The following is a 50185-nucleotide window of genomic DNA, read 5'->3' as shown; positions in this document are numbered from 1 at the left end:
TGCATATTGGCAACGCCCTGGCAGAACACCTGCCAGGTGCATTGGTGTAGCTCGGCAGGCCCATGGCCTGCAACCTACGATCGCGCTGGAGATGGGCCGCCCGAATCTACGAAGCCATCTTGTCTAGCGGCGTCTGGGCGATGTAGTCCCCAGCGTTGAGCAAGGCGATGTCGGGCAAGCCGTCGGCGTTGGCATCGGCCACGGCAAAGTCATGCACGCCGGCAGCGACAGCCACTTGCGCGCGCAATTGCCATTCACCGTTGGGTGTGATGTGCCACTGCTGCACACCGGTGCCGCTGGTCGACGAGGTGTAGATCAGCGGCGCCCCCGACCCGTCTTTGTCCGCCACCTGCAACAGTCGCAGTGCTGGAGCGGTGGCGTGCATCAAGCGGCTGAAGCTGCCATCGACACCCTGGATCAACACAGACGCCGCGCAGTTGCCCAGAACCACCAGGTCTTGCCGACCGTCAAGGTTGATGTCCATGCCATGCACGGAGGCCGCCTCGCAGTCACTCAGCGCCGTCGACTCAGCCACCACGCGGGGGGCACTCCAGGTGGTGGCTGACTGCTGGGTCCTGACTTGCAGCTGCTGAGGCTGCGTTGGCAAGGGCTTGGTCAGCGCCAGCACATCGAGCCGACCATCGCCGCCAAATTGACCCGCCACAGACGACAGCACGCTGGCCTCGGGCCACAAGGTCTGCGGCGCCTGAAAGGCCTCTTGGTTGGTGCTGAAGGTCAAAGCGGGAATCTCGGTCGAATTGCCGACGGCGTCTTGAATGAGGCCACCGATCATGAAGAGCGTTTGCGCGGCGGGCCACTGGCCGCCCTCGGGCTCCAGCGTGATGACAGGACCGTCGTACTTCACATTGACGTTCACCCCGTTCACATCCCGTCCAAAAATGCGAAACACCTCTTGGTGATAGTCCCTGAAGGGCACGGGCTCTGAAAAGGTCAGCACGATGGGCTGGTTCAGCGCCACATCCATCGCGCCTTGGGTGGGTGTGGTGGACAGCAGCGTAGGCGCCATGCCGTCGACCTGAAAGGACCAACTGACCGCCTTGCCCAAAGGGTTGCCCATCGCGTCCGTGAGGCTGGCAGGGATGGTGGCCGTGTAGGTCGAGTCTCCCCAGGGAGCTGAAGCCACAAATTCAAGCCCATAACCGTCCCATGAAAAGCGCCCTGGCAACACCTGCCCCTGCGCGTCCACGACCTTAAGGTTCGGGCTCTTCAAGGTCCTGGGGTCGGGCATTTCGGAGAGCCCGATCGCCACCCTCAAGCTGCTGGGGGATTGCCGGCCGGGCTCCGGCAAGGTGTAGCTGCTGGTCGGCGGCTGGGTGTCCGTGGAGACGCCGTTCACGCGCCAGGCACTGAGCGCTTGATAGGTCTGCGAAGGGCCAAGGCGGTGCACCAGACCCACGCCAGCGCCCCAGGTTTCAAAGAACTGATCCCGCGTCGTCACCTGCTGCCCACTGCTGCTGCCCGTGATGACGGTGGTGATCGTCTGGTGCAGACTCACACAAGAACCACATGTAAACGGTGACACAAAGGACGCGTAGTCGAAGTTCGTCACCTCGACCACCGAGGTAATGCGTGCACTGTCCAAGCGCCCATCGCCGTCTATGTCTTGGCTGGACACCATCGTTTTGTCGAACTGCAGGAACTGCTCGCCTTGGCGCAGGCCATACTTGATACGGGGATAGCGGCCAATCGCCTGGGCCATGGCCGAGGCACCTTCGGCGGGGGCCTCATACAAACCGTCGGCTTGCGGAATCAGGTGGTAGCGGGCCACCACATCGCCTTGGCTATCCACCTCCGTCAGGCTAAATCCGGGCCTCCCCTCCACCGTGACTGCAGCCTCGACATCCACCCACCGATACCACTTCTCGGTGCTGAAAAGCCAGCGGTCTCCCTGGTGCAGCGCCACGTACTGAGGGCCGGTGGTTTTCTCTGGGGGCGTGGTGTTGGGCGTGTCGGTCGCGCCCCCGCCGCAGCCGGTCAGGCCCCAGGCCAGCACGGCAAGTATCGACAGCAAAACTTTCATGGTTCTCATGGTGATAGGCCGCCGCGCTGGCGCTCAAACGCTGCCCGCTAAGCAGCGGATGAAGGCCGAAACAGGCTGGCCAGATTGGAACAGGATCCAGCCCAGCAAAGCGGTCTCCAACACCAGCACGCCCGCCAACACCGGACCCCAGCGCAACCAAGCAGAGGGCTCGACGCTGGTCACCAAAGGGATGGGGAGGCTGGGCACACCTGCACTCACGGGAATGCTGCCCGGACTCAGCTCCGACAAAGTGGTCGCGCTGGCGCGAGACCTCTTGGGCAGAGGCTCGCCACCTGCTTTCAGGCGCGCCAACTCTTCGCGGCACTCGTCGCACTCGGCCAGGTGCGCTTGCGCATGCTTGTCCACCTTGGGCGACACCTCGCCTTTAGCGATCTTGGGCAAGGCCGCAAAACATTTGGCATGAGCCTTGTCAAAGTCCATCGGTGGCTCCTAACAGCGCTGCATAACGAGGATGCAGGCCAATGGTGTTGTGATCGGTCCCGGGCAGCTCGACACCACGGGCCAAGCCCGGCCTAAAGGCCTGCAGCAGGGCTTGCGCACGCGCCTTGGGCACCACCGCATCATGCTCCGCCACCAAGATCAGCGTAGGCACGCTGACGCGCGGGGCATGGACGGCAGCGTTGAGTTTGTCCTTGATGAGCCAGCGGGCCGGCAGCCACGGATAGTGGCCTTGCGCGACATTGGCCATGCTGTCATAGGGCGTCACCAGTACCAGCCGCTCCAGCGTGGCTTGCACAGCCAGGGCGGCAGCCACCTGCACCGCCACGCCTGAGCCGAGGCTGCGCCCCACCAGCGTCAGGCGGCTGTGCACACCCAGCACTTGCTGGGCCAGCGCCAGCGCGTCGGCCACCAAGGCGGGCTCGGTGGGCTGGCCTTGGCTCTGCCCATACCCCCGGTACTGCAAGGCATAAAGGGCATGCGCCGGAAAGGCCTGGGCCAGCGAGGGCAAGGTCTGCGAGACATCTTCTGCATTGCCCCCCAGATACACCACGGCGTCGCGATGATGAGCGCCATGCACAGCGGCATGCACCGCCACCTCAGCCCCTTGGACAAGCACGGTAGGCACGGCCGCGCCTTGGGGCTGTGGGTGATAGAGCAGCGAGCGCTGGAAAGCCCACACCGCAGCGGCGACCAGCAGATAGACACAACAGGCCAGCGCTAGGAGCTTCATCAACATGCGTAAGACGGGCAAAAGCGCAAGGGTTCGGTGCCGATCAACCGCCAATCGGTGCCCGTGATACTGATCTGGCTGCCGTTGGCAAACTCTAAGGCCAGGGTGCCCTCCGCCACGCCCGCCCAGGGCCGGGCCCAGCCTGTGAGGCGCTCGCTGCCGGTGTGCAGCACGCCGCTGCGCAAGCGGCCCAGGCCGTCGCCCAGCACGGCCATGCCTTGGGCATGAGCTTGATCGACCACCAAGGTCAGGCCCAGCAAAGACCCGGCGACCGGTGCTTGGGCCAATTCATGGGCCTGCGCGGTGGTCGCGGAGAACACCACCTGCAAGGCAGCGCCTCGGGGCTCGATGCGGGCGACTTCGCTGTCGGCCAAACTGATCACGAAGGAATGGCTCATGGTGCAGAGGCCGCCGATGCGGCTTGTAGAGGCGCGGTGGGCCAGGCGGCGACCACCAGATCATCGAGGGGCAGAGCGCGGCCTGCGGCCTGGGCCACGGCCTTCCACTCGGGTGGCGCTGGGGCGCGGCGCTGGGGCTCAGGCGCACCGCCCCAACCCAGCTTGAGCGCCACCACCACCGGCCCTCGGCGCACCACAAAGGGCGGCAGCGCGGCCACGGCCGCAGTCAACGCTTGCTGTTGGGCCGCGGGCAAGGGCTGCTGCCAATCCCACCACACCCGAGCCTCGGGTCCGGGCCGCACCACCAGCACCACAAAACCGGCATTGGGAGCCCAACCGGGCTGGGCGGTGACGCTTGCCACCGCCGCCTCCACCGCCTTGAGGTAAGTGGCCATGGCATCAATGCTTTGCACCCGCTCTTGCATTTGCGCATCCGGCAAGAGCAGCACCACGCCAAAGCGCTGCAAGGCTGGCGCGGGCGTGTTCGATTGGGCCAGCAGGCCCCTTGGAGCTGCCAAAACGCAGCCACACAGCAGCAGAAGAGTCAGAAAACGCATAGGGCAAATGCAGCCGGAGAGGCCACCATTGTTGCGCTACACCGTGGCTGAGGTTTCGTGATCCCCATCATGTTTCTGCCACGGGTCCAGGTGGGTCATGAGGTTGAGCACGCGGTGGCGCTGCATCACGCGGTGGCGGGCTTCGACGGCAATGTCGTGGCCGGCTTCGATGGTCAGCTCAGCGTCCACTTCCAGGTGCGCATCCACCACGATCATGTCGCCCATCTTGCGGGTGTGCAGGTCGTGCACACCGCGCACGCCGGGTGTCTCCAGCAGGGTGGCGCGGATGGCCGCGACCTCTTCGTCATCGGCGGCGCGGTCCATCAAATCGTGCAGGGCGTCCCAGCCAAACTGCCAGCCCATCTTGCTGACCATGAAGCCCACAATCAAGGCGGCCACCGGGTCGAGAATGGGATAGCCCGCCAAGTTGCCGATGATGCCCAAACCGACCACCAATGAAGACGCAGCGTCTGAGCGTGCATGCCAGGCATTGGCCACCAGCATGCTGGAGCGCACCCGCTTGGCCACCGCCAGCATGTAGCGAAACAGCAGCTCTTTGGCCACCAGCGCGCCGCCGGCCACCCACAGGGCGGCGATGTGCACCGGCTGCACAGACTCAGGCGTCTGCAACTTTTGTGCGGCCGACCACAACATGCCCACGCCCACGGCCAGCAGCAAGCCGCCCAGGGCCAGCGAAGCCGCTGTCTCAAAGCGGTGATGCCCGTAGGGGTGGTCCTCGTCGGCATCTTTCTTGGCATGGTGGCCGGCAAACAGCACCACAAAATCAGACACCAAGTCAGACAGGGAGTGAATGCCATCCGCCACCAAGGCCTGCGACTTGGTCATCACGCCCGCCGTGATCTGCACGGCAGTGAGCACGATATTGACCACCACACTGACCCAGGTGCTGCGCGAGGCCGCCGCCGCTCGCTCAGCGGGGCTGTGTTCGTCGTCTTCGGGCTCGTCGAAAGGCGGGGTGATGTTCATGGCAGGGTCTCAAAGCAAAGTCGCAAACGCTATTAGACCCTTTGGCGATGAAGCCTGGCTGAGCAGGCTCAGGCCAAAGCTTCTGCCACCGTGGCCAAGCGCACGCGGGTCGACAAGGCATGCAGCGCAATCGCGTGCAGCATCTCGCTGACGGTGGTGCTGGCGTCACTCAAAACCGTGACTTTGGCGTAGGCCTCAGCCTGCTTGCTGATAGCGGTGTGGGTGACGCAGTTCTGGGTCATCATGCCGCAGACCATCAGTTCATCCACACCCAGGCCATCCAGCGTGGCCTTCAGCGTGGTGCGCTCAAAGCTGTCGGCAAAGTGCTTGATGACCACCGGCGCGTCGGGCGCGGCCGCCAGCACGCGGGGGTGGATCTGCACCCCTTCGGTGCCCGCATTGAAAAAGGGCGACAAGCCCGCTGCAGGGTCCGCCACATGCTGCACATGCACCACGGGCACGCCACGGGCACGGGCGGCGGCCATGGCCGCCTCGACCTGGGCCAGCGTGGCCTCGGTATTGGCCAACGCAAAGGCGCCGCCAGGGAAATAGTCGTTTTGCAGATCGATCACGATCAAGGCGGGACGGCTCATCAGAATCTCCAAAGGGGGTTGCGATGGGCACATTGTTGGGCTCAGGCGCATGATGAACCAGTGGCCTGAAGCGTCACCTTGGTTAAGATTGGGCCAATTCACTGCGCTCGCCTAGGAGCCTGTCGGGCTTGGGGTGTCGATAGCGAAAATCGGCCCCAGCGAGACCAGTTCTTGCCGAATTCGCAGGCGCATAGCCCAGCTATGGGGCAAGAAGGCGGTGAGAAATGGGCCGCTGCGGCCGATTTGCAGCCGACACTCCCCAAGTCCGACAGGCTCCTAGATGCCCCGCAAGACCGCCCCCTGCCGCGTTGCCGTGGTCGCCTTTGACCGCATCAGCCCCTTTCACCTCTCGGTGCCCTGCGTGGTGTTTGGCGAGGCCATGCCCGAGCCCGGCCACTTCAGCGTGCAGGTCTGCAGCGCCGACCCTCAACCCCTGCGCAGCACCGCCGGTTTCGACATCTCAGGCCTAGCCAGCCTGCGCGCCTTGCAAACGGCCGACGCCATCATCATCCCCAGTTGGCGCGACGTGCACGAAGCACCGCCTGCCGCCCTGCTGCGGGCGCTGCGCAGCGCCCATGCGCGCGGCGCCCACATCGTCGGCCTGTGCTTAGGCGCTTATGTGCTGGCCGCTGCGGGCCTGCTGAACGGCCTGCGCGCCACCACCCACTGGAGCGCCGCCGCCGATTTTGCAACGCGCTTTCCGGCCATTGACCTGGACCCCGACGTGCTCTACGTGCAGCAAGGCCGCCTGCTGACCTCGGCCGGCACCGCCGCCGGTATCGACTGCTGCCTGCACCTGCTGCGCGAGCGCTTAGGCGCCGAGATGGCCAACCGCGTGGCCCGCCGCCTGGTGGTGCCACCACACCGCCAAGGCGGCCAGGCCCAGTTCATTGAACAGCCGCTGCCCCAGACCGCCAGCGGCCACCGCCTCGCCGCCCTGATCGACCATGTCCGCGCGCATCTGGATGAGCCCCACAGCCTCGACAGCTTGGCCCAGCACGCCGCCATGAGCCGCCGCAGCCTGACCCGCCACTTCAAAGCCCTGACCGGCACCAGCGTGCTCGACTGGCTGCTGGCCGAGCGCCTAAGCCTGGCCCAGCGCCTGCTGGAGCAAACCCAACAACCCATCGAACACATCGCCACCTTAGCTGGCTTTGGCACGGCGCTGTCGCTGCGCCAGCATTTCAGGCAGCGGTTTGGGGTGACGCCGAGGGAGTGGCGGGTGGGGTTTCAGGTTCAGTGCAGTGATCTGTGATCTGTAGAGGTGGTCTCTTCCGCGTTGAGTGAACTGCTAGTCGCAGACCTTTATCTGCACGCTCCAAATCACAACGCTGATGAATCAACACCAAGCCAGAAAGCATGCCGACTTGCCGATCAAGCCTGATCTCGAAACAAAATCCGCTCTGATTTCCCGGCCCAATAGCTTGGTCATAATGAACAGAATGAGTATCAGAACGGACAGCCCCCTTTCAACCACCATTCACAAGCGCACAGCTTTCGTACTTGTAGCTGTGTAGCTTGACAGGAGCAGCGATCAAATGGGACAAGTCAACTACAAGATTCCGCGCGTTACTGATGCGCAGATCCATCGATCTCTTCAGAAGTTGTCTGAGGACTTCGGTCAACTACAGGTTGGTTTTTCCGTCGGAGACAAGTCGCTTGGACAAATAGTCTATCCAGAGGCAAATGACCCAAAGCTTGCGGCTGCTTTGGCGCAAAACAGCGAACTGATCTCGTACTTTGCTTTTGCCTTACAAGGCGTGACAGTCTCGTACCACAGGGGTGGTTCCCAAGGAAGCCAATGGGAGAAGTCCCATGTTTTCGATGATCTAGCAATGGATCTCACGGGTATTGACGAATTCCAATTGAAGGTCATGGCTCGCACGCTTGAGTTGTTCAGGCCTGTACAACTGCCCCCTCCATCAGATTCAACTTCTTTGCTTGAGGCGCAGAGAGCATTGCAGGAGTCCTCCTTCTCACGCTTGCAACTGCAACTTGAAAAGGTTTTCGAGCAAACCATTGAGCTCAGGGGTCAACTTGATGAACAAGTGCGCCACAAGGAAGCCGCCCTTGAGCAAAATTTTCAACAACGGGAAGTCGAAGCTACAGAACGAATTCAGCGACAGATAGAGGAGCTTTCAAAGCAAGAGCAGGCTCTAGAAGAACGACGAAAGTCTCTCGATGAGAGCGACAATACGTTCGCCAGGCGTCAGATCCGCGATCGGATGCTTAGCGATGTAGCAGCTCGGGTACAGAATTTTGGCCTTTCGGCGTCTACCGTGGCGACAAGAAAGCCTGTTGCTGCAGGCATGCTCGTGCTGTGCGCCTTGCTGACGACTTTGCTTTCGATGACTTTGCTCGAGTTGGATTCGACCTCCAGCCACAAGATCCAGGTTACGTCTAGAGAAACCACCGCTGAGTCTGCTAAGAGCAGTCCTGCGGCAAGCTCCTCCGCATCTGCGACAACCCCACGCCCGCAAGTCATGTCGAATAACTCCGCGAGTGGGGCGGAAAGCGCTGGCATCGATCGAATCATGCTTTGGATTCGATTCGCTTTGCTCTCTACTGGCTTGGCTGCTTCAATTCTCTATTACATCCGATGGCAAAACCAATGGGCAACTTCATTCGCAGCAACGGAGCAGTCCCTTCAGCAGTTCCACATTGACGTCAATAGGGCAAATTGGGTCGTTGAGACATGCCTTGAATGGAGAAAAGAAACTGATTCAGACATCCCTACGCCATTGATTGAGAGCTTGACCCGGGGCCTCTTTGTCGGACGGGAAACGACACCTCCGGTGCTCCACCCGGCCGATGAACTGGCCTCAGCCTTGATGGGAAGCGCTTCGCATCTATCCCTTGATATCAATGGGAATAAGCTGGATATCAAGAACCCAGGAAAGATTCCAAAGACCATGCCGTCGGGCGGAAGCGGTTCAACCTAAGGCGCGAGCCTCGCGTGCGGTTGCCAGCCCCCGAATTACGCTCTATCCCTCTGATCCCTCTCCAAATACGCCGCCAGCGTCGCCCCCGGCTCCAAGGGCTTGACCATCACCCGCAAATCATTGAGGCGCCCGCCTGTGTCCACCGCCTCGCGGCGCTTCACTTCGATGTAGCCCTCGCGCAGCCAAAAGGCCTCGGCGCGGGCGTTGCCCACCACCACGCCCAGTCGCATCCAGCGCGCACCGCTGGCTTGAGCCCAGGCTTCCAGCGCCCGGTACAGCGCCGCCGCCACGCCCCGGCCGTGCCAAGGTGTGGCCAGCCAGAACAAGCCCAAGTGCCAGACCTGCGGAGCTAGAAAATCCGACAGGCCGATGGCCACGCCGATCAGCTCATCTTTGTCGGTATAAAGGCCCAGGCACCAGCGGCCCCCAAAAGGCATGTCGGGTGGCGGCAGCTCATCAAATTCTTCGGCCGCTTCATCGGGCTTGGCATGGCGACCATTGACGATCTGAAAGTACTCGGGGCTGGCGTCGAACAGGGCTTGCAGCGCGGGGATTTCGTCTCGGCGCAAGGGGCGGGCATGGAAGCCGGGCGTGTGGAAGGTGGCGGTCATGGTGGGGCAGGCTCAAACGCTTTCGGATAGGCCCGCTGATACCAGCCTTCAATCTCGTGGTGCTCCAGCGCCATGAAGGCTTTGTAGCCGGGCACGGCCATCAGGGCCAAGGAGGCCAGCGCGCCGATCAGGCCGAAGCTGATGTAGACGGCGGGCACGCTCCATTGCAGCAGGGCAATGCCCGCCAAGGCCGGCCCCAGGGTGGCGGCGAGCTTGGTGGTCATGATGGCGCCAGCGGTCATGCGGGCGCGGAAGGCCACCGGCCTTGCCAACATGCGGTGGGTCATGCCCACCAGCACCATGGCCGCATTGCACAGGCCCGCCACCGCAAAGGCCAGCAACAGCAGCAGCGGCTCGCTGGCCCAGCCTGCCACGGCCAAGGCGAGGCCTTGCACCAAGGCGGCGGTGATGCGCGTGGCATAGCGGCCTTGCCAGGCTACCCAGCGCTTGGCCAGCCACAGCGAGCCCAGCAGGAAGCCCAAAGACAGTGACGCCTCGCACAAGCCCAACCACAAGGCCGACAGGCCCAGCGACTGCACTTTGAGCGGCACCAGCAGCGTAAAGGTCGGAAAGAGGAACACCCAGGACACCGCGTTGACCAAGGTCCAGCCGCGCTCCACGGGCACGGCCCAGTTGGCCCGCACGCCGGCACGCATATCGGCCCACCACTGAGCGCGCGTGACGGGCTGCTTGTGCTGCACGCCACTGACGGGGAGCTGCCGCGCCAAGAGGGCGGCGGCCACCAACAAGCCGCAGTACATCCACAAGGTGAGCGCCGTGCTGGTGGCAGCTAAGACCATGCCGCCCAAAACCGGGCCCACCATGCGGCCCATGGCCTGGGCGGTTTGCTGGCGCAGCAGCGCCTCGGCCATGCGGGTGGGTGGCACCAGCTCGGCCACAAAGCTGGCCGAGGCCGGGGCGATGACGGCCATCGCTAACACAGGCACCACTTCAAAACTCAGCAAGGCCCACAACTGGTAATGGCCCAGCGTCGCCAAGCTCGCCGTGCCCGCCGCCGCCAGGGCAAACGCCGCCAAACCCCAGGCAATGAGCCGCCGCTTTTCAAAGCGGTCACCCAAGGGCGAGAGCAGCGGAATGGCCAGGAATGACACCGCCGAGACCACCACGCCATAAGTGGCCAGGTCGGCCGCGCCGCCTTCATGCACGATCCACCAAGGGATGACCACCGGCCCGACCATCAGCGCCAGCACCATCAGTGCGTCGCTCCAAAGCAGGCGGGAGAAGGCGGGTGGGAGGGCGGTGTTGTGAGGCACAGGTTCGAAGTGAGGCGGGCGCTTCAGGATAGCGGCATTTGGGCCTGTGTCCTCTTGCGGGGCCGCCTGCCAAGCGCTACAGTGATGCATCGCAAATGCAACGCACAACCATGAAAACCGCAAGTTTGCCGTCCCTGCGCGTTGATACCGCCCTGCGTGAGGCCGCCGAAGGCGTGTTGCAAGAGGGTGAATCGCTCAGCAGCTTGATCGAAACCGCCGTGAGAGAGACCATCTACCGAAGGCAAGCCCAAGCGGCCTTCATCGCGCGGGGACTGCAAGCACGTGAAGAAGCTCGCGGCAGCGGCGTCTATTTCGAAGCGGCGGATGTTCACCAAGCCCTGCAGGATCGCTTGGACGCCCGGCGCAAAAAGGTGCTGGGATGAAGGGGCCTTTTGCGGTGCGCTACAGCGCCGCAGCGCGGGACGATCTCTTCCGCCTCTACGACTTCTTGCTGGATCGGGCCCAGACGGCTGAAGACTTCGACGCTGCCCAGTCCACCATCGACGCCTTGCGCAGAGAGGTAGAGCAGCACTTGAGTCATCACCCTTTCATCTGCCGCAAAGTTGGAGATAACCCATTTTTAAGGGAACTTATCATCCCGTTTCGGCGCGGGGGCTATGTCGCCTTGTTCGAGGTTGAAGACGCGCACACCGTGACGATCTTGGCGCTGCGGCATCAGCGCGAGGACGACTATCACTGAGCGCCTCTCACTGCGCCCCGTCTTCCCCACCCTTGCGGTTACCCCCCGCCACCATGTCAAAGCGGAACATACGGCACTCGATGGCGCCGTTCCATAGGGGCACGCGGCGGCTTTCTTTGAGGCGCATGAGGCTGGGGAGTTTGGGCTCGGGCGTCAGCACCCAGGCGGTCCAGCCGGTGTACTGCTTTTTCCAGTGGGCAGCCAAGCGGGCGTAGAAGTCGCTGGCGTCTGCGGCGCCTTCAAAGGCTTCGCCGCCGTCTTGGCGCGGAGCGGGCTGGCGCTCGCGGGCATAGCGGCTGTCATTGCGGCCATCGTAGCGGTCGCCATAACGGTCATCTTCACGGGGCGCGTAGCCTTGTGAGCCCTGGCCTTGCCCCTTGGGCGCAATGCGCTCGCCGTAAGGCGGGTTCATCAGCAAGGTGCCGCGCTCGGCGGGGCAGGGGCGCTGCAAGGCATCGGCAGTTTTGAACTCGATGGCTCGGGCCACACCGGCGCGCTCGGCATTGCGGGTGGCAAAGTCGGTCATGCGGAAGCTCACGTCACCGGCCCAGATGGGCACGGTGGGCGCATGGATGGCGTCTTGGGCTTGCTCACGCAACTGGCGCCAGGGGGAGAGGTGCTCGCGGAAGGGCAGCAGGCGCTCAAACGCGAAAGCGCGGTTCAAGCCGGGTGCAATGCCGCAGGCCACTTGGGCGGCTTCGATGGCAATGGTGCCGGCGCCGCAGCAGGGGTCAAGCAGGCCGCCGTCTTGTTCGCGGCCGTGCCAGCCCGCTGCGGCCAGCATGGCAGCGGCCAGGGTTTCTTTGAGCGGGGCCTCGCCTTTGACCTCGCGCCAACCGCGTTTGAACAAGGCCTCGCCGGAGAGGTCCACACTCAGCGTGGCGTGCTCGGGCCCCAGGTGCAGCACCAGGGACAAATCGGGCCGGTAGGTATCCACGCTGGGGCGCTCGCCGCACAGATCGCGCAAGTGGTCGCAGACCGCGTCTTTGATGCGCAGCGAGGCAAAGTTCAGGCTGCGCAGCGGTGAGCGGTAGGCCGAGGTGTCCACGCGCAGGGTTTGGCGCGGGGTGATCCAGGCTTCCCAGCGCACGCCACGGGCGATGTCGTAGAGATGGTGTTCGTCTTCGTAGCGGCCCGAGGCCACTTGCCACAGCACGCGCTGGGCCAGGCGGCTGCCCAGGTTCAGGCGCATGGCGGTCTCAATGGCCGCGCTGGCGGGTGGGTCGATGTAGACACCGCCCCGGCTGGTTTCGATGACCATGCCTTGGGGCAACAGGCGGGCGCACTCTTCGGCCAAGAGGGATTCCACGCCCGCCGCACAGGGCAGGAACAGCGAGCCGCCCGGGGGCGGCTCGACACGCTCTGGGCGGTAGGAGCCGGGCGCGTTGGCCTCGCGGGGAATGCGGCGGGGGCCACCGGGCGGGCGGGTAGGAGGTGCGGTCATGTCAGGTTGGCTTGGCTCAAAGGGCCTTGCGCAGGTTGGCGGGCGCAATCTTCAGCGCCTCGCGGTATTTGGCCACGGTGCGGCGGGCCACCTGGATGCCTTGCTCTTCGAGCATGTCGGCAATCTGGCTGTCGGAGAGCGGCTTGGTGGGCGACTCTGAGGCCACAAACTGCTTGATCAGCGCGCGCACCGCCGTGCTGGAGGCATTGCCGCCCGCCTCGGTATTGAGCGAGGAGCCGAAGAAGTACTTCAGCTCAAACGTGCCTTGCGGCGTGGCCATGTACTTGGCCGTGGTCACCCGCGAGACGGTGGACTCGTGCAGGCCCAGCTCGTCGGCAATCTCGCGCAGCACCAGGGGCTTCATGGCGATTTCGCCATGGGTGAAGAAGTTCTTCTGCCGCTCCACAATGGCCTGGCTCACACGCTGGATGGTCTCAAAGCGCTGCTGGATATTGCGGATGAACCAGCGAGCCTCTTGCAAGCGCGTGGCCAAGCCGCTGTTGCTGCCGCCGCGCTGGCCCCGGATGGCCTGGGCATAGAGGTCGCTGATGCGCAGCTTGGGCATCACGTCGGGGTTGAGCATCACGCGCCACTGGCGGCCTGCTTTGACCACGATCACGTCGGGAATCACCACCAGGCTTTCGGCCGGTACAAAGGGGCGGCCGGGCTTGGGCTCGCAGTGCACGATGAGCTGCTGCGCGGCCTTGACGGTGGCCTCGTCCACGCCCGTCGCAGCGGCCAGTTTTTTGAGGTCTCGGCGGGCCAGCAACTCCAGGTGCTCTGCGGCAATCTTCAGCGCACAGGCGCGCGGGCCGCTGGGCGGGTGTTGCAGCAGTTGCAGCTTCAGGCATTCCGCCAAATTGGCCGCGCCTACGCCGCAGGGCTCCATGCTTTGCAGCCACTTCAGGCCGCAGCGCAATTGGCTGAGCAGGTTGTCGCGGCCGTCTTCGTCGGTGATCTCCAAAATAGCGGCCACGCGCTCGGCAATGTCCTCTAACGTGCCGTCGAGATAGCCGTCTTCGTCGAGCGACTCGATCAGCACTTCCACCGCGGCGGCGTCTTCGGCGCCCAAGCGCATGCCGCGCATTTGCAGGCGCAGATGGTCTTGCAGCGTGGGGCCGGCGTGGTCGCGCTCGGAGGGCTCAAAGTCGTCGTCGCCCGAGCCGCTGCCAGCATTGCTGGGCAGCTCACGAATGCCATCAAAGTCGTCGCGCTCGGTGCCGTTTTCCCAGTCGTCGCGGCTGGTGGTGCCAAAGTCGGCGCCATCAATGCCGCCATCGTCGCTGCCGCTGGCGGTGGGCTCGCTGCCCACGGCCTCGCCCGCGCTTTCATCGCGGCGCTCTTCGCTGCTGGGCGCGCTGGGGGCGGCCGGTGTGTAGTCGGGCACCGGGCCTTCGTCGTCCGGCTCCAAAAACGGGTTTTGCTCCAGCATCTGCTCCACCTCTTGGTGAAGCTCCAGCGTGCTGAGCTGCAACAGCCGAATCGACTGCTGCAACTGCGGCGTCAACGCCAGATGCTGAGACAGGCGAACCTGTAGGGTGGGCTTCATCGCGAACTCAGTGCGCTATGACTTGGCCTGGGGTCCGCGACAACCACTCGAACGGTGTCAAACATCCGGGGGGAACACATGGCTCACATGCGAAAGTGTTCACCAAGGTACACGCGGCGCACGTCCGGGTTCTCGATGATGACGTCCGGCGTGCCCTCGGCCAGCACCGCGCCTTCGCTGATGATGTAGGCGCGGTCGCAGATGCCCAGGGTCTCGCGCACGTTGTGGTCGGTGATCAGCACGCCAATGCCGCGTGCTTTGAGAAAGCCGATGATGCGTTGGATCTCGATCACCGCAATTGGGTCCACGCCCGCGAAGGGCTCGTCCAACAAGATGAAGCGCGGCTGGGTGGCCAGGGCGCGGGCAATCTCCACGCGCCGCCGCTCGCCGCCCGATAAAGCTGGGGCGGGAGAGTCGCGCAGGCTGGTCAGGCTCAGGTCATTCAACAAGCCATCCAGCTGGGCTTGGATGGTCTGGGCCGAGAGCTCGCGGCCATCCGGCCCCACTTGCAGCTCCAGCACCGCGCGGATGTTTTCATCGACCGTCAGCTTGCGAAAAATCGAGGCCTCTTGCGGCAGGTACGACAGACCCAAGCGCGAGCGTTGGTGAATGGGCATGCGGTGTACCGGCGTGCCGTCGATGTGGATGGTGCCGGCATCACAGCGCACCAAGCCCACCACCATGTAGAAGGTGGTGGTCTTGCCGGCGCCATTGGGGCCCAGCAAGCCAATGACTTCGCCTGCGCCCACCTCCAAGTGCACATTGCGCACCACGGTGCGGGCGCCATAGCTCTTTTTCAGCCCCTCGGCCCGCAACAGGCTGGGGGCTGCAGTGGGCGCCGTGCTCATCGAGCGGCCCCAGAGGCTGCGCTGGCCGCAGGCTCGGCGGCGGGGGTCTCACGCGGCACAAACACCAAGCGGGCCTTGCCCGGGGTGCCGGTCGTCGCGGTGCCGCCTTCAAAGGTGATGGTGTCAGCGCGCTGGTCATAAACAATGGTGGAGGCGGTGGCCTCGTCGGAGGCCGCTCCGGCACGCAGCAAGCGCAGCTTGGCATTGCCGATCAAGCGCACCCGCTCGGTGGCCCCGTCGTATTCAATGCGGTCGGCTTGGCCTTCGATGAACTCTTCAACCTTGTCACGCTTTTGGCGGAACACCGCCAAGCGGCCCGCACCGGCCTGGGCCGTGGCCAGGTAGCGCCCGGCAGCGTCTTCTTTGATCTCCATGCGGTCTGCTCGGATCAAGAGCGTGCCCTGGCTGACCGAGACATTGCCCTGCAGCGTGGTGATCTTCTTGGCCAGGTCCACCGACACGGCCTTCTGGTTGTCGCTCTCGACCACCAGGGGCTTGGTGCGGTCGGCCTTTTCAGCCCAGGCCGAGCCCGCAGCGGCGGTCGAAACGGCCAAGGCCAGCAGCAGGCGAGAGGAGGGGCGGGTCATGAACATGAGTACGGCACGAAAGTTGCATAGGATTCTAATAGCCTAGGGCCGTCTGGCCCAGCAACTTCACCAATGGCCTTTTGCACCCCGCCCGACCCCCATGCCCTGGCTCGCCACCCTCGACCTGCGCTACACCCTAGACGCCCAAGGCCGCACCATCAGCCAAGAGCAGCACAGCGGCCCCATGCGGGTGCTCAAGCGGCTCTACCCCGAAGGCCCGGTGCTGGCCCAGCATGTGCTGCTGCACCCGCCCGGTGGCTTGGTGGGCGGCGACAGCCTGACGCTGAACCTGCACCTGGCCGCCCAGAGCCAAGCGTTGGTCACCACCCCGGGCGCGGCGCGCTTCTACCGCAGCGAGGGCGAGCCCGCGCTGCAAACCGTGCACCTGCACCTGGCCGAGGGCGCTTGCTTGGAATGGCTGCCCATGGAGACCCTGGCCTACCCCGGCTGCATGGGCCGCAACACGCTCACCATGCAACTGGCGCCCGGTGCACGCCTGCTGGGCTGGGACGTGCTGGCCCTGGGCCTGCCCGCCGCCCAGCAGCCCTTTGACCACGGCGAGCTGTGCCAGCACCTGCACTGGCCCGGCGTTTGGCTGGAGCAAGGCCACATCGACGCCCAAGACCTAGCCCTGATGCACGGCCCCACCGGCTTAGGAGGCCACAGCACCCTGGGCACCCTGTGGCTGGCCAGCGGCAGCCCCTGGACAGACGCCGAGCGTGAGACCTTGCTAGACGCCGCCCGCAGCGTGCTCGCCAGCGCGCCGCACACCAGCCTGCTGTGCGGCGCCACCTCGCCCGACCCGCGCCTCATCGTGCTGCGCGCCCTGGCGCATCAGGTCGAGCCCCTGATGAACGCGCTGCGCGCGGTGCGCCTGGCTTGGCGGCCTCTGGCCCTAGGGCGGGCCGGGGTGGAGCCGAGGGTGTGGCGGATGTGAGAGGCCACCGAGCCCGGCGCATCTCCGCTAGCATGGCGGGCAAGACAACCCACCCCCACCCCGCGTGAGCCCATTGACCGACGCCACCCGTGCCGCCCTGCTGCAACAACTGCAAGCCCAAGTTCCTGGGCTGATGGCCGTTTACGCCTTTGGCAGCCGCATCACCGGGCAGGCCGGGCCGGACAGCGACCTGGACTTGGCGGTGTTGGTGGCGGGCTATGCCGACCCCGTGGCGCTCTGGCGCCTGGCGGGCCCGCTGGCAGACTTGGCGGCTAGCCCCGTGGACCTGCTGGACCTGCGTGCCGCCTCTACGGTGATGCAATATCAAGTCATCACGACGGGAGCGCGCTGGTGGGCCGCCGACCTGCAAGCCGATCTGTTTGAAGCCGCCATCCTCAGCGAGAAAACCGAGCTGGACACGGCCCGCGCTGGCCTGCTGAAAGACATTCAACAAAGCGGAGTGGTCTATGGCCGATGATGTGCTGATCAACAAAGCCGCCACCATCGAGCGCTGCGTCGCCCGTGCCCGCGAGGAATATCACGCCGACCCCGCCAGCTTTGCAAGCAACTTCACAAGGCAAGACGCTGCCATCCTGAACATCCAACGCGCTTGCGAAGCAGCGCTGGACATGGGCCAACACCTGATCCGCCGCGACAAGTTAGGCGTGCCCCAAAGCGCTCGCGATGTCTTCAATCTGCTGGCTCAAGCCGGGCACATTGAGCACGGCATGGCCGAGGCGCTGAAACGCATGGTCGGCTTTAGAAACATCGCCGTGCACGACTATCAAACACTGCAACTGGCCATCACGGTCAGCATCATCGAGCAACACTTGGATGAGTTTCTGGGGTACAGCCAGAGGCTGCTGAAGCTCGAAACCAAGCCTTAAACAAGGCCCGTGTGAAGGCCGGAGGGCGTCAACCCCAAACCTCGCGCGCGAGCGCGTCTGCAGGTGACGAGATGCTCACGGGCAAGGTCCCCGACAACACCAACAAGTCTTGATCGCCGGTGATCAAAAGGTGGGCTTGGGCCGCAAGGGCGGCGTGAATGAACATATCGTCTTGGGGGTCGCGGCTGAAGGTGCGCTGCATCAAGGCAGCCGGCGGGTCCACCCACAGCGCCAGGGCGCGGATGTCATGCACCAACGCTCGCCTATCCTCTAGGCTGAGGTAGCGATCAAACTTGGGCTTCCAAAGTCGGCTCTCCAACTCAGCCGCCATGGGCGGCGTCATCACGACACGGGCGTGCTCTAAGGCCCGACGCACCACGCTGGCAGGCGCGCCCTGGGGGGCCAGCGCCGCGCTGATCCAGACATTGGTGTCCAGAACCACGCGCGGCAGTGACTCAACTTTCATCGGCGAGCAACTGGTCGACTTGCTCGGCCGAGAGGTTCGCCGCGGCGGCGGTCTGGTCTAAACGGTGCTGCAGGCGGTTGGCGTAGAAAGCTCGCATGGCTTCATAGTCGCGCTCGCTGACCATCACCCCCACGACGCGGTCACGCCGTGTGACGCGCACAGGCTCGCTTTGGGCGAGGTCGATGAACTCCCCAAAGCGGGTTTTGGCTTCGTTGGCGGTGAAGGTCTGCATGACACACTCCTGCGCACCCTCTTTTGAGGCGCTCAGCGATCATATTAGCCGAATCATTCGATTCGTGCCAATAGACCCTAAATTGCCAGCCGCCCCCGCACCCCTTCTGCCTCCATGTCCTTGCCGCGCCCGCGCTGCACCACCTCGCCGCGCTCCATCACCAGGTAGTGGTCGGCCAGCTCGGCGGCGAAGTCGTAGAACTGCTCCACCAGCACCACAGCCATGCGCTCGCCCCGCCAGCCCACGTCGGCCAGGCGGCGCAGCACGCGGCCAATGTCTTTGATGATGCTGGGTTGGATCCCCTCGGTGGGCTCGTCCAAGATCAAAACCTTAGGCCCGGCAGCCAGGGCGCGGGCGATGGCGAGCTGTTGCTGCTGGCCGCCAGAGAGATCGCCCCCGCGCCGATGCAACATCTGCTTCAACACCGGAAACAGCTCGAACAGCTCATGCGGAATCGGCTCGCGGCCGGGCTTGGGGGCCAGGCCCATCGCCAGGTTCTCTTCCACCGTCAAGCGGCCAAAGATCTCGCGGCCCTGGGGCACATAGCCCACACCCGCGCGAGCCCGCTCATAGGGCGGCGCATGGGTGATGTCGCGCTGGCCCAGTTTGACGCTGCCGCCTTTGACGGGCACCACGCCCATCAAGCTTTTGAGCAGCGTGGTCTTGCCCACACCGTTGCGGCCCAAGATGACAGTGATGGCGCCAGCCGGCGCCTCTAGGCTGACGCCGCGCAAGATGTGCGAGCCGCCGTAGTACTGGTGCAGTTGATCGACTTTGAGCATGCTGCGTCACCTCCCCAAATAGACTTCGACGACCTTGTCGTTGGCCTGAACCTGATCCAGCCGCCCTTCAGCCAGCACGCTGCCTTCATGCAGCACCGTCACCTTTTTAAAGCCCTGGGTCAGCGTGGCCACAAAGCTCATGTCGTGCTCCACCACCACCAAAGAGTGCTTGCCCTCCAGGGTCAAAAACAGCTCAGCAGTGCGCTCGGTTTCCTCATCAGTCATGCCGGCCACGGGCTCGTCCAGCAGCAGCAGCTTGGGCTCTTGCATCAAGAGCATGCCAATCTCCAGCCACTGCTTTTGGCCGTGGCTCAAGAGCCCCGCTTGCAGGTGGGCCAGGCTGCGCAAATGGGTGAGTCGCAGCACCTCGGCAATGCGGTCGAGATCCGCACTGTTGAGCTTGGCCCGCAGGCTGGCGCGGGCGCGTCGGTCGGCTTTGAGCGCCAACTCCAGGTTCTCAAACACATTGAGTTGCTCAAACACGGTGGGCTTTTGGAACTTGCGGCCGATGCCAATTTGCGCAATCTCGTTTTCGCGCAGGCGCAGCAGGTCGATGTTGGCACCAAAGCTGGCACTGCCCTGTTGTGGCCGTGTCTTGCCGGTGATGACATCCATCATCGTGGTCTTGCCCGCGCCATTGGGGCCGATGATGCAGCGCAGCTCGCCCACGTCCACCGTCAAGCTGAGTTGGTTCAGCGCCTTGAAGCCATCAAAGCTGACGGTGATGTCCTCCAGGTACAGTGCCACGCCATGCGCAAAGTCAGGCTGACCCGTGGCCAGAACGCGGCCAAACGCCGCCTCTCGGTCACCCGATTGCGTGGCTTTGGGCAAGGGTGCTTGGGCATGGGCCTCGCGCTGGCGCGCGCCGGCCTCCAAGAGTTCGGGCGTCATGCGCGGCCCTCCGGGGTGGCAGCGGGTGTGGGGCTATCCGTGGGTTCAGGCGCGGGCCTGCGCCGCAGCTTGTCTTGGATCTTGTTGGACAGCCCCATCAGGCCCTCGGGCAAGAACAAGGTCACGGCAATGAACAAGGCGCCCAAGAAGTAAAGCCAGAATTCAGGCACCACTTGGGTGAACCAGCTCTTAGCGCCGTTGACGAAGAAGGCGCCGACAATCGGCCCGATCAAGGTGCCACGCCCACCCACCGCCGCCCAAATCGCCATCTCGATGCTGGCCGCTGGGCTCATCTCGCTGGGGTTGATGATGCCGACCTGCGGCACATACAGCGCACCGGCAATGCCGCACATCACGGCGCTCAGCGTCCAGATGGCGAGCTTGTAAGCCAGGGGGTCGTAGCCGGTGAACATGACCCGCGTCTCGGCATCCCGAATGGCTTGCAGCACGCGGCCAAACTTGCTGCGCGTGAGCCAGCGCGCCAGCAAGAAAAAGCCCACCAGCGTCAGCCCCGTCAGCCCCGTCAGCACAAACAGCACGGTTCGCGTGCCCGGATGCGAGAGCGAAAAGCCCAGGATGCGTTTGAAGTCGGTGAAGCCGTTGTTGCCGCCAAAGCCCGTCTCATTGCGAAAGAACAGCAGCATGGCGGCAAAGGTCATGGCCTGGGTGATGATGCTGAAGTAAACGCCCTTGATGCGCGAGCGAAACGCAAAGTAGCCAAACACCCAGGCTAGCAGGCCCGGCACGGCCACAGCCAGCAGCATCTGCAGCGCAAAGCTGTCGGACCAAGCCCAATGCCAGGGCATCTCCTTCCAGTCGAGAAAGACCATGAAGTCCGGCAAGTCGCTCTTGTAATTGCCTTCGCGGCCGATCTCGCGCATCAGGCCCATGCCCATGGCATAGCCGCCCAGCGCAAAGAACAAACCATGGCCCAGCGAGAGGATGCCGGTGAAGCCCCAGATCAAATCAATGGCCAGCGCGCAGATGGCATAGCACATGATCTTGGCCGTGAGGCCCAGCGCATAGTCGCTGAGGTGAAAGGCGCTGTCCTCGGGCACCACCAAATGCAGCAGCGGCGCCAGCACCGAAGTGCACAGCAAGGCCGCCACCACAGCCGCCCAAGCCGGGCGGGAGAGAAAGGGTTGTGTCGTCAGCATGTCAGTGGCCCTCGGCGCTGCGGCCCGTCATGGCAAACAAGCCTTGCGGACGCTTTTGAATGAAGATGACGATGAACACCAGCACCATGATCTTGGCCAACACGGCACCTGCCAGGCCTTCCAGCACTTTGTTGATCACCCCCAGGCCCAGCGCCGCCACCACCGTGCCCGCCAATTGGCCCACTCCGCCCAGCACCACGACCATGAAGCTGTCGACGATGTAGGTTTGGCCCAAGTCCGGCCCGACATTGCCCACCTGGCTTAAGGCGCAACCGGCCAAGCCCGCCAGGCCTGCGCCCAGCGCAAAGGCATAGGTGTCGATGCGCGCGGTGGGAATGCCCACGCAGGCCGCCATGCGGCGGTTTTGGGTGACACCGCGCACAAACAAGCCCAAGCGTGTCTTGGCCATCAACAGCGCAACGCCCGCCAGCACCAACACCGCAAAGACGATGATGGCGATGCGGTTGAAAGGCAGCGTCAGGTTGCTGGCCACGGCCACGCCGCCGCTGAGCCAGGCTGGGTTTTCCACGGGCACGTTTTGCGCGCCAAACAAGGAGCGCACCGACTGCATCAGCACCAAGCTGATGCCCCAGGTCGCTAACAGCGTTTCTAAGGGTCGGCCATAGAGCCAGCGGATCACCGTGCGCTCCAGCACCGCGCCCACCAGGGCGGCCGTCAAGAAGGAGGCGGGCACAGCCAGCCAGAGGTAGTGATCAAAGGCTGCCGGCGCCAACTGCCTGAACAGGTTTTGCACCACATAGGTGGCATAGGCGCCGATCATCATCAGCTCGCCATGGGCCATGTTGATCACGCCCATCAGCCCGTAGGTGATGGCCAATCCCAGTGCCACCAGCAGCAAGATGGAGCCCAGCGACAAGCCGGTGAACAAGACGCCCAGGCGCTCGCCCCAGGCCAGGCGATCTTCGATGTCGGCAATGGCCCGGCGCAGGGCGGAGCGCAGCTCGGGCACGCTCTCGGCGCTGGGGTCTAAGCGCTCTTGCAGCAGGCTGCGCACCTGGGCGCGGTCACTCTGGGCCAGGGTGCTGATGGCGGCACGGCGCAGCTCGGGAGCGGGGTCGCTCAGCTGCAAAGCCGCGCGCAACTCGGCCAACTCGGCCTTCTGCGCGGGGTCGGTTTCTTGGGCCCAGGCTTTGTCGATCAGCGGCGCTTGTGCCGGGCTCAAGGCCTCGCCAAGCAAAGACTTCAAAGCCAGTCGGCGCTGGGTCAGATCAGGCGCCAGCAATTGCAGCGCGGCCTGCGCTGCTTGCAGGGCCGAGCGCAGGCGGTTGTTGTTGATCACGTCCTCGGCGTCCGCAGGCAGAGCGGCGGTCACACCGCTGCTGGCATCCACCGCTTGCCCGTCGGGCTGGACGATCAGGACCTGGGTGGGTGTGAGCTTGACCGCATCGTCCAGCAAGGCCTGCACCAATCTGGGCAGTCCCGCATCGGCCTGCGCCGAGGCCTCGGCCAGCGCAGCCAGGCGGCTGTCGGTGTCGCCCGCCGCGATGGCGCGGGCTTGCTCGGGGGACAGGGCGTGCGCAGGGCACCAGGCGGCCAGCAGCAAGGCTGCGGCCCACACAAGTCGTTTGAACATGGGAGATCCGGTGGCGCGTCGGCGATCCGTTCGGGCTGGGCCTAACTCAGCCCCGGCCCTTGGACGGGCTCAGGGCGAGCGGCCAGAGAACAGGTGGGCTGAACGGAAAGTCCTGAGTGGATCCATCCGTTCAGCCGACGCTGTAGGGCTTACTTCTTTTCTGGCGTGTTCTTCTTGCCCTTGTTCTCAGCGATGTAGTCGCTCCAAGGGTCAGCCACCACCGGGCCGGGGGTCTTCCAGACCACATTGAACTGACCATCGGCCTTCACTTCACCGATGAACACGGGCTTGTGCAGGTGGTGGTTCTCTTTGTCCATGGTGGAGGTGAAGCCGCCCGGTGCGGTGAAGGTCTGGCCGGCCATGGCGGCGATGACCTTGTCGGTGTCGGTGCTCTTGGCCTTGGTCACGGCCTGCGCCCACATATTGATGCCGATGTAGGTGGCTTCCATCGGGTCATTGGTCAGCGGCTTGTCCTTGTGGCCGGCAATCCCACGGGCCTTGGCATAGGCGCTCCACTTCTTGACGAACTCGGCGTTGGCCGGATTCTTCAGGCTCATGAAGTAGTTCCAGGCCGCCAAATGGCCCACCAGCGGCTTGGTGTCCACGCCGCGCAGCTCTTCCTCACCCACGCTGAAGGCCACCACGGGCACGTCCGTCGCCTTCAAGCCCTGGTTGCCCAGCTCTTTGTAGAAGGGCACGTTGGAGTCACCGTTGATCGTGGAGATCACCGCCGTCTTCTTGCCTTCAGAGGCAAACTTTTTGACCTTGGCAATGATGGACTGGTAGTCGGAGTGACCGAAGGGGGTGTACTCCTCGATGATGTCGGCCTCGGCCACGCCTTTGCTCTTCAAAAAGGCACGCAGGATCTTGTTGGTGGTGCGGGGGTAAACATAGTCGGTGCCCAGCAGCACAAAGCGCTTGGCCGAGCCGCCGTCTTTGCTCATCAGGTACTCGACCGCCGGAATGGCCTGCTGGTTGGGCGCCGCACCGGTGTAGAACACGTTCTTGCTCAGCTCTTCGCCTTCGTATTGCACGGGGTAGAACAGCAGCGAGTTCTTCTCTTCAAACACCGGCAGCACGCTCTTGCGCGACACCGAGGTCCAGCAGCCGAACACCACGGCCACCTTGTCTTTGTCGATCAGCTGCTTGGCCTTCTCGGCAAACAGCGGCCAGTTGGAGGCCGGGTCCACCACCACCGGCTCCAACTTCTTGCCCAGCACCCCGCCCTTGGCATTGATCTCGTCAATCGCCATCAGCACGGTGTCTTTCAACACGGTTTCCGAAATGGCCATGGTGCCGGACAGCGAGTGCAGCACGCCCACCTTGATGGTGTCAGCAGCCTGGGCCAGCGAGGTGAAACCCAAGGCGCACGCGGCAGCGGCCAGGGCGGTGAGGGAACGACGGGACAGCTTCATGATGAGGAGGGCTCCAAGGAGTTGAATGGCACGGAAGAATCGATGCCTTCAGCTTAGGAGCGATGGGTTCGCGCGGCCATACGCACAGTGGCGTAGGGTCGGCCCGTTCAGTGCGCATTGCATGCCGCCCAAGGAGCGCGCCAAGCCGCTGGGCGAGTGGCTCCGTTCATGTCCCCCGCCCGCGCCCCTCTGGGCCGAGGGCTCCGCCTTTACTTCACTGTGCCACTCGCCCAGCTGCTTCGCCGGTGTGGCGTTTCGCGCATTGGAATGCCATGACCTGACTGCCCTTGAAAGACCAGCCTTTCCGGACTCCGAAATTGCTCGAAGGGTCGGCCTAGACTCGAGCATCGAGTCCTATGTAACTCCCCTGGGACTCCAGTTACTCGCAGTGCGTGCGACGGCTGCATCCTCCACGGAAATCTCATCCAAGAGGGGCAGCTGCTTTTCGAAGGTCTCCGCACATTTTTCCGCGCGGGTCGAGTGGTACTTTGTGCACCTGCCTATGTCACGAAGACACTGCCCTGCCTCCTTTGGAAAGCGACGGGCGAACGACTCGAAGCGTATGGAGATCTGCTCGAGGCATTCGGCGGCGAACGCCTCGTTCTGCAGATCGATCGCAAAATCAACCAGCAGACCCAGTTCGTCCACAGAATGGGCTTGCTCGCGGTCTTGCAAGGCTTGCTGAAAGTTGCGCCTCAACACCTGATTCAAGGGGTGATTTGGCGCAGCTTGAAATCGTCGATTCCGGCCCGAGTAAGGCGCAGACTCCAACAACTTCATGTCACCCAGCCCCGACATGTGAGTTCGATAGTAAAAGTCACCACTGAAGTATTGGTATCGAGACAACCGCTCTCGCACCAGGGTGTCAAATCGCTCGAGAGCTTGGGCTTGGATAATGCTGCCCGGTGGGCTGTAGAAGGCCACTTCAATGAGGCGGTGGTGCCACTGGAAATGAACCACCGGTTCAAGCATTTTTTGTTGGCAACGCTCCCAAGCGCGGTCCAAACAAATCGACCAATACGCCTGACATGGGTCACCATACCGCAAGAGACAATAAAGCGAATCTGCCTCTAGTTCCTCATCAGCTTGCGGTCGTTCCAGCACCCATTGCGCCAGGGTCTCACAGGAGGCGTCCATGACCTTGCGCAACTGAGGCAGCACGTCTGGTAGGCATTTCGAGAATTCATGATCAGCAAACCCGACAGCACGAACCAAAAATTTTTGGGCTAAGGCTGGTCGTGCAAACTGCAGCAACAGGGCCAAACGAGTCAATACTTCAGGGTGCCCTTCAAGGAAAGAATCGAATCGTCGATCCTTCAGACGCAAAGCGTCCTCATCCAAGTAGCGCAGGGCAGCCGCCAAGTCTTGCTCGGCCACCTCCAGCAACAGGGCGGTCAGCACACCGCGGGATCGCCAATCTCGGTCGACCTTGATGTCACTGAGGCTCAGAACCCGATCGAGCCTGCGGGCTGCCGGTGTTCCCTTCTGCGTAAAGCTTTCATTGATTTGAGCTGACAAGCTTTCGGTCAATTGCCCATCTGGTTCAAGCCGCATGGCCGAGAGCAAGAAGCAGACTCCCATCAGCACATCAGCCTCTTCGCTGGCATGGACTTGGCGCAACAGGTGAGCAAGGAACCGACGACGCTGGACCCTCGACAGCCGTGCCTCAAGCGAAGCCAGTCCGCGATCGATCCGAGCCAGGGATCGGATCACCGCGTTTGGTTTGGGGGGAAGCTCTCGGCCAGAAATCGTATAGAAGACAAGGGCCATCTTGTACTCCCCCAAGTACTGCTTACTCTCGGAAAACAGATTGGGTCGGGCGATCAACCCGTACCGGCAGTTGGACTCCCATTCGGCCATCGCCACCAACACCTCCTGCTCGCGCGGGGTTGCAGCGGCGAATAACTGATCTCTGTTGGCGAGCCATTCCCGACGTTCGCTGTGACGCTCACGCAAATGGCGCGGAAGAAAGGCCTCTCGGCTGAGGATGGGCATGGCAATACCGACAAGAACTCGATCGTTCTATTGTCAGTGGCCGACACCACGCACGCTGGCGCGGCCTCACGCCACGACCGCACCCGCACCTTCTCCAATGCCAACGCCGCTGCGGCAATGTCGGCCCCGCATGCCCTGGCTACCTCAGCGCTTTGTGTTGACAACTGATACACAAACAGACTAGCATTTGTATATCTGTTGTGATGACACAAGGAAGCTGTCATGCGTGCCGCCGCCATCAATCTCCGTGCACTGCCAGAGCAACGTGACCTCATCGATCACGCAGCTCACTTGCTCGGGAAAAACCGCTCAGACTTCATGCTGGAGGCCGCCTGTGAGCGCGCCCAGGCGGTGGTCCTCGATCAGGTTCACTTTGGCCTGGATGCCGATAAGTTTCAGCAGTTTGTCGAGGTGCTCGATGCACCGCCGCAGCCCAACGCCGGGCTAGAGCGCCTGCTGGCACTGAAGCCTGTCTGGAACAAGGCATGAGCCTAGCGCTCATGGCGCCCCATGCGCTGACGCTCGCTCATCACTGCACCGACTTTTCTTGCGGCGAGCCGGTGCTGGATGAATGGCTCAAGCGTCGAGCGATGGCGAATCAGGTCAGCGGAGCCAGCCGCACGTTTGTGGTGGCCGATCAAGCGCAGGGCGTGTTTGGCTACTACGCCATGGCGGCGGGTGCCGTGTCTCACCAGCACGCCACCGGCAGTGTGCGCAGAAACATGCCTGACCCTGTGCCTGTCTTGGTCCTGGCCCGGTTGGCGGTTGATCTCCGCGCGCAAGGCATCAAGCTGGGCGGCTCCCTGCTGCAGGACGCCGTCCATCGCGCCCTCACCGTGGCGCAGCACACGGGCGTTCGCGCCCTGCTCGTCCATGCACTGCACGCGCGCGCCAAGCTGTTCTACGAGCACTACGGCTTCCAGGCCTCGCCGACCGACCCTTTGATCCTGATGCTGCGTCTGACGAGTCCGGCTAAGCCTTGAGGCCAGTAGGCCTGCAAGCTTCATCGCATGCCGGGATGGGCAGTCGCGGAGGAGGTGCTTCCCTGATAAGCATGACCAGGGGCCTTGCACCGACGATCTGCCCCTCACGCCACCACCCCACCCCGCACCTTGCCCAGCGCCATGGCCGCTGCGGCGGTGCGGGTCTCCACGCCCAACTTCTCGAACACATGCTCCAGGTGTTTGTGTACGGTGCGGGGGCTGGTGCCGAGGATCTCGCCGATGTCGCGGTTGGTTTTGCCTTGGATGACCCAGTAGAGCACTTCGCTCTCCCGTGCGGTCAGCGTCGGGTGGGCTTGCATCAGAGATTGCAGTAACGCCGTTTCTGAGGCCTCGCGCAGCACCAGCAGCCATTGGCCTTCGCTGCCGCCCTCTTCCTCCATAGCGTGCAGGGCAAAGTTCAGGCGTTTGGGGCCGCGGGTCACGGTGAAGGTCACGCTCTCGGCGCCGCCTCGGCGGCGCAGGGCCTCGCGGGCGATCCAGGCCATCAGCTCGGGCGGCATGGCCACCTCGGGCGCGTCGGGGAAGTACTCGCGCATCAGCTCGCGGGCCAAGGTGGTTTGCCACAGGCGTTGGCCTCGGCGCGCGCTGACCACCAAGGTGGCGTGGCCGAAGGCATCCAGCGCATGTTGGGCCTGGCGCTGGCTGCGGGCGGTGTGCAGGTGGGCGGCCATGCGGGCCAGCACCTCACGCGGGCGCAGGGGCTTGGTCACATAGTCCACGCCGCCAGCGGCAAAGGCGGCCAGCACATGCTCGGTGTCGGTCAGGCCGGTCATGAAGACCACGGGGATGGCGGCGGTGCTGGGCTCAGCCTTGAGGCGGCGGGCCACTTCAAAGCCGTCCATGCCGGGCATCACCGCGTCCAGCAAGATCAGGTCGGGCTGGGCTTGGGCGGCGCGCTGCAGCGCGGTCTCGCCGCTGGTGGCCACCAGCACGGTGTAGCCGGACTCATCCAGAGCGTCGTGCAGCACGGCCAGGTTGTCGGGGATGTCATCCACGATGAGCACGACATCATCGCGAGGGTCGTCATCAAAGTTCGGGGCGCTCATGGAGGGCTTTCGTCAGGGTCTGGGTCAAGGCATCAAGGGCATAGCGGTCGGCCAGGCCGCGCCAGGCTTGCCACAGGGCGGTGTGGTCGGGGTGCTGGGCGGCCAAGTCAGCCAAGGCGCGCTGCACGCCGCGCACATGGCCGCGTGAGAGCGCCTGTTGCAGGACACGCAAGTCGGCTTGCGGGGGCAGGGTTGGGTGGGGCGAGGGCCCTTCGACAAGCTCAGGACGAACGGAAGCTGCACTCGCTACCGTAGACATCACTCCAGGCGCGTCGCTCCACACCAAGGCCAGGCGGCGCTCTAACCAAGCCAGCAGCTCGCTCAAGCGCACCGGCTTAACCAAAAAATCGGCGCTGTCGAACGGGACGGCATGATCCAGTCCCTTATCAAATGCGTTGGCAGAAATGACGGCCAAGGGCGCGTCGCTCAAGCCCTGCTCGCGCAGGCGGCGAATGGTCTCCCAGCCGTCGATGCCGGGCATGGCCAGGTCCATGAAGATGGCATCCGGGCGGAGGTGCGCCAGGGCTTGCAGCGCAGCCTCGCCGCTGGCCGCTTGCTCGATCTGAAAGCCCAAGGGGGCGAGCCAGTCGCGCAAGAGCTGGCGGTCGGCGGCTTCGTTGTCGACCACCAAGATGCGCGGGGCACGGCCCTCTTCGGTGGCGGCACGCCGCCCCTTGGTGGGCAGGCTGGCGGGGCCAGGCCACTGCTGGGCACCAGGGCTGCGCGCACCTCGGGCAAGAACAGCTTGAGGCTGAAGGTGCTGCCCACGCCGGGCTGGCTGCGGGCATTCATCTCGCCGCCCATCAGGTCGGTCAGCATCTTGCTGATGGTCAGTCCCAAGCCCGTGCCCCCTGCCGCCACCGCACCCGCCGCAGAGCCGCGCACAAAGGGCTCGAAGACGCGGGCCAGCTCGGCGTCGCTCATGCCGGGGCCGGAGTCCTCGATCTCAATGCGGGCCATCTCTCGGGCATAGCGCACGCGGAAGACGACCCGCCCCCGGTCGGTGAACTTCACTGCATTGCCCAGCAGGTTGAGCAAGATCTGGCGCAGGCGGCGCTCGTCCCCGCGCACCACCTCGGGCAAGCCTTGTTCAGCCTCAAATTCAAACGCAATGCCTTTGGCCTGGGCCTGCAGTTGCACCATGTGGGCCAGCTCAGCCATGCCGGCGGCAAAGCGCAAGGGCGCAACCTGCAATTGCAGCTTGCCCGCCTCGATGCGTGCGATGTCCAAGGTGCCTTCGATCAGGCTGAGCAGGTGGTCTCCGCCACGCCGGATGACGCTGACGGCCTGGCGGCGGTGCGCGGGCAGGGCCGGGTCGTCTTCCAGCAGTTGGGCATAGCCCAAGATGCTGTTGAGTGGTGTGCGCAGCTCGTGGCTGATGGTGGTGATGTAGCGGGTCTTGGCCTGGTTGGCGTGGTCGGCTTGCTCGCGGGCGCGTTGCAGTTGCAGGTCGGTCTGGCGGTGGGCGTCGATCTCGCGCATCAGGGCTTCGGTCTGGCGCTCGGACTCCGCCTCGGCCGTGCGGCGGCTTTGCTGCGCCAGCACCCACCACCAGGCGGCCACGCCCAAGCCCAGGGCCAACAGGGCAGCCAAGATCAGCATGGCGTGGCGCAGGGCCGGGCCCAGCACGGCAGCGGCTTCGCCCAGCACGCGCAGCTCCAGTTGGTACAGCAGGGCCAGCACGGCCGCAGTGGCGGGTAACAGCAACATCAGGGTCAGCAGGTAACGGCCCAGCACGCTGGTGGGCGCGGGCAGGCCGCGCTGGGGCCAGGCCGCCTGCACCAGCCGCCAGCCCCAGTGGCTGAGCCGCGCCTCGGGCGGTTTGCAGCGGTCGTGGCAGCGGGCGTCCAAGGTGCAGCAGAGCGAGCAGATGCGGCCGCCATACGCCGGGCAGGTGGCCATGTCCTCGCCCTCATAGTGGCGCTCGCACACCACGCAGCGCCAGCGCTGTCCAGCGGCTTCGGCTTCAGGTTGGCGCGCCAAGGCCGGGTGGTGGCGCCACAGCCAGCCCAACAGCGGCGTGGCCAGCAGCGCAATAGCCCCGGCCAGTGCGCCCGAGAAGGCCTGCGGATAGGCGCCGAACAAGCCCAGGTGCGCCAACACCGAGAGCGCTGACGCCAAGCCAAAGGCACCCACGCCCACCGGGTTGATGTCGGGCAGATAGGCGCGGCGAAACTCAAGACCCTTGGGCGAGAGGCCCAGGGGCTTGTTGATCACCAGGTCTGCGACCACCGTCATGAACCAGGCAATCGCCACATTGGCATACAGGCCCAGCACCTGCGACATGACGCTGAAGACCTCCAGCTCCATCAGCAGCAGCGCAATGCCGGTGTTGAACACCACCCACACCACGCGGCCCGGGTGGCTGTGGGTCAGGCGCGCAAAAAAGTTGGACCAGGCCAGCGAGCCGGCATAGGCATTGACGACATTGATCTTGAGCTGGGAGATCACCACAAACACCGCCGTGACGGCCACCGCCCATTGCGGCTTGCTGAAGACCTGCTCCCAAGCGGCCAGGTACATCTGGTTCGGGTCCACCGCGCGCTCGGCCGGAATGCTGTGGCCCAGCACCAAGGTGGCCAGCAGCGCGCCGCCCAGCATCTTCAACACACCGGGGACGATCCAGCCCGGCCCACCCACCGCCACCGCCGCCCACCAGCGCCAGGACTTTTGGGGCTGAGGGGCCGGCATGAAGCGCAGGGTGTCGGCTTGCTCGCCCATCTGGGTGATCAAGGCCATGCCCACCGTCCAGGCCGCGCCAAAGGCCAGGGCGTCAAAGCCCTCCACGCCATTGGCTGCAGGGGTGTGCGCCATGCGTTGCACCAAGCCGGGGTCTTGCCAAAGCACCACCACATAAGGCGTGATCAGCAGCACCAACCACAGCGGCTGGGTCCACACCTGCAAGCGCGACATGGCGCTGATGCCGTGCAGCACCAAGGGCAGCACCACCAGCGCGCAAATGAGATAACCCCAGGCGGGCGGGATGTCCAGCGCCAACTCCAGCGCATAGGCCATGACCGCGGCCTCCAGCGCAAAGAAGATGAAGGTGAAGCTGGCATAGATCAGCGAGGTGAGCGTAGAGCCCAAGTAGCCAAAGCCGGCGCCGCGCGTCAGCAAGTCCATGTCCAGGCCGTGGCGGGCGGCCATCACGCTGATGGGCCAACCGGCCAGGGCCACCACCAAGCCGGTGGCCAAGATGGCGGCCAAAGCATTCACAAAGCCGTGCTGCAAGAGCAAGGTGGCGCCGATCAGCTCCAGAACCAAAAAGGACGACGCACCACCAAAGGCCGTGTGGGCCACGCGGCTGGCGCTCCAGCGCCTGAAGGAGCGCGGCGTGAAGCGCAGCGCATAGTCTTCTAGCGTTTCGGCAGTGACCCAGCGGTTGTAGTCGCGGCGCAGCGTCACCACCCGCTGGTGCGGGGTGTGGGTGGCGGGGGCGGACTCGGGCTTCACGCCCAGGGCTGTATGCAGGATGCGCGCCACCCTGGCACTCATCCTGCTATGTCACCTGCATGGACCTGACACCCCGCGAAAAAGACAAGCTGCTGATCTTCACCGCCGCCCTGCTGGCCGAGCGCCGCTTGGCCCGTGGGCTGAAGCTGAACTACCCGGAAGCCGTGGCCCTGATCTCGGCCTTCATCATGGAAGGCGCGCGGGATGGCCGCAGCGTGGCCGAGATGATGAGCGGGGGCAAAACCGTGCTGCGCCGTGACCAGGTGATGGAGGGCATCCCGGAGCTGATCCCAGAGATCCAGGTCGAGGCCACCTTTCCCGATGGCACCAAATTGGTGACCGTGCACCAACCCATTGCATAACGCCCTGGCGTTGCGCATTTCTCTTCAAGGAGGCCCCAAGATGATTCGTCTGTTGACCCTGATGGCGGTGCTGTCGCCCCTGTTGGCCTTGGCGCATGAAGGGCATGGGCACGAGAGCGCCAGCCACTGGCATGCCACCGATGTGGCCATGTTTGTGGGCGTGGTGCTGGCCGTGGTGGTGTGGCTGCGCGCCAGAAAGTAAGAAAGGGGCACAGCATGAGCGTTATTCCTGGAGAGCTGTTGGTGGACGCGGGCGAGCATGCGCTCAACCCCGGGCGGCCGCGCCTGACGGTGGTGGTGCGCAATGCGGGGGACCGCCCCATCCAAGTGGGCTCGCACTATCACTTTGCCGAGACCAACCCGGCCCTGCAGTTCGACCGCGAGGCCGCTTATGGCATGCGCTTGGACATTGCCAGCGGCACCGCCGTGCGCTTTGAGCCCGGCCAGCAGCGCACCGTCACCTTGGTGCCCTATGGAGGGGCGCGCCAGGTGTGGGGCTTTCGGGCCGATGTGCAGGGAGCTTTGAAGTGAGCAACACCGTGGACCGCCGCGCCTATGCCGAGATGCTGGGCCCCACCGTGGGCGACCGGGTGCGCTTGGCCGACACCAACCTCATCGTTGAGGTTGAGGCCGACTACACCCTGCGCGCCGGGGGCTACGGCGAAGAGGTGAAGTTCGGCGGCGGCAAGACTGTGCGCGACGGCATGGGCCAGGGCCAGCGCCCCAATGGCCCAGGGCCGCAAGACGCGGTGGATTGCGTGATCACCAACGCGCTCATCATCGACCACTGGGGCATCATCAAGGCCGACATCGGCTTGCGCGGCCAGCGCATTGCCGCCATTGGCAAAGCTGGCAACCCCGATGTGCAGCCGGGCGTGGACATCGTCATCGGGCCAGGCACGGAGATCATTGCCGCAGAAGGCCTGATCGTCACCGCCGGGGCCATCGACACTCATATTCACTTTATCTGCCCGCAGCAGGTAGACGAGGCCTTGGCCAGTGGCGTGACCACCATGCTGGGCGGCGGCACCGGCCCCGCCACCGGCACCTTTGCCACCACCTGCACCCCCGGGCCTGCCAACATTGCCCGCATGCTGCAAGCGGCCGAAGGCCTGCCCATGAACCTGGGCTTTTTTGGCAAGGGCAATGCCAGCCGCCCCGAGGCGCTGCGCCAGCAGGTCGAGGCCGGTGCCATTGGCCTGAAGCTGCACGAGGACTGGGGCACCACCCCCGCCGCCATCGACTGCTGCCTGAGTGTGGCCGAAGAGACCGACATCCAGGTAGCCATCCACACTGACACCCTGAACGAGTCGGGCTTTGTGGAAGACACCATCGCAGCCTTCAAAGACCGCACCATCCACACCTTCCACACCGAAGGTGCGGGCGGTGGCCATGCGCCCGACATCTTGCGCGTGGTGGGCCAAGCCAATGTGCTGCCCTCGTCCACCAACCCGACGCGGCCTTTCACCGTCAACACCCTGGACGAACACCTGGACATGCTGATGGTGTGCCACCACCTCGACGCCAGCATTGCCGAGGACTTGGCCTTTGCCGAGAGTCGCATCCGCCGCGAGACCATTGCCGCCGAGGACATCCTGCATGACCTCGGCGCCATCAGCATGTTCTCGTCGGACAGCCAGGCCATGGGCCGGGTGGGCGAGATGGTGCTGCGTTGCTGGCAGACCGCCCACAAAATGAAGGCCCAACGCGGGCCGCTGCCCGGCGACACCGACCGGCACGACAACGCCCGCGTCAAACGCTACTGGGCCAAGCTCAGCATCAACCCCGCCATCACCCACGGCATCAGCCACGAGGTGGGCAGCATTGCGGTGGGCAAGTGGGCCGACCTGGTGTTTTGGAAGCCCGCGTTTTTTGGCGTGAAGCCGGCCTTGGTGATGAAAGGCGGCTTCATTGCCCTGGCCGCCATGGGTGACCCGAATGCCTCCATACCCACGCCGCAGCCCGTGCACTACCGGCCCATGTTTGGCGCCCTGGGTGGCGCCTTGGCGCAAGGCTCACTCACCTTCTTGAGCCAGCATGCGGTACACGAAGGTTTGGCCCAGCGTCTGGGCCTGCACAAGCCTGTCAGCGCTACCAAGGGCTGCCGCACCCTGCGCAAGTCCGACATGGTGCACAACAGCTATTTGCCCGAGATGTCAGTCGACCCGCAAACCTACGCTGTGCATGCCGACGGCCAACTGCTGAGCTGCGAGCCCGCCTCCGAGCTGCCCATGGCGCAGCGCTATTTCTTGTTTTGAGTTAGCGGGGGTGAATGTGCTGCCGCAACCATTTGGCCAAAGCCTCTTCGCTCATCTCGCCTGCAGCGACGGCCAGCATGGTCAGCACACATTGAGGGTCGCTGGCCGTCAACACATAGCCATTGCACAGCAAGAACAACTCCATCGCCACAAAGGCGGTACGCTTATTACCATCGACAAACGGGTGGTTCTTGGCCAGGCCCCAAGTGAGGGCCGCCGCCAGGGCGGATGCGTCAGGCTCACCATAGGCGGCCAACTGCTGAGGACGTGCGAGCGCCGACTCCAGCAGCCCTTGATCCCGCACTCCGCTGGGGCCACCGTGCTCCACCAGTTGCTCTTCATGCACCGCAAGCAGCACATCCAAGCGCAGCCAAACCCAAGCGGTGTTCACTTGGCCAACTCGCGCAACACTTCGCGGCGAGATTTCATGATGTCGCGGGCTAGGCTCATCTGGTCAGCAAACTCGGGGCTGTATGGCGTCAACGTCACCCCATTCGCGGCATCCGTCGCATACAGCAAATCCCCCTTCTCAACCTTCAATCGGGCCAAGACCTCTTTGGGGAGGATCACACCAACGGAGTTACCAATTTGGGTCACTTTGAGTGCGGTCATGGGAATCTGCCTGTAAGTTATAACATTCGTAATACTAAACGGAGACACCGTCCATGACAAGCCTAGACGCCACCCACCCGCAGCAGACCGTTTTCACCATCCGCCTCGACGACCTGAGTGATCCGCGCATTGCGGCGTTTTTGAACGAGCACCTTGCTGATATGCGGGCGACCTCGCCGCCGGAGAGCGTGCATGCGCTGGACCTGGATCGGCTGCGGCAGCCCGACATCCGCTTCTTCAGCCTGTGGATGGGCGAAGGCACGCCGGGCGAGCAACTGGTGGGCACAGGGGCCATCAAGCGGCTGGATGCGCAGCATGGCGAGTTGAAGTCCATGCGCACGCGGGCCAGCGTGCGGCGCCAGGGCTTGGGCCGCCGCTTGCTGCAGCATTTGCTGACGGAGGCGCGCAGCATGGGCCTGAGCCGTCTGAGCCTGGAGACCGGCACCGAGCCCTACTTTGCTGCCGCCAGCGCGCTGTATGAGGCGCACGGCTTTGTGGACTGCGCGCCCTTTGCCGACTACCGGCTGGACCCGCACAGCCGCTACATGACGCTGGCTTTGTGATGCTGCATCTCAGCAAACGCATTCCTCAAGGCCAGGGCTTGGCGGCAGCGCTGTTGCGGCGCGCCCCCAGCTTGGCGCTGGACTGGGCCACGCGCCAGAAGAGCCGCTTTGATGCCCGGCTCAGCAGCGACGAGCATGTGGGTGTGTTCTTGCCACGCGGCCATGTGCTGCGCGGAGGCGATGTGCTGGTGGCCGAGGACGGCCGCCTGGTGCGCGTGGTGGCGGCGGATGAATCCGTCTGCGTGGTGACCGCTCCAACCACGCTGAGCCCGGCTGAAGCCGCCCATGCGCTGATGCGCGGCGCCTACCACCTGGGGAATCGGCATGTGATGCTGTCGCTGCAAAGCGGCCGCCTGGTGATGGAGCCCGATGCCGTGTTGGGCGAGATGCTGCAGGGCCTGGGCTTGGTGGTGACCGAGGCGCGTGAGCCCTTTGAGCCCGAAGGTGGCGCCTATGGTGACCACCGCAGCGGACACGAGCATGGGCACGGGCACGGCCACGGCCATCACCACCATCACGGTGACGGCCACACGCACCACCACGCCTGAGTGGCCATGCTGACCCCGCCGCCCACCCCACAGAGCGACCCCACGCGCATGATGCGCCTGATGTGGCTGGCCAGCCCCACCTTGCCAGTGGGTGGCTACAGCTATTCTGAGGGACTGGAGCCCGCACTGGCGGCGGCGGCCCAGACCGGCGTACGCGATGAGGCCAGCGTGCAAGCTTGGTTGCTCAACCAATTGCAGCTGAGCTGGGCGCGCTCGGAGGCGCCCTTGATGCTGGCGGCCCTGGCCGCTTGGCGCCACAGTGACCTGGCGCGGCTCAAAGCCCTGAACGACTGGTGCTTGCAGACCCGTGAGTCGGCCGAGCTGCGCCGCCAAAGCGAGCAGATGGGCCGCTCCCTAGCCGCCTGGCTGGCCCAGGCCCAGGCCGATGGCACCTGGCCGCAATGGCCGGTGGCCCCAGCGCAAGCGCCCAGCCAAGCGCTGGCACCCGCCCCCACCTGGCCGGTGATGTTTGCCGCCGCGGCCGCCTGCGCCGAAGCCAGCGCGGAAGACACTCTGATGGCTTTTGGCTTTGGCTGGGCCGAGGCCCAGGCGCAGGCCGCCATCAAAGCCACGCCCTTGGGCCAAACGGCGGGCCAGCGCGTGCTGGCCGCGCTGGTGGCGGCCCTGCCTGAAGCAGCCCATGCGGCACTGCAGGTCAACGACGCGCAGCGCCAATGTTTTTCGCCCCTGCTGGCCATCATCTCGGCCCAGCATGAGACCCAGTACACCCGCATCTTCCGCTCTTGAGCGCGCCACACCATGACGACGACTGCCCTGCACCAAATTCCCAACCGCACCAAGCCTCTGCCCCCACTGCGCGTGGGCGTGGGCGGCCCGGTGGGCTCTGGCAAAACCACCTTGGTGGAGGTGCTGTGCAAAGCCATGCGCGAGCGCTGGGACCTGGTGGTGGTGACCAACGACATCTACACCAAGGAAGACCAGCGCCTGCTGACCGTGGCCGGGGCCTTGGCGCCCGAGCGCATCATGGGCGTGGAAACGGGTGGCTGCCCGCACACGGCCATCCGCGAGGACGCGTCCATCAACCTGGAGGCCGTGGACCGCATGTTGGAGAAATTCCCCAACGCCGACATCGTCTTCATCGAGTCGGGCGGCGACAACCTCGCCGCCACCTTCAGCCCGGAGCTGTCGGACTTAACGATTTATGTGATTGACGTGGCGGGCGGCGAGAAGATCCCGCGCAAGGGCGGGCCGGGCATCACCAAGAGCGACCTGCTGGTGATCAACAAAACCGATTTGGCCCCGCATGTGGGGGCCAATCTAGAGGTGATGGCAGCAGACACCCGCCGCCAGCGCCCCGAGCGCCCTTGGGTGATGACCAACCTGCGCGCCCAAGAAGGGCTGCAGCAGGTGATCAGCTTTATTGAGCAGCGGGGGCTGCTGCAGGCTTGAAGAGCGCGCGGATCAGCGCGGGCCCTTGCGCACCTGGGCGATGAGGTAGTCGGCCACGCCCAAGGCGCGCTCGTGGCTGTTACCGGCCAGCACGCTGGAGGTGTAGAAGCGGCCATGCACGCCGATGGCGGGCACGCCGTCGATGCGGTAGCCCTCGCCAAGCTGCTTGGCTTGCTTGGCCTTGGCGACCACGCCGAAGGACTTCATGGTGGCCACCACCTTGGCGCCGTCCTGGCCTGCGGCGGTGAAGAAGGCGGCAACCTCTTCTTCTTTACGCATGGGCTTGCGGTCGATCTGCATGGCATTGAAGACGCGACGGTGCATGGCTTCTAGGATGCCCAGTGCCTCCATGGCGTAGAAGACGCGCTGGTGGAACTCATGCTGCGGCGTGAAGCCAGCCGGCACGCGGCGGAAGGCCACATCGGCCGGCAGCTTTTTGTGCCAGGGCTCCAGGAAGGGCTCCAGCGCAAAGCAGTGCGGGCAGCCGTACCAGAAGAACTCGACCACCTCGATCTTGCCCGAGGCTGCCACGGGCACCGGCTGGGCCAGCTTGACGTAGTTGGTGCCCTCTACCGGAACGCCTTGGGCCTGGACAGCAGGGCTGGACAGCGCGGCCACGGTGGCCAGGCTGGTGGTGGTCAAACAGAACTCGCGGCGTTTCATCGGGGCATCCTCTCGGGGTGATCGTTCTCAGATAGAGCGCAGGGCCACGCAAAAGTTCAAACTCAGACCTCTGGATCAGGGTTTAACGGGTTTTTCAATGCGCACCAAGGCGGCTTCGGCGCCCACGGCCTTGAGCTTATCTTGCACGGTCGCAGCGTCTTCACGACTATCCAACGGCCCAACCCGAACTCGGTGGACAACGCGGCCGTTTTGTTCGCGCTCGGTCACCCGGGCCGTCACGCCGGCCATGGCCAGCTTGGCGCGCTGCTGCTCGGCGTCGTCGGCGCTGGAGAACGCGCCCGCCTGCACAAAGTAGATGAAGCCGCCTTCCGCCTTGGGGGCGGAGGCCGCAACCGCAGGCTTCTCGCCCGCCACGCCTTGGCCGGACAGCAAAGCGGCAGGGTCGCGCTCAGGCTTGGTGGGCGCCGACGCTGCGTTGGGACGCACCGCCTTGGCCGGGCTGGCGGCTGCAGCGGGTGCCTCTGGGGTCTGAGTGGGCGGCGGCGACTTGACGGTCGTCAGCGGCGCAGCCGGGGCCGAGGCACCAGACGCGGCAGCCGCCGGGTCACGCAGGCCCGCCGGGCGCTGCACGGGCTTGCCTCCCAGGCCCGCGTTCGGGTCCCAGTTCTTCAGGCGCTCGGCCTCTTCTTGCTGCTGCTCAGCCGTGCGGTGCGGCACCTTGTCAACAAAGGGCACCGGCACTTTGGCAATGTAGAGCGCCACGGCCAGGGCAATGGCCAGGCCGGCCAAGAGCCCCACGATGGCCCCCAGGAAGAAGCCACCGCCTTGAGCGCGCGGGCCCCAAGCCTGTGCAGGGGCTAAAGCGGTGCGACGGGAAACCGCAAGCGTCTGGGGGATGTGCATGGTGCCGACTCGTGTTGCAAAGCTCAGGAAGCGGCAGCCGCGTCAGCGGGTACGTCGCGGTGCATGGCCTCGGGCGCGCTCACGCCCAACAGCGCCAGCGCATTGCGCAGCACGGTGGCCGTGGCAGCCAGCAAGGCCAGGCGGGCGCGGGCCAGGGCCGCGTCGTCCACCAAGAAGCGCTCGGCCCCGTAATAGCTGTGGAAGGCCCCGGCCAAGTCGCGCAGGTAGAAGGCCACATCGTGCGGTGCCAGCGAGGCGGCGGCACTGCTCAGCATGTCCGGGTACTCAGCCAGCTTCATCATCAGTGCGGCCTCTGCAGGCGCAGCCAAGAGGCTCAAATCGGCGTTAGCCAGCGCCGCAGCGTCCAGACCCTGCTTGGCGCCTTGGGTCAGCACCGAGCAGATGCGCGCATGAGCGTACTGCACGTAGAACACCGGGTTCTCGTCGTTCTGCTTGAGCGCCAGGTCCACATCAAAGGTGAACTCGGTGTCGGCCTTGCGGCTGATCAGGAAGAAGCGCACGGCGTCGCGGCTGGTCCAGTCGATCAGGTCGCGCAGGGTGACATAGCTGCCGGCGCGCTTGCTGATCTTGACCTCGGCGCCGTCGCGCACCACCCGCACCATGGTGTTGAGCACATAGTCGGGGAAGCCCTTGGGGATGCCCAGGCCCACGCCTTGCAGGCCTGCGCGCACGCGGGCGATGGTGCCGTGGTGGTCGGTGCCCTGGAAGTTGATGCACTTGCCAAAGCCGCGCTCAAACTTGGCCACGTGGTAGGCCACGTCCGGCACAAAGTAGGTGTAGCTGCCGTCGGACTTGCGCATCACGCGGTCTTTGTCGTCACCGTCGTCGGTGGTACGCAGCCACAGGGCACCGCCTTCTTCAAAGGTCTTGCCGGCATCTACCAAGCGCTGCACGGTCTGCTCGACCCGGCCGCTGCTGTAGAGGCTGCTTTCCAAGAAGTAGTGGTCGAAGCTGACGCCAAAGGCCTGCAAGTCCAGGTCTTGCTCGTGGCGCAGATAGGCCACGGCGAACTGGCGGATATTGTCCAGGTCGTCCGGGTCGCCCGAGGCGGTGAACTCGCGGTCATCAGCCTTGACGGTCTTTTGGGCCAGGTAGTCGGCCGCGATGTCGGCGATGTAGTCGCCGTTGTAGGCACTCTCGGGCCAGCCGGCGTCGCCCGGCTTCAGACCCTTGATGCGGGCGTGGGTGGAGCTGGTCAGGGTGGCAATCTGCACCCCCGCGTCGTTGTAATAGAACTCGCGCTGAACGCCGTAGCCCTGGGTCTCAAAGAGATGGGCCATGCTGTCGCCCAAGGCGCCTTGGCGGGCGTGGCCCACGTGCAAGGGGCCGGTGGGGTTGGCGGAGACAAACTCCAGCAGCAGCTTTTGGCCGTTGGCCGGCTGGTGCCCAAAGCGGTCTTGGGCCTGCAGCACCTCGGCCACCACCGCCTGCTTGGCGGCGGGGGCCAGGCGCAGGTTGATGAAGCCGGGGCCGGCGATCTCCAGCGCTGAGACCCAGCGCGCGAACTCGGGCGTGGCCTGCAACGCCGCGATCAGGCGCTCGGCCACCGCTCGCGGGTTGGACTTGAGGGGCTTGGCCAGTTGCATGGCGGCCGTGATGGCCAGGTCGCCATGAGCCGCTTGTTTGGGGCTCTCGAACTGGGGCTGTAGGGGGGTGTCGGGTGCCAGCTCGGCGACCACGCGGGCCAGCGCGTGCTGGAGCTCTGCCTTGGCTTGAATCATGGGCGCGATTCTACGGGGGCTCCATCGCCCCTTGGCGCGCCCCCGCCACTCAATTCAGCCGCGCGCTCTGCGATGCCAAAAACTGCCGGTCACTCTCCAAGCTCGCCAGCGTGATGGCTTGCTCATAAGCGAGCTTGGCAGCGGCGGAGTGGCCCGCCTTGGCCAGCACCGCCGCATAGGTGGCATGAAAGGGCTGAAAGTCCGCCAAAACCTCTCTCAGGTCTTCCAAAGTGGCCAGTGCGGCGGGCAACAGGCCATTCTCGGCAAGCGCCACGGCATGGTTAAGGCGCACCACCGGCGTCGGCTCTAGCAAGAGGAGCGCCGTGTAGAGATGAAGTATCTGGGGCCAGTCTGGCCCGGGTTCGGCCATTTGGCAGGCGCTGATGGCGGCCTGGATCTGGAAGGGGCCTGCGCGTTTGCGGCGCAGCGCGGCGTCCAGTCGCTGCCGCCCTTCGGCCTCTTTGACTGGGCACCAGCGGGCCCGGTCTTGTTCGGCCGGTGGCAGCGTGGCGCCGTCTGCGCCCACGCGCGCCTCGCGGCGCGCATCCGCCAACAGCATCAAGGCCAAGGCGCCTTCAATCTCGGCCTGCTCAGGGCAGAGCGCATCCAACAGACGCGCCAAGAACAAGGCTTCGCGACACAGATCACGCGGCTCATCTGGCGCAGCCGTGTAGCCCGTGGTGAAGATCAGATAGATCGTGGTCAGCACGGCCTGCAGCCGTTCGCCCCATTGCTCCGGGGGCGGCACGACGTAGGCAATGCCCGCTTGGGCAATCTTGGCCTTGGCTCGGCTTAAGCGCTGGCCCATGGTCGATTCTTGGTCGAGAAACAGGCGGGCGATCTCACCCGTGGCCAAGCCACAGACCGTGCGCAAGGTCAGAGCGACTCGCGATTTAAGCTCCAGCGCCGGGTGGCAGCAGGTGAAGATCAGGCGCAAGCGCTCGTCGGGTATGGGCTCGGGGTCGTCCTGGCCCAACAACTCGTTGACCAGATGCATCGCTGCTTCCCGCTCAGCGTCGCGTCCCTCGGCACGCAGACGATCCAGCGCCTTGCGAAACGCAACCCGGATCAACCAGCCTTGCGGCGACTGCGGCGGCCCCTCTCGGCCCCAATGGCCGAGGGCCGAGATACAGGCCTCCTGCAGCGCGTCTTCGGCGAGCTGCAAGGAGCCTAGCTTGTAGGTCAGCGCAGCCATCAGACGACCCCGGTCTCGGCGCAGCACGGCCTCCAGCCTCTGGGAGACCGCGATGGCTTGTGCAGACGCGGAGGTCATCGCCGGCTCAACGCTCAGTGGTCGGGGAGATCGTAGTCCATGACCGGACGGACCTCGATGGTGCCGAAGTGCGCAACGGGTATCTGTGCTGCATAGCGCAATGCGGCATCCAGGTCCGGCAACTCCAGCAAGTAAAAGCCGCCCAGGTGTTCGCGGGTTTCAGCAAACGGGCCGTCCATGGTTTCAACCTTGCCTGCGCGCACGCGCAGCGAGGTGGCCGTCTCCACACCTTTGAGCCCTTCGCCCGCTCGCAACACGCCGTCAGCAGCGGCCTGCCGATTGAAGGCCGCGAAGCCTTCCATCATGGCTTGAAACTCCGGGCTGCCGTAGGTGGGCTCAGCGTCAGGTGTGTGGTAGATCAAGAACATGTATTGCATGGTGAATTCTCCAAAAGTCAGCGGATCAGTTGCTAGGAAACGCCCAGTAAGGCGGGCTCTGACGCCCTTCGTCTTGCGCTGGAGAGTCGAGGGTCTCCTTGGTGGCGAGCGGGCCTCCTAAGACGCCGCTGGCTGGCCGGATTTCGACATCATGACCATATTTTTGACGAGGTGGCACGTCCCAGACCGGACATCCACCACCGCAGCTTGGCTTGCAATTGCCCGCCAAAACCGGCTTTGATTGAATTAACGGAGCTGCTGGGGTGACGGCACAGTGAGGGCAACCCTGCGGCTTGCTGTCTGCCGCGCCGATTTGCCGCCCGCAACGCCCGCTTTGACCTTGAGCACCACCCACGCCCACCGCGCCTCGCGCAGCCAGACCCGCACGCGGGCCGAGCCGATGCCGCCGCCATCGCAAAGGGTGCCAGAGCCTATTCCTGCCTACATAGGCAAATATCAGGTGCTGCGCAAGCTGGGTGAAGGCGCGACCAGCGATGTGTTCTTGGCTTATGACGAGTTTCATGGCCGGGAAGTGGCCTTGAAGCGCGCGCGCCCCACGGCCGGGCGCCCGGCCAACGAGGCGCACTTTGCCTCGCGCTTTTTTGCTGCCGAAGCCGCTCTGGTAGGCCGCCTGCACCACCCGAATGTGGCGCAGATCATGGACGCCTTTGACGACCCCGTGGCGCCTTACCTGGTAATGGAGTACGTGCCGGGCGTCACCCTGCGCAGCTTTTGCCAGCCCAGCCGCTTGCTGCCGCTGGAGCAGGTGGTGGAAATCGGCTTCAAATGCGCCATGGCCTTGGGCTATGTCTGGCGCCAGGGCTTGATTCACCGCGATGTGAAGCCGGCCAACATCTTGGCTGCGATCGATGAGCAAGGCGAGATCATCGACGTCAAGTTGAGCGACTTCGGCAGCGTGCTGAACTTTCATTCCGACGCCACCCAGGTGCACCGCGTGGGCTCTTTGGCCTATATGTCGCCCGAGCAGTTGGACGGCGCCACGCTGGATTGCCGTGCCGACATCTATTCGCTGGGCGCGGTGCTCTACCACCTGATCTGTGGCCGCCCGCCCTTCGAGGCCGAAACCCAAGGCGCGCTGCTCAACCTGATCTGCCACGCCCAGCCCCTGCCCCTGACGGGCCTGCGGGAAGGCGTGACCGAAGCCCTGGACCGCCTGGTGCGCAGCGCCCTGGCCAAAGACCGTGGCCAGCGCCCCAGCAGTTGGGACGAGTTTGCGCAGGCGCTCTCGGCGCTGATCACCAATAACGAAGTGCCACGCGGGCGGCTGCAACAGGTGCTGGACTCCGAGCGCTTCAACCTGCTGCGCTCGCTGGAGTTTTTTGAAGGCTTTGGCGATGTGGAGCTATGGGAGGTGGTGCACCGCGCCCGCTGGATGCGCTTTCCCTATGGCCACCGCCTCTACCGGCGCGGCCAAGAGGGCAATCAGTTCTACATCATTGGCCAAGGCGAGGTCGAAGTCTTCCGCGAGGGCGAGAAGGTCGCCACGCTGGGCGCGGGCACTTCGGTGGGCGAGATGGCCTATCTGGCCCCCAGCCCTGACCTCAAGCGCCACAGCGCCGATGTGGTGGTCAGCAAAGCCGCCACCGTGGTGTGCTTCACGCCCGACATGCTGGCCCAGCTGCAAGCCGAAACCCGACACCGCTTTGACACGGCCTTCATCCGGGTGCTGGTGCGGCGGCTGCATGCCGCGCACGAGGCGCTGGCCCACCCGCGCCGCATTTTGTAGCGCCGGGGTGGCCCGGGCATAGCGCGGCGGCCCCTGCGGCCCGCCCCAAGGCTTGCGACATATTTGCACCCCATGTGCACCGTTTGCAGCGCGACAGCGTTGTGCGCTTGTCTTGTCGCACTGAACCTGCTGCAATGCGCAGCGGAGGCGCCCCAAGGCACTTCTGCGGCATTAGAGCTGTCCACTAAAGCCACCCACGGTATTTCATCCTGAGGAGAACCCACCCATGAAAAACGTTATCAGCGCTACCGTCATCGCCCTGTTCGCATTGACTGCACAGGCTCAGACCGCTCCGGCCGCGTCCCCCGCCGTGCCTGCTGCCAAGCCCATGCCCGCCACCGTGACGGCCACCAAGCCTGCCGCTGCTCCGGCCGCACCTGCAGCCGCTGCTGCCCCCGCGTCGGACGCCAAAGAGCCGACCAAGCAGCAAAACAAGATGAAGACCTGTAATGCCGACGCCAAAGCCAAAGAATTGAAGGGCGACGAGCGCAAGGCCTTCATGAGCGAGTGCCTGTCTGCCAACAAGCAAGAGAAGCAGCAAGACAAGATGAAGACTTGCAACGCCGACGCCAAGACCAAGGATTTGAAGGGCGACGAGCGCAAGAAGTTCATGAGCGCTTGCCTCAAGGGCTAATGCACTGAGCCCGGGCGAAGAGTCGAGCCCTGGCGAGACTTTCACCCCCCTCAAAGCCCGGCACCCGCCGGGCTTTTTGCTGGGCGCTCACACCCGCTGTGAGCGGCTCCAATACCCCGGGTCCCCATAACTGTGCTTTAAAAAGTCCATCCACAGCCGCACCCGCAGCGGCAGGTGGCGGGCGCTGGGGACGACGGCGTAGATGCCGTTGGGCGGGGCGGCAAAGTCGTCCAGCACACTGACCAGGCGGCCAGCGGCCAGGTCGGCCTGCACTTCCCAGGTGCTGCGCCAGGCAATGCCCAGCCCGCGCAGGCACCACTCGTGCAGCACCTGGCCGTCGCTGCAATCCAGGCGGCCGCCGGGGCGCAGGTGGCTGACCACGCCGTCCACGCTAAAGGCCCAGCCTCGGGTTTGGCTGGCTTCGCTGCTCAGCGTCAGGCATTGGTGGCGGCCCAGGTCTTGCGGGCTGCTCGGGGTGCCCGCGCGCCGCAGGTATTCAGGCGTGGCCACGCAGAGCCGTCGGTTGTCGGCCAGGCGCACGCCCACCAAGCTGGAATCGGGCAGATCACCGACCCGCACGGCGCAGTCAAAGCCTTCGTTGACGATGTCCACCACCCGGTCGGAGAGGTTCAGCGACAAGCTCACCTCAGGGTGCTGGGCCAAGAAGCCGGGCACCAGTGGGGCCACATGGCGGCGGCCAAAACCGGCCGGCGCCGTGACTCGTAAGTGACCACTCGCTTTAACGCCACCCGCTGAGACACTGGCCTCGGCGTTGTTGAAGTCCACCAACAAACGCTGGCAATCCTCCAAAAAAGCGCTGCCTTCATGGGTGAGGCTGATGCGGCGGGTGGTGCGCTGCAGCAGCTTCACGCCCAGGCGCTCTTCCAGGGCGTCCATGCGCCGCCCAATCACGGCCGGGGCCACGCCTTCGGCCTGGGCGGCGGCGGTCAGGCTGCCTTTTTGGGCCACAGCGACAAAGGTTTCGATCTGCTTGAGGCGGTCCATGGCGGTGCTCAGAGGGCTTGATTTGTGCGCCAAAGTCATGAATCCATGACTTTTGCTGCGGGTAATATGTGGCCAAGTATCGAATAAATTGGCGACATGGAAAAGAGACCCTCCGCGTCCCGGCCTGCGCCCCGGGCCGTGCTGTTCGACGCCTATGGCACTTTGTTCGACGTTTACAGCGTCGCGCTGGTGGCCGAGCAGCTGTTTGCGGGCCAGGGCGAGCGCCTGGCCCAGCTCTGGCGCGACAAGCAGATCGAGTACACCCGCTTGGTGTCGATGAGCGGCCCCAAGCACTACCAGCCGTTTTGGACGCTGACCCGCAGCGCCCTGCAGTGGTCGGCGGCGCGCCTGAACCTGGCCTGGAGCGGCGACGCCGAAGAGCGGCTGATGAACCAATACCGGCATCTTTCGGCCTTCCCGGAGAACCGCGAGGTGCTGGAAGCGCTGAAACGCCAGGGCGTGCCTGCGGGCATCCTGTCTAATGGCGACCCCGAGATGCTGGCCATCGCTGTGCGCAGCGCGGGCCTGACCGATTTGATTGCCCCCGTGCTGAGCGTGCACACCACCCGCCGCTTCAAGACCGACCCCGCGGCCTACCAGGTCGGGGTTGATGCACTGGGCCTGCCGCCCAAGGAGATCTTGTTTGTCTCCAGCAATGGCTGGGACGCCATCGGCGCCACCTGGTTTGGCTACACCACGCTGTGGGTCAACCGGGCGGGCGCGCCGCTGGAGGCCCTGGGCACCGCACCCACCGCGCAGGGCACCAGCTTGCGCGATGTGCTGAATTTCTTTCCCACTTAATCCTTTCGTTTTTTCCAACCTTCTCTTAGGACTTGCAATGAGCAACCGCACCACCGTCCACGGCCTGCAAGTGGCCACGAACCTGTACAACTTCGTTAACGAGCAGGTGCTGCCCGGCACCGGCGTGGAGCAAGCCGCCTTCTGGGCGGGCTTTGACAAGCTGGTGGCTGACCTGGCCCCCAAGAACGCCGCCCTGCTGGCCGAACGCGAGCGCATCCAGGCGGAGATGGACGCCTGGCACCAAGCCAACCCCGGCCCGATCAAAAAGGCCAAGGCCTACCGCAAGCACCTGGAGAAGATCGGCTACCTGGTGGCTGACCCAGGCGACGTGAAGGCCACCACCAAGAACGTGGATGCTGAGCTGGCCACGCAAGCTGGCCCGCAGTTGGTGGTGCCCATCACCAATGCCCGCTACGCCCTGAACGCCGCCAACGCCCGCTGGGGCAGCCTGTATGACGCGCTCTACGGCACCGACGCCCTGAGCGACGCCGACGGCGCCACCAAGGCCGGCCCGAATGGCGAGGCCTATAACCCCGTGCGCGGCGCCAAGGTGATCAACTATTGCCGCCATGTGCTGGACCGCACCGCCCCGCTGCAAAAGGGCTCGCATGTGGACAGCACCGGCTATGCCGTGGTGAAGGGCGCGCTGCAGGTCAGCCTGGCCAATGGCCAAACCGTGGGCCTGAAGAAAGCCGCTCAACTGATTGGTTACCAGGGCGACGCCGCTGCCCCCACCGCCGTGCTGCTGGAGCACAACGGCCTGCACCTGGAAATCCGCGTGAACCGCAACACCACCATTGGTGCGTCGGACGCGGCTGGTGTGAGCGACCTGGTGATCGAGTCGGCTCTGTCCACCATCTTGGACTTGGAAGACTCGGTGGCCGTGGTGGATGCCGACGACAAGGTGCAAGCCTATGGCAACTGGCTGGGCATTTTGAAGGGCACGCTGACCGAAGCCGTGAGCAAGGGCGGCAAGACCTTTACCCGGGGCCTGAACCCGGACCGCGAATACACCACGCCCAAGGGCGGCACCATCGTGCTGCATGGCCGCTCGCTGCTGTTTGTGCGCAATGTGGGCCACCTGATGTGCAACCCCGCCATCCTGTGGGGCGAGGCGGGCCAAGAGATCCCTGAAGGCATCATGGATGCCGTCATCACCACCACCATCGCCCTGCACGACCTGCAAGGCCGGGGCCAACTGGCCACGGGTGAGTCGGTGCGCAACAGCCGCACCGGCAGCGTCTACATCGTCAAGCCCAAGATGCACGGCCCCACCGAAGTGGCGTTTGCGGATGAGCTGTTCACCCGCGTGGAAAAGCTGCTGGGCCTGAAGGCCAACACCGTCAAGCTGGGCATCATGGACGAGGAGCGCCGCACCTCCGTCAACCTCAAGGCCTGCATTGGCGCAGCCAAGGCCCGCGTGGCCTTCATCAACACCGGCTTCCTGGACCGCACCGGCGACGAGATGCACACCGCCATGCGCGCCGGCCCCATGATGCGCAAGGGCGACATGAAGACCAGCGCCTGGATCCAGGCCTATGAGCGCAACAATGTGCTGGTGGGCCTGCAATGCGGCCTGCGCGGCAAGGCGCAAATCGGCAAGGGCATGTGGGCCATGCCTGACCTGATGGCCGCCATGCTGCAGCAAAAGATAGCCCACCCCAAGGCTGGTGCCAACACCGCCTGGACCCCCAGCCCCACCGCCGCCACCCTGCACGCGCTGCACTACCACCAGGTGGACGTGTTCGGCGTGCAGAAGGCGCTGGAGAAGGCCGACAAGGCCAGCGACCGTGCGGCCGTGCGCGAGGAGATCCTTGAAGGCCTGCTCAGCATCCCCGTGGTCAAGCAAGCCAAGTGGAGCGCCGAGGAAGTGCAGCAAGAGCTGGACAACAACGCCCAGGGCATCTTGGGCTATGTGGTGCGCTGGGTCGACCAAGGCATTGGCTGCTCCAAGGTGCCCGACATCCACAACGTCGGCCTCATGGAAGACCGCGCCACCCTGCGCATCTCCAGCCAACACATGGCCAACTGGCTGCGCCACGGCGTGGCCACCAAGGCGCAGGTCAAGAGCACCTTCAAGCGCATGGCCAAGGTGGTGGACAAGCAAAACGCCGGTGATGCGGCCTACAAGCCCCTGGCAGCCAACCCAGAAGGCGCCGCCTACCAAGCCGCGCTGGACCTGGTGCTCAAGGGCGAAGCCCAACCCAGCGGCTACACCGAGCCCCTGCTGCACGCTTGGCGCCTGAAGGCCAAGGCGGCCTGATCGAGCCGATTTATCCTTGCAATTCATGGAATGAAACTCCATAATTGCAAGGATGTTTGAGCGCCATCTAAAGGCCCAACTCCAGCAAGAGTTGGCCCACAGCCCCGCTGTGGCCCTGTTGGGGCCGCGCCAGGTTGGCAAAACCACCCTGGCGCTGGCCGTGGCCCAAGGCCACTCCAGTGTCTATCTCGACCTGGAGTCCGAGCGCGACCGCGCCCGTTTGGCTGAGCCCGAGCTGCTGCTGCCCAGCCTGTTCGACAAACTGGTCATCCTGGACGAAGTCCACCGGGCGCCCGCGCTGTTCCCCGTGCTGCGCGGGCTGATCGACCAAGCCCGGCGCGCCGGGCACCGCCAGGGCCTCTATCTGCTGCTGGGCTCTGCCTCCCTGGACCTGCTGGCCCAATCGGGCGAGACGCTGGCGGGGCGCATCGCTTACCTGGAATTGGCACCCCTGACCCTGCTAGAAACAGGGGCCGCCCACCAAGACAGCTTGTGGCTGCGCGGAGGCTTTCCAGACAGTTTTACCGCCAGCAGTGAGGCACGCAGCCTGCGCTGGCGACAGAACTTCATCCGCACCTACCTGGAGCGGGACATCCCCCAGTTCGGCCCCCGCATTGCCGCCGAAACCCTGCGCCGTTTCTGGACCATGCTGGCTCACCACCAAGGCGGCCTGCTGAACGTGGCCCAACTGGCCCGCAACCTGGGCGTGGACGCCAAGACCGCCCACCACTACATCGACCTGCTGTGCGACCTGCTGCTGGTGCGTCGCCTGCAACCTTGGCACACCAACCTGGGCAAGCGCCTGGTGAAGTCGCCCAAGGTCTATGTGCGAGACAGTGGCCTGGTGCATGCACTGCTGGACATTGCCAACCTGCACACCCTGCTGGCCCACCCGGTGGTGGGAGCCAGTTGGGAAGGCTGGGTGCTGGAAAACCTGCTCGCCTGCGCGCCCCCCGACACCCAAGCCAGTTTTTACCGCAGCAGCGGCGGTGCGGAGATCGACATCCTGCTGACCCTGCCGGGCGGCAGCCTCACGGCCATCGAGGTCAAGCGCAGCCTATCGCCCAAAGTCGAGCGCGGTTTTCATGCCGCCTGTGATGACGTGAAGCCTCAGCAGCGCTGGGTCATCTACCCAGGCACAGAGAGCTTCCCCATGGCGCATGACATCGAAGCCCTGCCACTGGCCAGCGCCTGCGCACGTCTGCAAGCGTTGAATGCTCAGCCGTGACCAGGCCACTGAACTACCTCCACTTCGACGCCAGCGACGACGGCGAGGGCCACGGCACCTGGGACGCCATGGCCAGCGTCAAGCCGCCGCACCTGCCCGCCGTGCTGGCCGAGGTGCAAGCCGTACTGGCCTGGTGCCAGGCCCATGCGCCGGGGCCTTGTGGGCCGCTGGACGAAGGTGGGGCCTGGGATGTGGAACAGCAGCAAACCCAAGACGGCGACTGGGTCACCGTGACGCTGACGCTCACCGGCCC

General features: G+C 64.7%; 54 protein-coding genes and 1 pseudogene (1 of these 55 only partly in view). 23 read left to right on the top strand and 32 right to left on the bottom strand.

The window, feature by feature from the left end; all coding sequences use genetic code 11:
* Window positions 1-106: 106 nt before the first annotated feature.
* From ACIQ3Q_RS03915 to ACIQ3Q_RS03885, 7 genes are all read right to left on the bottom strand, one after another.
* A complete protein-coding gene (locus ACIQ3Q_RS03915) occupies window positions 107-2041 on the bottom strand; it encodes an Ig-like domain-containing protein (RefSeq protein ID WP_396267669.1) in 1935 nt (644 codons plus the stop codon).
* A gap of 33 nt (window positions 2042-2074) precedes the next feature.
* Complete coding sequence (locus ACIQ3Q_RS03910; protein ID WP_396267667.1) at window positions 2075-2482, bottom strand: hypothetical protein; 408 nt, start codon at window positions 2480-2482, stop codon at window positions 2075-2077.
* The gene (locus ACIQ3Q_RS03905; protein ID WP_396267666.1) at window positions 2472-3239 is read right to left on the bottom strand and encodes an alpha/beta hydrolase; all 768 of its coding nucleotides are present in this window, start codon (window positions 3237-3239) and stop codon (window positions 2472-2474) included. Before ACIQ3Q_RS03905 ends, ACIQ3Q_RS03910 begins: the two co-directional genes overlap by 11 nt.
* Window positions 3233-3631: a hypothetical protein gene (locus ACIQ3Q_RS03900; protein WP_396267665.1), complete on the bottom strand. Its 399-nt coding sequence runs from the start codon at window positions 3629-3631 to the stop codon at window positions 3233-3235. The genes ACIQ3Q_RS03905 and ACIQ3Q_RS03900 overlap by 7 nt, the downstream gene beginning before the upstream one ends.
* Entirely contained in the window at window positions 3628-4188 is a 561-nt protein-coding gene (locus ACIQ3Q_RS03895) for a hypothetical protein (protein WP_396267664.1), read from the bottom strand. Before ACIQ3Q_RS03895 ends, ACIQ3Q_RS03900 begins: the two co-directional genes overlap by 4 nt.
* Before the next feature lie 36 nt (window positions 4189-4224).
* Entirely contained in the window at window positions 4225-5175 is a 951-nt protein-coding gene (locus ACIQ3Q_RS03890) for a cation diffusion facilitator family transporter (protein ID WP_396267663.1), read from the bottom strand.
* A gap of 68 nt (window positions 5176-5243) precedes the next feature.
* Window positions 5244-5768 (bottom strand): isochorismatase family protein, encoded by a 525-nt coding sequence (locus ACIQ3Q_RS03885; RefSeq protein WP_396267662.1) that lies wholly within the window; start codon window positions 5766-5768, stop codon window positions 5244-5246.
* A 280-nt stretch (window positions 5769-6048) separates the two neighbouring features.
* Between ACIQ3Q_RS03885 and ACIQ3Q_RS03880 the strand changes: the two genes are divergently transcribed.
* Together ACIQ3Q_RS03880 and ACIQ3Q_RS03875 are read left to right on the top strand one after the other, a co-directional pair.
* Entirely contained in the window at window positions 6049-7023 is a 975-nt protein-coding gene (locus tag ACIQ3Q_RS03880; RefSeq protein ID WP_396267661.1) for a helix-turn-helix domain-containing protein, read from the top strand.
* 283 nt (window positions 7024-7306) lie between these two features.
* On the top strand, window positions 7307-8710 hold the full coding sequence (locus tag ACIQ3Q_RS03875; RefSeq protein ID WP_396267660.1) for a hypothetical protein: 1404 nt from the start codon (window positions 7307-7309) through the stop codon (window positions 8708-8710).
* 35 nt (window positions 8711-8745) lie between these two features.
* Here ACIQ3Q_RS03875 and ACIQ3Q_RS03870 read toward each other — a convergent pair whose 3' ends face one another.
* Window positions 8746-9321 carry a GNAT family N-acetyltransferase gene (locus tag ACIQ3Q_RS03870; protein ID WP_396267659.1) on the bottom strand — a complete coding sequence of 192 codons (576 nt, stop codon included), beginning with the start codon at window positions 9319-9321 and terminating at the stop codon, window positions 8746-8748.
* Entirely contained in the window at window positions 9318-10595 is a 1278-nt protein-coding gene (locus ACIQ3Q_RS03865) for an MFS transporter (RefSeq protein ID WP_396267658.1), read from the bottom strand. The genes ACIQ3Q_RS03870 and ACIQ3Q_RS03865 overlap by 4 nt, the downstream gene beginning before the upstream one ends.
* Window positions 10596-10705: 110 nt before the next feature.
* Between ACIQ3Q_RS03865 and ACIQ3Q_RS03860 the strand changes: the two genes are divergently transcribed.
* Both ACIQ3Q_RS03860 and ACIQ3Q_RS03855 read left to right on the top strand, forming a co-directional pair.
* Complete coding sequence (locus tag ACIQ3Q_RS03860; protein ID WP_396267657.1) at window positions 10706-10978, top strand: YlcI/YnfO family protein; 273 nt, start codon at window positions 10706-10708, stop codon at window positions 10976-10978.
* Window positions 10975-11295 carry a type II toxin-antitoxin system RelE/ParE family toxin gene (locus tag ACIQ3Q_RS03855; RefSeq protein ID WP_396267656.1) on the top strand — a complete coding sequence of 107 codons (321 nt, stop codon included), beginning with the start codon at window positions 10975-10977 and terminating at the stop codon, window positions 11293-11295. The genes ACIQ3Q_RS03860 and ACIQ3Q_RS03855 overlap by 4 nt, the downstream gene beginning before the upstream one ends.
* 7 nt (window positions 11296-11302) lie before the next feature.
* On the opposite strand, the gene ACIQ3Q_RS03850 is transcribed toward ACIQ3Q_RS03855, so the two are convergent.
* The 4 genes from ACIQ3Q_RS03850 to lptA form a co-directional block, all read right to left on the bottom strand.
* The gene (locus tag ACIQ3Q_RS03850; RefSeq protein ID WP_396267655.1) at window positions 11303-12739 is read right to left on the bottom strand and encodes a class I SAM-dependent RNA methyltransferase; all 1437 of its coding nucleotides are present in this window, start codon (window positions 12737-12739) and stop codon (window positions 11303-11305) included.
* A 16-nt stretch (window positions 12740-12755) separates the two neighbouring features.
* Window positions 12756-14288 (bottom strand): RNA polymerase factor sigma-54, encoded by a 1533-nt coding sequence (locus ACIQ3Q_RS03845; RefSeq protein ID WP_396267654.1) that lies wholly within the window; start codon window positions 14286-14288, stop codon window positions 12756-12758.
* An 83-nt stretch (window positions 14289-14371) separates the two neighbouring features.
* Window positions 14372-15136: an LPS export ABC transporter ATP-binding protein gene (lptB, locus tag ACIQ3Q_RS03840; RefSeq protein ID WP_396267653.1), complete on the bottom strand. Its 765-nt coding sequence runs from the start codon at window positions 15134-15136 to the stop codon at window positions 14372-14374.
* Window positions 15133-15723, bottom strand: a complete 591-nt coding sequence (lptA, locus tag ACIQ3Q_RS03835; protein ID WP_396267652.1) for a lipopolysaccharide transport periplasmic protein LptA — start codon at window positions 15721-15723, stop codon at window positions 15133-15135. Before lptA ends, lptB begins: the two co-directional genes overlap by 4 nt.
* A 100-nt stretch (window positions 15724-15823) precedes the next feature.
* Here lptA and ACIQ3Q_RS03830 point away from each other — a divergent pair, with 100 nt between their 5' ends.
* The 3 genes from ACIQ3Q_RS03830 to ACIQ3Q_RS03820 all read left to right on the top strand — a co-directional run bounded on the left by ACIQ3Q_RS03830 (window position 15824) and on the right by ACIQ3Q_RS03820 (window position 17547).
* A complete protein-coding gene (locus tag ACIQ3Q_RS03830) occupies window positions 15824-16660 on the top strand; it encodes an urease accessory protein UreD (protein WP_396267651.1) in 837 nt (278 codons plus the stop codon).
* Between the two features lie 73 nt (window positions 16661-16733).
* Entirely contained in the window at window positions 16734-17138 is a 405-nt protein-coding gene (locus ACIQ3Q_RS03825; protein WP_396267672.1) for a nucleotidyltransferase domain-containing protein, read from the top strand.
* Window positions 17128-17547, top strand: a complete 420-nt coding sequence (locus ACIQ3Q_RS03820) for a DUF86 domain-containing protein (RefSeq protein ID WP_396267650.1) — start codon at window positions 17128-17130, stop codon at window positions 17545-17547. Before ACIQ3Q_RS03825 ends, ACIQ3Q_RS03820 begins: the two co-directional genes overlap by 11 nt.
* A 28-nt stretch (window positions 17548-17575) precedes the next feature.
* Here ACIQ3Q_RS03820 and ACIQ3Q_RS03815 read toward each other — a convergent pair whose 3' ends face one another.
* The 8 genes from ACIQ3Q_RS03815 to ACIQ3Q_RS03780 all read right to left on the bottom strand — a co-directional run bounded on the left by ACIQ3Q_RS03815 (window position 17576) and on the right by ACIQ3Q_RS03780 (window position 26079).
* The gene (locus tag ACIQ3Q_RS03815) at window positions 17576-18013 is read right to left on the bottom strand and encodes a putative toxin-antitoxin system toxin component, PIN family (protein ID WP_396267649.1); all 438 of its coding nucleotides are present in this window, start codon (window positions 18011-18013) and stop codon (window positions 17576-17578) included.
* Window positions 18003-18245, bottom strand: a complete 243-nt coding sequence (locus ACIQ3Q_RS03810; RefSeq protein ID WP_396267648.1) for a type II toxin-antitoxin system prevent-host-death family antitoxin — start codon at window positions 18243-18245, stop codon at window positions 18003-18005. Before ACIQ3Q_RS03810 ends, ACIQ3Q_RS03815 begins: the two co-directional genes overlap by 11 nt.
* Window positions 18246-18322: 77 nt before the next feature.
* The gene (gene urtE, locus ACIQ3Q_RS03805) at window positions 18323-19027 is read right to left on the bottom strand and encodes an urea ABC transporter ATP-binding subunit UrtE (RefSeq protein ID WP_396267647.1); all 705 of its coding nucleotides are present in this window, start codon (window positions 19025-19027) and stop codon (window positions 18323-18325) included.
* 6 nt (window positions 19028-19033) lie between these two features.
* The gene (gene urtD, locus ACIQ3Q_RS03800; protein WP_396267646.1) at window positions 19034-19918 is read right to left on the bottom strand and encodes an urea ABC transporter ATP-binding protein UrtD; all 885 of its coding nucleotides are present in this window, start codon (window positions 19916-19918) and stop codon (window positions 19034-19036) included.
* Window positions 19915-21075: an urea ABC transporter permease subunit UrtC gene (gene urtC, locus ACIQ3Q_RS03795; protein ID WP_396267645.1), complete on the bottom strand. Its 1161-nt coding sequence runs from the start codon at window positions 21073-21075 to the stop codon at window positions 19915-19917. The genes urtD and urtC overlap by 4 nt, the downstream gene beginning before the upstream one ends.
* Before the next feature lies 1 nt (window position 21076).
* The gene (gene urtB / locus ACIQ3Q_RS03790) at window positions 21077-22669 is read right to left on the bottom strand and encodes an urea ABC transporter permease subunit UrtB (protein ID WP_396267644.1); all 1593 of its coding nucleotides are present in this window, start codon (window positions 22667-22669) and stop codon (window positions 21077-21079) included.
* Between the two features lie 149 nt (window positions 22670-22818).
* Window positions 22819-24084, bottom strand: coding sequence for an urea ABC transporter substrate-binding protein (urtA, locus tag ACIQ3Q_RS03785; RefSeq protein WP_396267643.1), 1266 nt, complete (start codon window positions 24082-24084; stop codon window positions 22819-22821).
* 354 nt (window positions 24085-24438) lie between these two features.
* Window positions 24439-26079, bottom strand: coding sequence for a hypothetical protein (locus ACIQ3Q_RS03780; RefSeq protein ID WP_396267642.1), 1641 nt, complete (start codon window positions 26077-26079; stop codon window positions 24439-24441).
* Window positions 26080-26301: 222 nt separating this feature from the next.
* Here ACIQ3Q_RS03780 and ACIQ3Q_RS03775 point away from each other — a divergent pair, with 222 nt between their 5' ends.
* Both ACIQ3Q_RS03775 and ACIQ3Q_RS03770 read left to right on the top strand, forming a co-directional pair.
* A complete protein-coding gene (locus tag ACIQ3Q_RS03775; RefSeq protein ID WP_396267641.1) occupies window positions 26302-26568 on the top strand; it encodes a DUF1778 domain-containing protein in 267 nt (88 codons plus the stop codon).
* On the top strand, window positions 26565-27062 hold the full coding sequence (locus ACIQ3Q_RS03770; RefSeq protein ID WP_396267640.1) for a GNAT family N-acetyltransferase: 498 nt from the start codon (window positions 26565-26567) through the stop codon (window positions 27060-27062). Before ACIQ3Q_RS03775 ends, ACIQ3Q_RS03770 begins: the two co-directional genes overlap by 4 nt.
* A 104-nt stretch (window positions 27063-27166) precedes the next feature.
* On the opposite strand, the gene ACIQ3Q_RS03765 is transcribed toward ACIQ3Q_RS03770, so the two are convergent.
* The 3 genes and pseudogenes from ACIQ3Q_RS03765 to ACIQ3Q_RS03755 form a co-directional block, all read right to left on the bottom strand.
* Window positions 27167-28129, bottom strand: a complete 963-nt coding sequence (locus ACIQ3Q_RS03765; protein WP_396267639.1) for a response regulator — start codon at window positions 28127-28129, stop codon at window positions 27167-27169.
* Window positions 28110-28757, bottom strand: coding sequence for a response regulator (locus tag ACIQ3Q_RS03760; RefSeq protein WP_396267638.1), 648 nt, complete (start codon window positions 28755-28757; stop codon window positions 28110-28112). The genes ACIQ3Q_RS03765 and ACIQ3Q_RS03760 overlap by 20 nt, the downstream gene beginning before the upstream one ends.
* Before the next feature lie 167 nt (window positions 28758-28924).
* A pseudogene (locus ACIQ3Q_RS03755) lies at window positions 28925-29611 on the bottom strand (sensor histidine kinase); the annotation flags it as partial.
* A gap of 2030 nt (window positions 29612-31641) precedes the next feature.
* Here ACIQ3Q_RS03755 and ACIQ3Q_RS03750 point away from each other — a divergent pair.
* From ACIQ3Q_RS03750 to ureC, 4 genes are read left to right on the top strand one after another with little or no spacing between them, the layout of a single operon-like run.
* Window positions 31642-31944, top strand: a complete 303-nt coding sequence (locus tag ACIQ3Q_RS03750; protein ID WP_396267637.1) for an urease subunit gamma — start codon at window positions 31642-31644, stop codon at window positions 31942-31944.
* Between the two features lie 40 nt (window positions 31945-31984).
* Window positions 31985-32146, top strand: coding sequence for a hypothetical protein (locus tag ACIQ3Q_RS03745; RefSeq protein WP_396267636.1), 162 nt, complete (start codon window positions 31985-31987; stop codon window positions 32144-32146).
* Window positions 32147-32160: 14 nt separating this feature from the next.
* On the top strand, window positions 32161-32475 hold the full coding sequence (locus tag ACIQ3Q_RS03740; protein ID WP_396267635.1) for an urease subunit beta: 315 nt from the start codon (window positions 32161-32163) through the stop codon (window positions 32473-32475).
* On the top strand, window positions 32472-34202 hold the full coding sequence (gene ureC, locus ACIQ3Q_RS03735; RefSeq protein WP_396267634.1) for an urease subunit alpha: 1731 nt from the start codon (window positions 32472-32474) through the stop codon (window positions 34200-34202). Before ACIQ3Q_RS03740 ends, ureC begins: the two co-directional genes overlap by 4 nt.
* A gap of 1 nt (window position 34203) precedes the next feature.
* On the opposite strand, the gene ACIQ3Q_RS03730 is transcribed toward ureC, so the two are convergent.
* Together ACIQ3Q_RS03730 and ACIQ3Q_RS03725 are read right to left on the bottom strand one after the other, a co-directional pair.
* Window positions 34204-34593: a type II toxin-antitoxin system death-on-curing family toxin gene (locus ACIQ3Q_RS03730; protein WP_396267633.1), complete on the bottom strand. Its 390-nt coding sequence runs from the start codon at window positions 34591-34593 to the stop codon at window positions 34204-34206.
* Complete coding sequence (locus tag ACIQ3Q_RS03725) at window positions 34590-34814, bottom strand: AbrB/MazE/SpoVT family DNA-binding domain-containing protein (RefSeq protein ID WP_396267632.1); 225 nt, start codon at window positions 34812-34814, stop codon at window positions 34590-34592. The genes ACIQ3Q_RS03730 and ACIQ3Q_RS03725 overlap by 4 nt, the downstream gene beginning before the upstream one ends.
* Window positions 34815-34867: 53 nt before the next feature.
* Between ACIQ3Q_RS03725 and ACIQ3Q_RS03720 the strand changes: the two genes are divergently transcribed.
* The 4 genes from ACIQ3Q_RS03720 to ureG are packed head-to-tail and all read left to right on the top strand — an operon-like array spanning window position 34868 to window position 37335.
* Complete coding sequence (locus ACIQ3Q_RS03720; protein ID WP_396267631.1) at window positions 34868-35377, top strand: GNAT family N-acetyltransferase; 510 nt, start codon at window positions 34868-34870, stop codon at window positions 35375-35377.
* On the top strand, window positions 35377-35925 hold the full coding sequence (gene ureE / locus ACIQ3Q_RS03715) for an urease accessory protein UreE (protein WP_396267629.1): 549 nt from the start codon (window positions 35377-35379) through the stop codon (window positions 35923-35925). Before ACIQ3Q_RS03720 ends, ureE begins: the two co-directional genes overlap by 1 nt.
* Window positions 35926-35931: 6 nt before the next feature.
* Window positions 35932-36672: an urease accessory protein UreF gene (locus tag ACIQ3Q_RS03710; protein WP_396267628.1), complete on the top strand. Its 741-nt coding sequence runs from the start codon at window positions 35932-35934 to the stop codon at window positions 36670-36672.
* 12 nt (window positions 36673-36684) lie between these two features.
* Window positions 36685-37335, top strand: coding sequence for an urease accessory protein UreG (gene ureG / locus ACIQ3Q_RS03705; protein WP_396267627.1), 651 nt, complete (start codon window positions 36685-36687; stop codon window positions 37333-37335).
* Window positions 37336-37347: 12 nt separating this feature from the next.
* Here the strand turns inward: ureG and ACIQ3Q_RS03700 are convergent, their stop codons facing one another.
* The 5 genes from ACIQ3Q_RS03700 to ACIQ3Q_RS03680 all read right to left on the bottom strand — a co-directional run bounded on the left by ACIQ3Q_RS03700 (window position 37348) and on the right by ACIQ3Q_RS03680 (window position 42254).
* On the bottom strand, window positions 37348-37998 hold the full coding sequence (locus ACIQ3Q_RS03700) for a thiol:disulfide interchange protein DsbA/DsbL (protein ID WP_396267626.1): 651 nt from the start codon (window positions 37996-37998) through the stop codon (window positions 37348-37350).
* Window positions 37999-38073: 75 nt separating this feature from the next.
* Entirely contained in the window at window positions 38074-38862 is a 789-nt protein-coding gene (locus ACIQ3Q_RS03695) for an SPOR domain-containing protein (protein WP_396267625.1), read from the bottom strand.
* Between the two features lie 23 nt (window positions 38863-38885).
* The gene (argS, locus tag ACIQ3Q_RS03690; protein WP_396267624.1) at window positions 38886-40604 is read right to left on the bottom strand and encodes an arginine--tRNA ligase; all 1719 of its coding nucleotides are present in this window, start codon (window positions 40602-40604) and stop codon (window positions 38886-38888) included.
* Between the two features lie 49 nt (window positions 40605-40653).
* Complete coding sequence (locus tag ACIQ3Q_RS03685; protein WP_396267623.1) at window positions 40654-41877, bottom strand: RNA polymerase sigma factor; 1224 nt, start codon at window positions 41875-41877, stop codon at window positions 40654-40656.
* A 14-nt stretch (window positions 41878-41891) separates the two neighbouring features.
* The gene (locus tag ACIQ3Q_RS03680; RefSeq protein WP_396267622.1) at window positions 41892-42254 is read right to left on the bottom strand and encodes a YciI family protein; all 363 of its coding nucleotides are present in this window, start codon (window positions 42252-42254) and stop codon (window positions 41892-41894) included.
* Between the two features lie 340 nt (window positions 42255-42594).
* Here ACIQ3Q_RS03680 and ACIQ3Q_RS03675 point away from each other — a divergent pair, with 340 nt between their 5' ends.
* Both ACIQ3Q_RS03675 and ACIQ3Q_RS03670 read left to right on the top strand, forming a co-directional pair.
* Complete coding sequence (locus ACIQ3Q_RS03675; protein WP_396267621.1) at window positions 42595-44001, top strand: protein kinase; 1407 nt, start codon at window positions 42595-42597, stop codon at window positions 43999-44001.
* A gap of 226 nt (window positions 44002-44227) precedes the next feature.
* Window positions 44228-44635, top strand: coding sequence for a PsiF family protein (locus tag ACIQ3Q_RS03670; protein ID WP_396267620.1), 408 nt, complete (start codon window positions 44228-44230; stop codon window positions 44633-44635).
* 87 nt (window positions 44636-44722) lie between these two features.
* On the opposite strand, the gene ACIQ3Q_RS03665 is transcribed toward ACIQ3Q_RS03670, so the two are convergent.
* Window positions 44723-45640, bottom strand: coding sequence for a LysR family transcriptional regulator (locus ACIQ3Q_RS03665; RefSeq protein WP_210805753.1), 918 nt, complete (start codon window positions 45638-45640; stop codon window positions 44723-44725).
* A gap of 96 nt (window positions 45641-45736) precedes the next feature.
* Here ACIQ3Q_RS03665 and ACIQ3Q_RS03660 point away from each other — a divergent pair, with 96 nt between their 5' ends.
* The 4 genes in view from ACIQ3Q_RS03660 to ACIQ3Q_RS03645 are tightly spaced (at most 52 nt apart) and all read left to right on the top strand, a layout consistent with a single transcriptional unit that may run on beyond the window.
* Window positions 45737-46441 carry a haloacid dehalogenase type II gene (locus ACIQ3Q_RS03660; protein WP_396267619.1) on the top strand — a complete coding sequence of 235 codons (705 nt, stop codon included), beginning with the start codon at window positions 45737-45739 and terminating at the stop codon, window positions 46439-46441.
* A gap of 37 nt (window positions 46442-46478) precedes the next feature.
* Complete coding sequence (locus ACIQ3Q_RS03655) at window positions 46479-48704, top strand: malate synthase G (protein ID WP_396267618.1); 2226 nt, start codon at window positions 46479-46481, stop codon at window positions 48702-48704.
* Between the two features lie 52 nt (window positions 48705-48756).
* The gene (locus ACIQ3Q_RS03650) at window positions 48757-49932 is read left to right on the top strand and encodes an ATP-binding protein (RefSeq protein ID WP_396267617.1); all 1176 of its coding nucleotides are present in this window, start codon (window positions 48757-48759) and stop codon (window positions 49930-49932) included.
* Window positions 49929-50185, top strand: the 5' portion of a protein-coding gene (locus ACIQ3Q_RS03645; protein ID WP_396267616.1) for a hypothetical protein. Its footprint extends 58 nt past the window's final position; only the first 257 of its 315 coding nucleotides appear in the window; the start codon lies at window positions 49929-49931; the stop codon falls past the right edge of the window. Before ACIQ3Q_RS03650 ends, ACIQ3Q_RS03645 begins: the two co-directional genes overlap by 4 nt.

The organism is Ideonella sp. (assembly GCF_044358605.1).
Taxonomy (GTDB): domain Bacteria; phylum Pseudomonadota; class Gammaproteobacteria; order Burkholderiales; family Burkholderiaceae_C; genus Ideonella.
Note: the sequence above shows the minus strand (reverse complement) of the source record. Positions and strands in the feature narration are given on the sequence as shown.

Coding starts and splice junctions, on each gene's coding strand:
- ACIQ3Q_RS03915 (WP_396267669.1), bottom strand. CDS start 2,041: ATGAAAGTTTTGCTGTCGATACTTGCCGTGCTGGCCTGGGGCCTGACC.
- ACIQ3Q_RS03910 (WP_396267667.1), bottom strand. CDS start 2,482: ATGGACTTTGACAAGGCTCATGCCAAATGTTTTGCGGCCTTGCCCAAG.
- ACIQ3Q_RS03905 (WP_396267666.1), bottom strand. CDS start 3,239: ATGTTGATGAAGCTCCTAGCGCTGGCCTGTTGTGTCTATCTGCTGGTC.
- ACIQ3Q_RS03900 (WP_396267665.1), bottom strand. CDS start 3,631: ATGAGCCATTCCTTCGTGATCAGTTTGGCCGACAGCGAAGTCGCCCGC.
- ACIQ3Q_RS03895 (WP_396267664.1), bottom strand. CDS start 4,188: ATGCGTTTTCTGACTCTTCTGCTGCTGTGTGGCTGCGTTTTGGCAGCT.
- ACIQ3Q_RS03890 (WP_396267663.1), bottom strand. CDS start 5,175: ATGAACATCACCCCGCCTTTCGACGAGCCCGAAGACGACGAACACAGC.
- ACIQ3Q_RS03885 (WP_396267662.1), bottom strand. CDS start 5,768: ATGAGCCGTCCCGCCTTGATCGTGATCGATCTGCAAAACGACTATTTC.
- ACIQ3Q_RS03880 (WP_396267661.1), top strand. CDS start 6,049: ATGCCCCGCAAGACCGCCCCCTGCCGCGTTGCCGTGGTCGCCTTTGAC.
- ACIQ3Q_RS03875 (WP_396267660.1), top strand. CDS start 7,307: ATGGGACAAGTCAACTACAAGATTCCGCGCGTTACTGATGCGCAGATC.
- ACIQ3Q_RS03870 (WP_396267659.1), bottom strand. CDS start 9,321: ATGACCGCCACCTTCCACACGCCCGGCTTCCATGCCCGCCCCTTGCGC.
- ACIQ3Q_RS03860 (WP_396267657.1), top strand. CDS start 10,706: ATGAAAACCGCAAGTTTGCCGTCCCTGCGCGTTGATACCGCCCTGCGT.
- ACIQ3Q_RS03855 (WP_396267656.1), top strand. CDS start 10,975: ATGAAGGGGCCTTTTGCGGTGCGCTACAGCGCCGCAGCGCGGGACGAT.
- ACIQ3Q_RS03850 (WP_396267655.1), bottom strand. CDS start 12,739: ATGACCGCACCTCCTACCCGCCCGCCCGGTGGCCCCCGCCGCATTCCC.
- ACIQ3Q_RS03845 (WP_396267654.1), bottom strand. CDS start 14,288: ATGAAGCCCACCCTACAGGTTCGCCTGTCTCAGCATCTGGCGTTGACG.
- lptB (WP_396267653.1), bottom strand. CDS start 15,136: ATGAGCACGGCGCCCACTGCAGCCCCCAGCCTGTTGCGGGCCGAGGGG.
- lptA (WP_396267652.1), bottom strand. CDS start 15,723: ATGACCCGCCCCTCCTCTCGCCTGCTGCTGGCCTTGGCCGTTTCGACC.
- ACIQ3Q_RS03830 (WP_396267651.1), top strand. CDS start 15,824: ATGCCCTGGCTCGCCACCCTCGACCTGCGCTACACCCTAGACGCCCAA.
- ACIQ3Q_RS03820 (WP_396267650.1), top strand. CDS start 17,128: ATGGCCGATGATGTGCTGATCAACAAAGCCGCCACCATCGAGCGCTGC.
- ACIQ3Q_RS03815 (WP_396267649.1), bottom strand. CDS start 18,013: ATGAAAGTTGAGTCACTGCCGCGCGTGGTTCTGGACACCAATGTCTGG.
- ACIQ3Q_RS03810 (WP_396267648.1), bottom strand. CDS start 18,245: ATGCAGACCTTCACCGCCAACGAAGCCAAAACCCGCTTTGGGGAGTTC.
- urtE (WP_396267647.1), bottom strand. CDS start 19,027: ATGCTCAAAGTCGATCAACTGCACCAGTACTACGGCGGCTCGCACATC.
- urtD (WP_396267646.1), bottom strand. CDS start 19,918: ATGACGCCCGAACTCTTGGAGGCCGGCGCGCGCCAGCGCGAGGCCCAT.
- urtC (WP_396267645.1), bottom strand. CDS start 21,075: ATGCTGACGACACAACCCTTTCTCTCCCGCCCGGCTTGGGCGGCTGTG.
- urtB (WP_396267644.1), bottom strand. CDS start 22,669: ATGTTCAAACGACTTGTGTGGGCCGCAGCCTTGCTGCTGGCCGCCTGG.
- urtA (WP_396267643.1), bottom strand. CDS start 24,084: ATGAAGCTGTCCCGTCGTTCCCTCACCGCCCTGGCCGCTGCCGCGTGC.
- ACIQ3Q_RS03780 (WP_396267642.1), bottom strand. CDS start 26,079: ATGCCCATCCTCAGCCGAGAGGCCTTTCTTCCGCGCCATTTGCGTGAG.
- ACIQ3Q_RS03775 (WP_396267641.1), top strand. CDS start 26,302: ATGCGTGCCGCCGCCATCAATCTCCGTGCACTGCCAGAGCAACGTGAC.
- ACIQ3Q_RS03770 (WP_396267640.1), top strand. CDS start 26,565: ATGAGCCTAGCGCTCATGGCGCCCCATGCGCTGACGCTCGCTCATCAC.
- ACIQ3Q_RS03765 (WP_396267639.1), bottom strand. CDS start 28,129: ATGAGCGCCCCGAACTTTGATGACGACCCTCGCGATGATGTCGTGCTC.
- ACIQ3Q_RS03750 (WP_396267637.1), top strand. CDS start 31,642: ATGGACCTGACACCCCGCGAAAAAGACAAGCTGCTGATCTTCACCGCC.
- ACIQ3Q_RS03745 (WP_396267636.1), top strand. CDS start 31,985: ATGATTCGTCTGTTGACCCTGATGGCGGTGCTGTCGCCCCTGTTGGCC.
- ACIQ3Q_RS03740 (WP_396267635.1), top strand. CDS start 32,161: ATGAGCGTTATTCCTGGAGAGCTGTTGGTGGACGCGGGCGAGCATGCG.
- ACIQ3Q_RS03725 (WP_396267632.1), bottom strand. CDS start 34,814: ATGACCGCACTCAAAGTGACCCAAATTGGTAACTCCGTTGGTGTGATC.
- ACIQ3Q_RS03720 (WP_396267631.1), top strand. CDS start 34,868: ATGACAAGCCTAGACGCCACCCACCCGCAGCAGACCGTTTTCACCATC.
- ureE (WP_396267629.1), top strand. CDS start 35,377: ATGCTGCATCTCAGCAAACGCATTCCTCAAGGCCAGGGCTTGGCGGCA.
- ACIQ3Q_RS03710 (WP_396267628.1), top strand. CDS start 35,932: ATGCTGACCCCGCCGCCCACCCCACAGAGCGACCCCACGCGCATGATG.
- ureG (WP_396267627.1), top strand. CDS start 36,685: ATGACGACGACTGCCCTGCACCAAATTCCCAACCGCACCAAGCCTCTG.
- ACIQ3Q_RS03700 (WP_396267626.1), bottom strand. CDS start 37,998: ATGAAACGCCGCGAGTTCTGTTTGACCACCACCAGCCTGGCCACCGTG.
- ACIQ3Q_RS03695 (WP_396267625.1), bottom strand. CDS start 38,862: ATGCACATCCCCCAGACGCTTGCGGTTTCCCGTCGCACCGCTTTAGCC.
- argS (WP_396267624.1), bottom strand. CDS start 40,604: ATGATTCAAGCCAAGGCAGAGCTCCAGCACGCGCTGGCCCGCGTGGTC.
- ACIQ3Q_RS03685 (WP_396267623.1), bottom strand. CDS start 41,877: ATGACCTCCGCGTCTGCACAAGCCATCGCGGTCTCCCAGAGGCTGGAG.
- ACIQ3Q_RS03680 (WP_396267622.1), bottom strand. CDS start 42,254: ATGCAATACATGTTCTTGATCTACCACACACCTGACGCTGAGCCCACC.
- ACIQ3Q_RS03670 (WP_396267620.1), top strand. CDS start 44,228: ATGAAAAACGTTATCAGCGCTACCGTCATCGCCCTGTTCGCATTGACT.
- ACIQ3Q_RS03665 (WP_210805753.1), bottom strand. CDS start 45,640: ATGGACCGCCTCAAGCAGATCGAAACCTTTGTCGCTGTGGCCCAAAAA.
- ACIQ3Q_RS03660 (WP_396267619.1), top strand. CDS start 45,737: ATGGAAAAGAGACCCTCCGCGTCCCGGCCTGCGCCCCGGGCCGTGCTG.
- ACIQ3Q_RS03655 (WP_396267618.1), top strand. CDS start 46,479: ATGAGCAACCGCACCACCGTCCACGGCCTGCAAGTGGCCACGAACCTG.
- ACIQ3Q_RS03650 (WP_396267617.1), top strand. CDS start 48,757: ATGTTTGAGCGCCATCTAAAGGCCCAACTCCAGCAAGAGTTGGCCCAC.